53 protein-coding genes (1 of these 53 only partly in view) are annotated in these 57,073 nt (G+C 67.2%); 25 read left to right on the top strand and 28 right to left on the bottom strand.

Features of this window, described 5'->3' with window-relative positions; genetic code table 11:
- Positions 1-403, top strand: partial view of a hypothetical protein gene (locus tag ACFQ9R_RS03710; protein ID WP_378988721.1) — the end only. Its footprint begins 1,628 nt before the window's first position; 403 of the gene's 2,031 nt are visible here — the last part of the coding sequence; its start codon lies off the left edge, out of view; its stop codon occupies positions 401-403.
- Positions 404-565: 162 nt separating this feature from the next.
- Here the strand turns inward: ACFQ9R_RS03710 and ACFQ9R_RS03705 are convergent, their stop codons facing one another.
- Both ACFQ9R_RS03705 and ACFQ9R_RS03700 read right to left on the bottom strand, forming a co-directional pair.
- Entirely contained in the window at positions 566-1,510 is a 945-nt protein-coding gene (locus tag ACFQ9R_RS03705) for a LysR family transcriptional regulator (RefSeq protein WP_378988719.1), read from the bottom strand.
- A gap of 63 nt (positions 1,511-1,573) precedes the next feature.
- Positions 1,574-3,082 (bottom strand): flavin-containing monooxygenase, encoded by a 1,509-nt coding sequence (locus tag ACFQ9R_RS03700; protein WP_378988717.1) that lies wholly within the window; start codon positions 3,080-3,082, stop codon positions 1,574-1,576.
- Positions 3,083-3,234: 152 nt separating this feature from the next.
- Here ACFQ9R_RS03700 and ACFQ9R_RS03695 point away from each other — a divergent pair, with 152 nt between their 5' ends.
- Positions 3,235-3,774 carry a GNAT family N-acetyltransferase gene (locus ACFQ9R_RS03695; protein WP_378988715.1) on the top strand — a complete coding sequence of 180 codons (540 nt, stop codon included), beginning with the start codon at positions 3,235-3,237 and terminating at the stop codon, positions 3,772-3,774.
- Positions 3,775-3,786: 12 nt separating this feature from the next.
- Here the strand turns inward: ACFQ9R_RS03695 and zapE are convergent, their stop codons facing one another.
- Positions 3,787-4,806, bottom strand: coding sequence for a cell division protein ZapE (zapE, locus tag ACFQ9R_RS03690; protein ID WP_378988713.1), 1,020 nt, complete (start codon positions 4,804-4,806; stop codon positions 3,787-3,789).
- Between the two features lie 35 nt (positions 4,807-4,841).
- Here zapE and ACFQ9R_RS03685 point away from each other — a divergent pair, with 35 nt between their 5' ends.
- The 4 genes from ACFQ9R_RS03685 (at position 4,842) to msrB (ending at position 9,094) form a co-directional block, all read left to right on the top strand.
- The gene (locus tag ACFQ9R_RS03685; RefSeq protein ID WP_378988710.1) at positions 4,842-5,603 is read left to right on the top strand and encodes a pyrimidine reductase family protein; all 762 of its coding nucleotides are present in this window, start codon (positions 4,842-4,844) and stop codon (positions 5,601-5,603) included.
- A 32-nt stretch (positions 5,604-5,635) separates the two neighbouring features.
- Positions 5,636-7,189, top strand: a complete 1,554-nt coding sequence (locus ACFQ9R_RS03680) for an alpha/beta hydrolase (protein WP_378988708.1) — start codon at positions 5,636-5,638, stop codon at positions 7,187-7,189.
- An 84-nt stretch (positions 7,190-7,273) separates the two neighbouring features.
- Positions 7,274-8,605, top strand: coding sequence for a glycosyltransferase family 87 protein (locus tag ACFQ9R_RS03675; protein WP_378988706.1), 1,332 nt, complete (start codon positions 7,274-7,276; stop codon positions 8,603-8,605).
- A gap of 60 nt (positions 8,606-8,665) precedes the next feature.
- Positions 8,666-9,094, top strand: a complete 429-nt coding sequence (msrB, locus tag ACFQ9R_RS03670) for a peptide-methionine (R)-S-oxide reductase MsrB (protein WP_378626732.1) — start codon at positions 8,666-8,668, stop codon at positions 9,092-9,094.
- A 3-nt stretch (positions 9,095-9,097) separates the two neighbouring features.
- Here msrB and ACFQ9R_RS03665 read toward each other — a convergent pair whose 3' ends face one another.
- From ACFQ9R_RS03665 to ACFQ9R_RS03650, 4 genes are all read right to left on the bottom strand, one after another.
- On the bottom strand, positions 9,098-10,915 hold the full coding sequence (locus ACFQ9R_RS03665; protein WP_378988703.1) for a glycosyl transferase: 1,818 nt from the start codon (positions 10,913-10,915) through the stop codon (positions 9,098-9,100).
- Positions 10,916-11,096: 181 nt separating this feature from the next.
- Entirely contained in the window at positions 11,097-11,792 is a 696-nt protein-coding gene (hemQ, locus tag ACFQ9R_RS03660) for a hydrogen peroxide-dependent heme synthase (RefSeq protein ID WP_378988701.1), read from the bottom strand.
- Positions 11,793-11,835: 43 nt separating this feature from the next.
- Complete coding sequence (locus tag ACFQ9R_RS03655; RefSeq protein WP_378626730.1) at positions 11,836-11,994, bottom strand: hypothetical protein; 159 nt, start codon at positions 11,992-11,994, stop codon at positions 11,836-11,838.
- 53 nt (positions 11,995-12,047) lie between these two features.
- Positions 12,048-13,010 carry an oxidoreductase gene (locus tag ACFQ9R_RS03650; RefSeq protein ID WP_378988699.1) on the bottom strand — a complete coding sequence of 321 codons (963 nt, stop codon included), beginning with the start codon at positions 13,008-13,010 and terminating at the stop codon, positions 12,048-12,050.
- Positions 13,011-13,065: 55 nt separating this feature from the next.
- On the opposite strand from ACFQ9R_RS03650, the gene ACFQ9R_RS03645 reads away from it, so the two are divergent.
- Positions 13,066-13,473: a MerR family transcriptional regulator gene (locus tag ACFQ9R_RS03645; RefSeq protein WP_378988697.1), complete on the top strand. Its 408-nt coding sequence runs from the start codon at positions 13,066-13,068 to the stop codon at positions 13,471-13,473.
- A 45-nt stretch (positions 13,474-13,518) separates the two neighbouring features.
- Here ACFQ9R_RS03645 and ACFQ9R_RS03640 read toward each other — a convergent pair whose 3' ends face one another.
- From ACFQ9R_RS03640 to hemE, 3 genes are all read right to left on the bottom strand, one after another.
- Complete coding sequence (locus tag ACFQ9R_RS03640) at positions 13,519-14,109, bottom strand: HAD family hydrolase (RefSeq protein WP_378988695.1); 591 nt, start codon at positions 14,107-14,109, stop codon at positions 13,519-13,521.
- A gap of 149 nt (positions 14,110-14,258) precedes the next feature.
- Positions 14,259-15,620 (bottom strand): protoporphyrinogen oxidase, encoded by a 1,362-nt coding sequence (locus ACFQ9R_RS03635; protein ID WP_378988693.1) that lies wholly within the window; start codon positions 15,618-15,620, stop codon positions 14,259-14,261.
- A gap of 93 nt (positions 15,621-15,713) precedes the next feature.
- Positions 15,714-16,769, bottom strand: a complete 1,056-nt coding sequence (gene hemE / locus ACFQ9R_RS03630) for a uroporphyrinogen decarboxylase (RefSeq protein WP_378988691.1) — start codon at positions 16,767-16,769, stop codon at positions 15,714-15,716.
- A gap of 317 nt (positions 16,770-17,086) precedes the next feature.
- Here hemE and ACFQ9R_RS03625 point away from each other — a divergent pair, with 317 nt between their 5' ends.
- Positions 17,087-17,638 (top strand): DUF3000 domain-containing protein, encoded by a 552-nt coding sequence (locus tag ACFQ9R_RS03625; RefSeq protein WP_378989124.1) that lies wholly within the window; start codon positions 17,087-17,089, stop codon positions 17,636-17,638.
- A 22-nt stretch (positions 17,639-17,660) separates the two neighbouring features.
- Positions 17,661-18,911: an HRDC domain-containing protein gene (locus ACFQ9R_RS03620; RefSeq protein WP_378988689.1), complete on the top strand. Its 1,251-nt coding sequence runs from the start codon at positions 17,661-17,663 to the stop codon at positions 18,909-18,911.
- Between the two features lie 443 nt (positions 18,912-19,354).
- Here ACFQ9R_RS03620 and ACFQ9R_RS03615 read toward each other — a convergent pair whose 3' ends face one another.
- The 3 genes from ACFQ9R_RS03615 to ACFQ9R_RS03605 form a co-directional block, all read right to left on the bottom strand.
- A complete protein-coding gene (locus tag ACFQ9R_RS03615) occupies positions 19,355-19,864 on the bottom strand; it encodes a hypothetical protein (RefSeq protein WP_378988687.1) in 510 nt (169 codons plus the stop codon).
- Positions 19,865-20,412: 548 nt separating this feature from the next.
- Positions 20,413-24,942: a DUF6531 domain-containing protein gene (locus ACFQ9R_RS03610; protein WP_378988685.1), complete on the bottom strand. Its 4,530-nt coding sequence runs from the start codon at positions 24,940-24,942 to the stop codon at positions 20,413-20,415.
- Positions 24,942-25,268: a type VII secretion target gene (locus ACFQ9R_RS03605; RefSeq protein WP_378988683.1), complete on the bottom strand. Its 327-nt coding sequence runs from the start codon at positions 25,266-25,268 to the stop codon at positions 24,942-24,944. Before ACFQ9R_RS03605 ends, ACFQ9R_RS03610 begins: the two co-directional genes overlap by 1 nt.
- Positions 25,269-25,828: 560 nt before the next feature.
- Here ACFQ9R_RS03605 and ACFQ9R_RS03600 point away from each other — a divergent pair.
- From ACFQ9R_RS03600 to ACFQ9R_RS03585, 4 genes are all read left to right on the top strand, one after another.
- Positions 25,829-26,359 carry a DUF3558 domain-containing protein gene (locus tag ACFQ9R_RS03600; RefSeq protein ID WP_378988681.1) on the top strand — a complete coding sequence of 177 codons (531 nt, stop codon included), beginning with the start codon at positions 25,829-25,831 and terminating at the stop codon, positions 26,357-26,359.
- A gap of 33 nt (positions 26,360-26,392) precedes the next feature.
- The gene (locus ACFQ9R_RS03595) at positions 26,393-26,779 is read left to right on the top strand and encodes a hypothetical protein (RefSeq protein WP_378988679.1); all 387 of its coding nucleotides are present in this window, start codon (positions 26,393-26,395) and stop codon (positions 26,777-26,779) included.
- 152 nt (positions 26,780-26,931) lie between these two features.
- Positions 26,932-28,077, top strand: a complete 1,146-nt coding sequence (locus ACFQ9R_RS03590; RefSeq protein ID WP_378988677.1) for a hypothetical protein — start codon at positions 26,932-26,934, stop codon at positions 28,075-28,077.
- Positions 28,074-28,838: an ESX secretion-associated protein EspG gene (locus ACFQ9R_RS03585; RefSeq protein ID WP_378988675.1), complete on the top strand. Its 765-nt coding sequence runs from the start codon at positions 28,074-28,076 to the stop codon at positions 28,836-28,838. The genes ACFQ9R_RS03590 and ACFQ9R_RS03585 overlap by 4 nt, the downstream gene beginning before the upstream one ends.
- Before the next feature lie 45 nt (positions 28,839-28,883).
- Here ACFQ9R_RS03585 and ACFQ9R_RS03580 read toward each other — a convergent pair whose 3' ends face one another.
- Genes ACFQ9R_RS03580 through ACFQ9R_RS03570 form a run of 3 tightly spaced genes read right to left on the bottom strand, consistent with a single transcriptional unit; the run spans position 28,884 to position 31,623 of the window.
- Positions 28,884-29,936: an ABC transporter substrate-binding protein gene (locus ACFQ9R_RS03580; protein ID WP_378988673.1), complete on the bottom strand. Its 1,053-nt coding sequence runs from the start codon at positions 29,934-29,936 to the stop codon at positions 28,884-28,886.
- 3 nt (positions 29,937-29,939) lie between these two features.
- Entirely contained in the window at positions 29,940-30,827 is an 888-nt protein-coding gene (locus tag ACFQ9R_RS03575) for an ABC transporter permease (RefSeq protein WP_378988671.1), read from the bottom strand.
- Entirely contained in the window at positions 30,817-31,623 is an 807-nt protein-coding gene (locus ACFQ9R_RS03570; protein WP_378988669.1) for an ABC transporter ATP-binding protein, read from the bottom strand. The genes ACFQ9R_RS03575 and ACFQ9R_RS03570 overlap by 11 nt, the downstream gene beginning before the upstream one ends.
- 166 nt (positions 31,624-31,789) lie before the next feature.
- Between ACFQ9R_RS03570 and ACFQ9R_RS03565 the strand changes: the two genes are divergently transcribed.
- The 3 genes from ACFQ9R_RS03565 (at position 31,790) to ACFQ9R_RS03555 (ending at position 35,173) form a co-directional block, all read left to right on the top strand.
- Complete coding sequence (locus ACFQ9R_RS03565) at positions 31,790-33,532, top strand: ATP-binding protein (protein ID WP_378988667.1); 1,743 nt, start codon at positions 31,790-31,792, stop codon at positions 33,530-33,532.
- On the top strand, positions 33,529-34,206 hold the full coding sequence (locus tag ACFQ9R_RS03560) for a response regulator (protein WP_378988665.1): 678 nt from the start codon (positions 33,529-33,531) through the stop codon (positions 34,204-34,206). The genes ACFQ9R_RS03565 and ACFQ9R_RS03560 overlap by 4 nt, the downstream gene beginning before the upstream one ends.
- A 127-nt stretch (positions 34,207-34,333) precedes the next feature.
- Positions 34,334-35,173, top strand: coding sequence for a class I SAM-dependent methyltransferase (locus ACFQ9R_RS03555; RefSeq protein ID WP_378988663.1), 840 nt, complete (start codon positions 34,334-34,336; stop codon positions 35,171-35,173).
- Positions 35,174-35,194: 21 nt separating this feature from the next.
- Here ACFQ9R_RS03555 and ACFQ9R_RS03550 read toward each other — a convergent pair whose 3' ends face one another.
- Together ACFQ9R_RS03550 and dxs are read right to left on the bottom strand one after the other, a co-directional pair.
- Positions 35,195-36,058, bottom strand: a complete 864-nt coding sequence (locus tag ACFQ9R_RS03550; RefSeq protein WP_378988661.1) for a 3-hydroxyacyl-CoA dehydrogenase NAD-binding domain-containing protein — start codon at positions 36,056-36,058, stop codon at positions 35,195-35,197.
- A 106-nt stretch (positions 36,059-36,164) separates the two neighbouring features.
- Complete coding sequence (gene dxs / locus ACFQ9R_RS03545) at positions 36,165-38,063, bottom strand: 1-deoxy-D-xylulose-5-phosphate synthase (protein ID WP_378988659.1); 1,899 nt, start codon at positions 38,061-38,063, stop codon at positions 36,165-36,167.
- Between the two features lie 317 nt (positions 38,064-38,380).
- Between dxs and glsA the strand changes: the two genes are divergently transcribed.
- Together glsA and ACFQ9R_RS03535 are read left to right on the top strand one after the other, a co-directional pair.
- On the top strand, positions 38,381-40,189 hold the full coding sequence (gene glsA, locus ACFQ9R_RS03540; protein ID WP_378989123.1) for a glutaminase A: 1,809 nt from the start codon (positions 38,381-38,383) through the stop codon (positions 40,187-40,189).
- A 73-nt stretch (positions 40,190-40,262) separates the two neighbouring features.
- On the top strand, positions 40,263-40,934 hold the full coding sequence (locus tag ACFQ9R_RS03535) for an SIMPL domain-containing protein (RefSeq protein WP_378988656.1): 672 nt from the start codon (positions 40,263-40,265) through the stop codon (positions 40,932-40,934).
- Here ACFQ9R_RS03535 and hpnE read toward each other — a convergent pair.
- The 3 genes from hpnE to ACFQ9R_RS03520 form a co-directional block, all read right to left on the bottom strand.
- The gene (gene hpnE / locus ACFQ9R_RS03530; protein ID WP_378988654.1) at positions 40,915-42,309 is read right to left on the bottom strand and encodes a hydroxysqualene dehydroxylase HpnE; all 1,395 of its coding nucleotides are present in this window, start codon (positions 42,307-42,309) and stop codon (positions 40,915-40,917) included. The genes ACFQ9R_RS03535 and hpnE overlap by 20 nt on opposite strands.
- Positions 42,310-42,371: 62 nt before the next feature.
- Positions 42,372-43,730, bottom strand: a complete 1,359-nt coding sequence (locus ACFQ9R_RS03525) for a class I SAM-dependent RNA methyltransferase (RefSeq protein ID WP_378988652.1) — start codon at positions 43,728-43,730, stop codon at positions 42,372-42,374.
- Positions 43,731-43,766: 36 nt separating this feature from the next.
- The gene (locus tag ACFQ9R_RS03520; RefSeq protein ID WP_378988650.1) at positions 43,767-45,764 is read right to left on the bottom strand and encodes an APC family permease; all 1,998 of its coding nucleotides are present in this window, start codon (positions 45,762-45,764) and stop codon (positions 43,767-43,769) included.
- A gap of 171 nt (positions 45,765-45,935) precedes the next feature.
- Between ACFQ9R_RS03520 and ACFQ9R_RS03515 the strand changes: the two genes are divergently transcribed.
- The gene (locus ACFQ9R_RS03515) at positions 45,936-46,601 is read left to right on the top strand and encodes a TrkA family potassium uptake protein (RefSeq protein ID WP_056811222.1); all 666 of its coding nucleotides are present in this window, start codon (positions 45,936-45,938) and stop codon (positions 46,599-46,601) included.
- 4 nt (positions 46,602-46,605) lie between these two features.
- A complete protein-coding gene (locus ACFQ9R_RS03510; protein WP_067458738.1) occupies positions 46,606-47,277 on the top strand; it encodes a TrkA family potassium uptake protein in 672 nt (223 codons plus the stop codon).
- 4 nt (positions 47,278-47,281) lie between these two features.
- Here ACFQ9R_RS03510 and ACFQ9R_RS03505 read toward each other — a convergent pair whose 3' ends face one another.
- The 3 genes from ACFQ9R_RS03505 to ACFQ9R_RS03495 all read right to left on the bottom strand — a co-directional run bounded on the left by ACFQ9R_RS03505 (position 47,282) and on the right by ACFQ9R_RS03495 (position 49,210).
- A complete protein-coding gene (locus tag ACFQ9R_RS03505; RefSeq protein WP_378988648.1) occupies positions 47,282-47,953 on the bottom strand; it encodes a sigma-70 family RNA polymerase sigma factor in 672 nt (223 codons plus the stop codon).
- A 99-nt stretch (positions 47,954-48,052) separates the two neighbouring features.
- The gene (locus ACFQ9R_RS03500) at positions 48,053-48,799 is read right to left on the bottom strand and encodes a DUF3159 domain-containing protein (RefSeq protein ID WP_378988646.1); all 747 of its coding nucleotides are present in this window, start codon (positions 48,797-48,799) and stop codon (positions 48,053-48,055) included.
- 3 nt (positions 48,800-48,802) lie between these two features.
- The gene (locus ACFQ9R_RS03495) at positions 48,803-49,210 is read right to left on the bottom strand and encodes an OB-fold nucleic acid binding domain-containing protein (protein WP_067458744.1); all 408 of its coding nucleotides are present in this window, start codon (positions 49,208-49,210) and stop codon (positions 48,803-48,805) included.
- A gap of 74 nt (positions 49,211-49,284) precedes the next feature.
- Between ACFQ9R_RS03495 and ACFQ9R_RS03490 the strand changes: the two genes are divergently transcribed.
- A complete protein-coding gene (locus tag ACFQ9R_RS03490) occupies positions 49,285-50,028 on the top strand; it encodes an alpha/beta fold hydrolase (protein ID WP_378988644.1) in 744 nt (247 codons plus the stop codon).
- A 131-nt stretch (positions 50,029-50,159) separates the two neighbouring features.
- On the opposite strand, the gene ACFQ9R_RS03485 is transcribed toward ACFQ9R_RS03490, so the two are convergent.
- Positions 50,160-51,068, bottom strand: a complete 909-nt coding sequence (locus ACFQ9R_RS03485) for a DUF3710 domain-containing protein (protein ID WP_378988642.1) — start codon at positions 51,066-51,068, stop codon at positions 50,160-50,162.
- Entirely contained in the window at positions 51,068-51,538 is a 471-nt protein-coding gene (gene dut, locus ACFQ9R_RS03480) for a dUTP diphosphatase (RefSeq protein WP_358063315.1), read from the bottom strand. Before dut ends, ACFQ9R_RS03485 begins: the two co-directional genes overlap by 1 nt.
- Before the next feature lie 72 nt (positions 51,539-51,610).
- On the opposite strand from dut, the gene ACFQ9R_RS03475 reads away from it, so the two are divergent.
- The gene (locus tag ACFQ9R_RS03475) at positions 51,611-52,147 is read left to right on the top strand and encodes a DUF3093 domain-containing protein (RefSeq protein ID WP_378988640.1); all 537 of its coding nucleotides are present in this window, start codon (positions 51,611-51,613) and stop codon (positions 52,145-52,147) included.
- An 83-nt stretch (positions 52,148-52,230) separates the two neighbouring features.
- Here the strand turns inward: ACFQ9R_RS03475 and ACFQ9R_RS03470 are convergent, their stop codons facing one another.
- On the bottom strand, positions 52,231-52,533 hold the full coding sequence (locus tag ACFQ9R_RS03470) for a DUF4193 domain-containing protein (protein WP_056811237.1): 303 nt from the start codon (positions 52,531-52,533) through the stop codon (positions 52,231-52,233).
- A gap of 375 nt (positions 52,534-52,908) precedes the next feature.
- Here ACFQ9R_RS03470 and cei point away from each other — a divergent pair, with 375 nt between their 5' ends.
- A complete protein-coding gene (cei, locus tag ACFQ9R_RS03465; RefSeq protein WP_378626688.1) occupies positions 52,909-53,592 on the top strand; it encodes an envelope integrity protein Cei in 684 nt (227 codons plus the stop codon).
- A gap of 5 nt (positions 53,593-53,597) precedes the next feature.
- On the opposite strand, the gene ACFQ9R_RS03460 is transcribed toward cei, so the two are convergent.
- Complete coding sequence (locus ACFQ9R_RS03460) at positions 53,598-54,497, bottom strand: inositol monophosphatase family protein (RefSeq protein WP_378988638.1); 900 nt, start codon at positions 54,495-54,497, stop codon at positions 53,598-53,600.
- Between the two features lie 108 nt (positions 54,498-54,605).
- On the opposite strand from ACFQ9R_RS03460, the gene ppgK reads away from it, so the two are divergent.
- Together ppgK and ACFQ9R_RS03450 are read left to right on the top strand one after the other, a co-directional pair.
- Positions 54,606-55,364 carry a polyphosphate--glucose phosphotransferase gene (gene ppgK, locus ACFQ9R_RS03455; RefSeq protein ID WP_378988636.1) on the top strand — a complete coding sequence of 253 codons (759 nt, stop codon included), beginning with the start codon at positions 54,606-54,608 and terminating at the stop codon, positions 55,362-55,364.
- A gap of 245 nt (positions 55,365-55,609) precedes the next feature.
- On the top strand, positions 55,610-56,983 hold the full coding sequence (locus ACFQ9R_RS03450) for an RNA polymerase sigma factor (protein WP_378626684.1): 1,374 nt from the start codon (positions 55,610-55,612) through the stop codon (positions 56,981-56,983).
- Positions 56,984-57,073 lie beyond the last annotated feature (90 nt).

Here is a 57,073-nt window from a genome sequence, read left to right as displayed (position 1 = left end):
GTCTCACGTCAACGGCGTCGGCCACAGCACCGCGTTCCCGAACGCCGATCGACCGGCGAACACCGCCGCCCTACCCGACCAGGAGCCGCGCAACAACCACGCGACGCTCACCGACCACGATCGTCCGTCCGCGGACTTCGATCCACCGACTCTCGGCCTGCCGACCGGACGCGACGGGTCGGCGAGCAGCCCCGATCCCCTCGAACGCCCGGCCGCCGACCCGGTTCCGCCCACCGCCACCGACTCGGCCGGTATCACCGTCACCGGCACCTACCGCGCCTTCGACATCGAACGCGCCCACGTCGACAAGCTGCAGGCGATGCTGGACGAGCTGAAACGCTCGGCAGGTCTCCCACCGGGCCGCCGCGACGTGTTCGGCCCGCCGACACCGGACGTGGGCTAGACGCACCTTCGTCTCCGCTCGGGACGTGAGCAGCTGAGAAACGAGCTCCCAGGCGAATCGCCTCCTCCGATCCGACTGCGCACCACTGCAACCCATCAGGCGCGCGCGTCCATCTCGCACCGGTCACGTGCGAGCGGCGGACGAATGTTCCGGGGATGTCTGTCAGGCAGGTGTCGCCAGCGGAACCAGACCTGGACCGACCTCCGGCTTCGGAGGTTCGTGCAGGACGGTGCCGATGAGGTCGCGCAGGGCGCGATGACCGGCGTCGGCGGTGTTGCGTGGATGCCACGCCATGGCGACGACGGGGGCCGGTAGCGGCAGCGGGATCTCGAACATCGCCAAGCCGAGCGCGGCGCGTGCGGCGCGGGAAACCAGTTCCGGTGCGGGGCAGATCAATTCGGTCGACGCGAGGGTGAGCAGCGCGGTGGGCAGGTCGGCGACGGTGGCGACCACGCGGCGGGTGCGGCCGTGCAGGGCGAGGCGGTCGTCGATCGGGCCGTGCGTGCGACCGGTGGGTGACACTTCCAGATGGCGTGCCGAGGCGTAGGCGGCGACGGTGGGGCGATCGACGGCGAACGGGTGGTCGGGCGCGGCGACGCCGATCCAGCGGTCGGTGAACAGGCGCTTGACCACCGTTTCCGGGTCGGTCTGCCCGATCATGCCGACCTCGACGTCGACTCGGCCGTCGCGCAGCGCCACCGCACCGTCGGCGGCATCGGCCGCGAGCAGCCGCACGGTTACCCCGGGCAGCTCTGCGTGGACCGCCGCCAGTAGCGGACCGGACAGGCTCGCGCCGACCGAATCACCCACGCGGACAACGAAATCACGATGCCTGCCCGGCCCGTTCCCATCGCGGGCGGTGAGCAACGACCGGCCCTGATCGACCAGGCTCGCCACATCGTGGCGCAATTCGAGGGCCCGCGGCGTTGGCACCATCTGTCTGCCCGAGCGAACGAGCAGCGGATCGCCGAGCACCTCGCGCAGCCGGGTGAGAGTGCGACTCATCGCCGAGGTCGAGGTGTGCAGCCGCCTGGCCGCCTCGGTCACGCTGTTGGTGTCGAGCAGCGCGTCGAGAGCGAGCAGCAGGTTCAGGTCCAGCGCGTCCACGGGAGGATTATCACCAACGCACCGATCGCCGTCGGCGTTGCCGACGGCGATCCGGCGTGTCGGCTACCGCTCCGCTACGGGCGCCGGTGCGGGCGCCACCGGGGCGGCCACCGCGCGATTGCGCAGCACCCCGCGATAGGACGGCGGCCGCACGGGTCGCACCCACTGCGCCAGCCGCGACATCAACGGCAGCGGCGTGCCGAGATCGTCGAGCATCTCGTCGATATTGGCCAGCGAGAACGGGACCACCGAGGCACCGTGCGCGTGGTTGCCCTCACTGCGTTCACGCGACCACTCCAGGCGCGCATCGATCTCGTTGTTCATCAGCTCGGCCATCGGCGGCACGAACCGGCCCGTGAGCAGCCCGGCGATCCAGTGCGCGCCCACCTCGGCGCTGAGGGCGCTCACATTCGAGCTGTTGTAACCGGCGAAGCTCAGATTGGGGATCTCTACCGGCAGGATGTGGCGGTAGAGCCGGAAATCGCTCACGTCGTCGGTGAGGGCGCGCCGCACGAACGGGGTGAGGAACGGCACCTCCTGCCGGTATCCGGTGGCGCAGAGGACGATCTCGGCCAGTTTCAGGCTGCCGTCGGCCAGACGCACCGCGGGTCCGTGCGGTCCACCGATCAGTTCGGTGATCTCGGTGTCGCGGTGCACGCTGATCCTGCCCGCCTCGACCTGCTCGGCGAAGCCCTCGGTGGCCAGGCTCGCGCTGCTGGTGCCGATCTCGGAGATCGGGCTCGTCGGTACCAGATCGAGCTCACGCAGCCGCAGCTTGCGCGTCACCCGCTCCTGCAGCAGGTCCATGTTCGACTGGCGCAGCGAGAGACGGTCGAGCAACCGTTCGACGCGGTGCGGGAAGCGGGACGGGAAGTGTGCCTCCCCCGCGCGGGTCAGCAGCAGACGTTCGTAGTCGGCGCCGAAACCGAGCTTGCGCGGCATCTTCCAGGTGAGTCTGCGCGCCACCACGGTGGTCTCGTCGGCGATGTGGCTGACGGCCTCGGCCACATCGCACGCGGACTTGCCGTAGCCGAGCACGACCACCGAACGATCACGCGCCTGTTCGACATCGTGGAATTCCGAGACATGGCACAGTCGCCCACCCGCGGCACGGAACGCCGCGGTGCCGGCCAGGTCGGGCATCACCGGGTCGCTGTAGACGCCGTTGGCGACGATCAGGTGATCGCAGGTGGTGCGGTGCACCCCCCTGTGGTCGCGGATCTCGAGCAGCCAGCCGCTGTCGACCGGGTCGGCCGCCACCACCTCGGTGCCCAGGCGCAGGTGCGGGCCGAGGCCGAACTCGTGCACGTATCCGGCCAGGTAGGCCTGCATCTGCTGGCCGTCGGGCCAGCGGGGGAAATCCTCGGGCATCGGGTGATCGCTGAACGCGTACGTGGATTTGCTGTTCTGCGCGCGAAGTCCCGGATACCGGCGGGTGGCACTCCACACACCGCCGACGTCGGGGGCCCGGTCGAAGACTTCGACCGGGAACCCCGCCTGACTCAATACCTTCGCGCAGGCCAAACCCGCCACTCCCGCACCGACGATCCCGATGCGGCTACCGCTCGTCATGCGCAGGAGACTACTCGGACCAGTAGGTGAGGTGCCACCGCGCTGGACAGCCCACAGTCGGTGGGACAGTGCCCGACCCAGCCGTGGTGCCGCCGCGCTGTCGCGATCCACAGTCGCGCCGCGGCCGGGGTGACCCGTGCTGTACTGGAAGGATGACCAACAGTTCCGTCGTCGTCGACCGAGCCGGACTCTGGGACGCCGAGGCGCTCAGCGATGTGGCCGCCGCGACATTTCCGCTCGCCTGCCCGCCCGAGGCCACCGTGGGCGATATCGAGATCTTCCTCGAGCAGATGCTGTCGGGCGAGCGCTTCGGCGAATACTTGTCCGACCCGACCAGGACCGTGCTCAAGGCCGTCGAGGGCGACGAGATCGTCGGCTACGCCATGCTCATCGCGGGCAGGCCGAGCGACCCCGACGTCGCCGCGCAGGTGAGCGCGGGCGAGGTGGTCGAGCTGAGCAAGATGTATGTCCTGCCCGGGCACCACGGCAGCGGCGTCGCCGCGGCATTGATGGACGCCGTGGTCGACACCGCGCGCGACTCGGGCGCCGAGACGGTGTGGCTGGGGGTCAACCAGGCCAACGAGCGCGCGCAGAAGTTCTACGCCAAGCACGGCTTTCGGCAGGTGGGCACCAAGACGTTCGTGGTCGGCAACCAGCTGCACTCCGATTTCGTCTTCGAACGCGCGCTCTGACCGGCTGTGGGGTCAGGCGGCCGCGGCCTCGAAGCGCGAGAGCGCGAGCAGACGTGAGATCGCGCGCAGGTACTTCTTGCGGTAGCCGCCGTCGAGCATCTCCTTCGAGAAGATCTCGTCGAGCTTGACGCCCGAAACCGTCACCGGGATGCTCGCGTCGTAGAGGCGGTCGGCCAGTACGACCACGCGCAGCGCGACGGCCTGATCGGTCACGGTGTGCACGTCGGAGATGAACACCGAGGCCACGCCCTGGATCAGCGCGCCGAACTTGGACGGGTGCAGCGTACTCAGATGCTTCAGCAGCACGTCGAATTCGTCGAGCGTGGAACCCGGGGTGGTCGCGGCACGCTCGACGAGCACGTCGTTCGAGGTGGGTTCCGGCGCGGGCGGCAGGTCGCGGTGCCGGTAGTCGGGCCCGTCGACGCGCACCGGATCGAAGATCGAACCGAGCTTCTTGATCTCACGCAGGAAGTCCGATGCCGCGAAACGCCCCTCGCCCAGCTGGCCGGGCAGCGTGTTCGACGTCGCCACGATGGAGACGCCACGGGCCGACAGCTCGGTGAGCAGTCGCGAAACCAGCATCGTGTCGCCCGGATCGTCGAGTTCGAACTCGTCGATGCACAGCACGCTGTTGGCCGAGAGCCGCTCGACGGCGTTGTTGAAGCCCAGTGCGCCGACCAGGTTGGTGACCTCGCCGAAGGTGCCGAACGACTTGGGCGCCGGGGAGCTGTGGAAGATCGAGGCGAGCAGGTGGGTCTTGCCGACGCCGAAGCCGCCGTCGAGATACAGGCCGGCGCCCGAGACGGCCTTCTTCTTGCCGAAGAGGCTCTTCTTCGAGGCGGCCTTGTGGATTTTCGCCACCTGACCTGCGAATTCCTCCGCCTTGGCTACCGCGGCCGCTTGGCTCGGTTCCTTGGGGTCGGGGATGTAGGAGGCGAAGCTGACCTCGTCGAACATGGGCGGGGGCACCATCTGCGCGACGAGTTGGTCGGCCGGGACCTCCGGATGGCGATCGACAAGGCGTTCTTGCATGGACAAATCGTACGGACGTGGTTGCATCGATCCCTATGCAGCGTATCCACAATGTGACCCAGCTCGCAGACCTCGACGCCGACGCACTGGCCAGGTGCTATGCCTACCCACGGCATCTGGACGGTCCGTGGGTACGGGCGAACTTCGTCAGCAGCATCGATGGCGCGTTCACCGTCGACGGTGTTTCGGCAGGCTTGGGCACCGAGGCGGACAAGACAGTGTTCACGGTCCTGCGTGAACTGGCCGACGTGATCGTGATCGGCGCGGGCACCCTGCGCGCGGAGAACTACGGCGGCGCGCACCCCGACCCGCAACGGCGCATCGCGCACCATCGGCACGGGATCGGTGGTCACCCCGACGGCACCCCGCCACCGATCGCGGTGGTCACCGCGACCGCCAAGCTCGATCCGGGGTCGAAGTTCTTCACCGACGCCGAGGTGCCGCCGCTGATCGTCACCACCAGCCACGCGGACCCGAAGCAGGTCAGTGCGCTCGAGGACGCGGGCGCGCAGATAGTGGTCGCCGGTGAGGCCGCGATCATGCCCGCCGCGCTGATCCGGGTGTTCGCCGAGCGCGGTCTGCACCGGGTGCTGTGTGAAGGCGGACCGCATCTTTTCGGGCAGCTGGCCGAGGCCGGCCTGGTCGACGAGCTCTGCCTGACCACCGCCCCGATGCTGGTCGGGGGCGCGGGCGGGCGAATCTCGCTGTCGGCGAGCACTTTCGACCTGCCGATGGCACGCAAGCAGCTGGTGCTCGCCGAGGACGGCACCGTCGCGGCCCGTTGGGCCCGTCGATGAAACCTGGCGCCGAACCTGGCAGTGTGTAGCGCATGCGTTGGACTCGGGCCGCGGCAACGGCCGCGACACTGTCGATCATGCTCGCGGGCTGTGGGGCCGGGCCGTCGGATCGGCCTGTCGTCGCCGTCGAGCGTCCCGGGGCAGGCGGCGCGCAGACCGAAGCGCCCGCGCCGCAGGACCTGGCCAAGGCCGAGGTGCCCAAAACCGATCTGGCCTGGCGTGATTGCACCGCGGCCACGTTGAGTTCGCTCGACTTCGGCGCCGCTCCGGCGGGTCTGGTCCTCGAGTGCGCCGAGTTCTCGACCCCGATCGATACCGCGGGCACCGTGCTCGGCACGTTCCGGGCCGGCGCCCTGCGCGCTCGCCTGCCGCAGACGCCCACCGATGCGGCCCCGTTGGTGCTCACCTCCGGTTCGGACCGTTCGTCGGCCTCGACGCTGGCCGGTCTGGCGATCGGGCCCAACAGCGCGTTGCTGGCCGCGCAGCCGATCGTCGCGGTGGATCGACGCGGCATCGGCGCCTCCCAGCCCATCGACTGCATTCCGGCGCAGCTGCGCGCGGTGATGACCGACCTCGGACAGACCGGGGTGGGCAGCGCCGATCAGGTCGGCGCCGTCGCGGGCTTCAGCCAGGACGCCACCATCGCCTGCCGCGATTTCCTGCAGCCCTACGAGGGCACGTTCGACGCGCCGCACGCCGCCGACGACATCGAGCAGCTGCGCAAGCAATGGCAGGTCGAGAAGATCAACGTGCTCGGCGCGGGCAACGGCGCCAAGGTGGCCCTGAGCTATGCCCGCCGCTACGGCGACCACCTGGCCCGACTCGTGCTCGACGCCCCCGAACCCGTCGGCGCGGACGCCACCACCATGGCCGAGGCGCGGGTCACCGGCGCCGAAGCGGCCCTCACCGCGTTCGCGCAGCGCTGCAAGGCCGCCAACTGCGCACTCGGCGCCGATCCGCGGGCGGCGATCGTGGCGCTGATGAACAAGGCGAACAGCGGCGGGCTCGGCGAGATCTCGGCCGCTGACCTGTCGACCGCGCTCACCGGTTTCCTGTCCAGTCCCCGCGGCGACCAGGCGAATCGGGTCACCGCCATGGCCGACATCCTCGCCGCCGCCGACCGTGGCGATCGCGGACCGCTGTCGGCGATGGTCGTGCGCGAAGCCGCCGCGATCACCTCCGACGGCGAGTTCGTGAACCGGTGCACCGACAGCCAGCAGCCCCCGACCGCGGACAAGGCCCGTGAACTCAGCGAGACGTGGGCGAGCAAATATCCGGTATTCGGGCGGAATGCCGCCATCGGGCTGATGGTCTGCTCGGCCTGGCCGGTCTCCACCGCGGCGCCGCTGCCGACGAAACTCGACTTGCCGGTGCTGGTGTTCGCCGGTGCCGCCGATCCGATCGTCGGCGGGGCGGCCGCCTCGGTGACCGGTGCGCTCGGCTCGGCGGGCGCTCGGCATGCCACGATGACCTGGCAGGGCTGGGGCCATCCGGTCGTCACCCACTCCGGGTGCGCGCAGAAGGCCGTCAACGACTACCTCGCCGAGGGGAAACTGCCCGCCGACGGCGGTGCCTGCCCGGCCTGATCGGGCCGGGGCAACCATCCGGTTCCGGCGCGTCATACGGGTCCGGCGACACCATCGCAACCCGATTCGGTGTACCGTGCCCCAGTGTTGTTCCGACAGCTCGAGCCCCGTACCGCTCGCACCTCCGCCGAGGTGATCAAGTTCGCGCTCTGGCCCTTCGCGGTCATGATGGTGCTGAACCGCGTCTTCATCAAGGCGATCAACGGTTTCGTCACCGACGACTACCGGCCTGTGTACAACGCCTCGTTCGAGTTCCTGAACGGCAGGCCGCTGTACACCGCCGACTTCTCGTCGGTCGACCCGCACTATCTCTACTATCCGAGTGGAACGCTGCTGATCGCGCCGGTCGCGATCATCGACTACGAGCTGTCACGCTGGCTGTTCATCGGGCTCAACGCTGTGGCGATTCTGCTCGCCTGGTATCTGCTGCTGCGCCTGTTCAAGTTCGGTCTGGGCTCCATCGCCGCGCCCGCGCTGCTGCTGGCGATGTTCGCTTCCGAGACGGTGACCAATACGTTGGTCTTCACCAACGTCAACGGCTGCCTGCTGCTGGCCGAGTTGGCGTTCATCACGCTGCTGCTGGCGCGCCGGGACCTCTGGGCAGGCGTGGCGCTGGGATTGAGCATCGCGGTGAAACCGACGCTGGCGCCGTTACTGCTGGTCGCAGCCGTTCGCGGCCAGTGGAAGGTGTTCATCACCGCGCTCGGTGTGCCGCTGGTGCTCACCGCGATCGCCTGGCCGCTGTCGGCGGACCCCGAGAAGTTCTTCACGCACGTGATGCCCTATCTGGCGGAGACCCGCGACTACTTCAACAGTTCGGTGGGTGGCAACGGGCTCTACTACGGATTGCCCGAATGGTTGATCCTGCTGGTCAAGGTCCTGATGGCCGGTGTGGTCGCGGTATCGCTGTGGCTGCTGTGGCGCTACTACCGCCACGACGAACTGTTCTTCGTCACCACGTTCTCCGGGGTGTTGCTCACCGCGTGGTTCCTGCTGCCGTCGCTGGGCCAGATGTACTACTCCATGATGGTCTTCCCGTTCCTGATGACCGTGGTACTGCGCAATTCCGTCCTGCGTAACTGGCCCGCGTGGCTGGCGATCTTCGGGTTCATGACCTACGACAAGTGGCTCTCCGATCGCTGGCAGGGCGTCGGCCGCAATCTCGAATACCTGCGGGTGACCTTCGGGTGGGGCCTGCTGCTCATCGTCGTGTTCTGCGTGCTCGGCGACCGGTATCTGGCGGCGCGTCGCGAGGGCAGGCTGCAGTTCGGAATCGACCCGACGTGGATCGAGAGTGCGCCCGATTCGCGGGACGGCACCGATGAGCCCGCGCCCGTCGCACCGGTCGAGGACACTGCGCCGCCCCGCGAGGATCCGGTGGCGCCGGTCGAGGATCGCGAGCCCGCGCTCAAGTAGTTACCGGCCGGTGACGCACCGCTCACGGCGCGCACCGGCCGAAACCATTAGCGTGGAGCCATGAGTTCCGATACTTCGTTGCCCACGCCGCGCATCCAGCTGACGCCGCAGCAATGGCGGGCGAAACTGGATCCCGAGGAATACGCGGTCCTGCGCGAGGCCGCCACCGAGCGTCCGTTCATCGGCGAATACACCGACACCAAGACCGAGGGCGTCTACACCTGTCGTGCCTGCGACGCCGAATTGTTCCGCAGCACAGAGAAATTCGACTCGCACTGCGGGTGGCCGTCGTTCTTCGATCCCGCCGATTCCGACGCGGTGATCCTCAAGCCCGACGACACCCTGGGGATGCGCCGGGTCGAGGTGGTCTGCGCGAACTGCCACAGCCACCTCGGGCATGTCTTCGAAGGCGAGGGCTACCCGACGCCCACCGACCAGCGCTACTGCATCAACTCGATCTCGTTGCGCCTGAAGCCCGCCGCCGAATAGCGGTCACACGAGACCGCGCACGTCCCACACCCACACACCGCCCACCTGCTCGGCCGGTACGCCGAGCAGGTCGTCCACGGTGCGACGCAGGGCATCATCGCTCTGTGACGGCGGCAGCACCAGCACATCGGCGCCCCAGTAGCGCAGGTCCGCGACGGCCTGCTCGCGCCGAGCTCGGTCGATGACCGGAACCGTACCGGTCTTGCGGACCAGCATGAGCAGAACGGCGGTGGATCGGGGGTCGGCGCCATAACCGGCCCCACGGTCCGCGCCGACCGGGCCGACGAAGTAGCCGCCGACGAGCGGGAAGGCGAAGTCGGCGTCGATCTGCCATCGCAGCGCGATCGAATCTCCCGAGGTGGGCGGCGGTACGATCACCACCGAGCCGTCCGAGACGTACTGCCGCACAGTGCCGTCGGCGAAGAACGCGGGCGTCCGGGGGCGTTCGGTGACGGGCAGCACGGTCGGCGCGATGGGTAGCAGCGCGAAGGCCAGGGCGCAGAACCAGGCAACGGGTCGCCGCCGCGTGGCAGCGGTGCGCAGCGATTCGATCGCCCGCTGAGTGCCGAGGACCAGGACTATCGCGATGGCCGGAATGGCTATCATGGCCAACCGCGATTCGATCATCCCGTTCAGCGGCGAGATCCATCCGAAGGCCAGCCACGGCATCGGAATCATCGAATACTCACCCTCGCCGAAGCGCACGACGCCGTCGAAGGACAGCACAATGCCCATCGACAGCGTCGTGAACACCACCCCGACGATCACGGCGGCCCGCACGATGCGCTCACGCCGCAGGTAGCACACGGCCGCGGCGACGAGCAGCAGTAGCGGCCAACCGAAGTAGGTGTTGTCCTCGGTCGGATTGATGCTCACATCGGGGCCGAACGAGAACATGCTGCCCGCCGATTCCGGCGAGAACTGCACCAGCGACAGAATGTCGTTGCCGACCCGGCCGATCCCTACGAATCGATACGACTGCGGTCCGGCGAACTGCCACCACAGCCCGAAACCGGTGAGCGTCAGCGTGATCAGCGCCGCGAGCAGTATCGACGGGGCCGCCGCGCGCGCTGTGCGCGCGATGGCACGCGGGGTGCGCAAGTAGGCCAGGGCGAAGGCCGCGAAGCCGAGCGCGAAGATCAGCAGCGGCTCCTCACCCAGCGTGAGCTGCAGCGCGACCAGCAGTCCGAGCGCGACGGCGGCGCGTGGCTGCCAGACCGGTCGCGACCCGACGGTGTTCTCCGCGTGCCTTGCCATCCTGATGACCCGCACAGCGATGAGCGGGAGCAACGCCAGAAAGACGAAATTCGCGTGCCCGTTGGTGTGCGCGATCATCGCGGGTGCGAAGCCGCAGAACAATCCGCCGATGGCCGCGGCGAATTTCGAGCTCACCAGCTCGCGCGAGAATGCCCAGTACCAGGCGAACGCTGTGCTGAACAGGCCGAATGTCAGCGCCGACACGAAGGTGACGGTGGGCCCGAACAGCAGCGTGATCGGGGTGAACGGCACCCCCCAGCCGTACATGAGGGTATTGGCCATCATGTTGATGCCGTCGGGATAGTTCTGCAGCTCGGTGCTGAACGGACTGTCGAGGTGGGTGAGGTTTCGCGCGGTGATGGCGTAGAACCACTCGTACAGCGTCTGGTCCTGATCACTCTTGCTCAGGTAACCACTGCTCGGGTTCCACCACAGCCCGGCGAGGACGAAGACCGCGAGCGACAGGTAGCAACCGGCGACGATCAGGTCGGTGCGCGCCGAGCGCAGCCACTGCGCCGGAGTTCGCCGCGACTCGACCGTTTCCGGTGCGGTTCGATCGGTCACTGCTGTGTCGGATCGACCCTCTTCGGTTCGATCCGTTCCCCACCCTGATACCACGCGCGAATCTCTCTCACCCTCAACGCCACAATCGGCCCGCTCACGATACTCGAGTGGGAGACCGCGGCGATACCAGGCCGAGGAGAAAGACCCTCTCCACGGAGAGGGCCTTCGGTGTCTGAGCCGCTTACGGCAGTGCGGTGAGCAACTGTTCGACCTCGACGCGCGGGCCGGTGAAGAACGGCACTTCTTCGCGCACGTGCAACCGCGCCTCGGTGGCCCGCAGGTCACGCATCAGGTCCACGATCCGGTGCAGTTCGGGGGCCTCGAAGGCGAGGATCCACTCGTAGTCGCCCAGCGCCATCGAGCTCACGGTGTTGGCCCGCACGTCCGGATATCCGCGCGCTTCCTTGCCGTGATCGGCGAGCATCTTGCGCCGCTCCTCGTCGGGGAGCAGGTACCACTCGTAGGACCGCACGAACGGGTAGACGCAGATGTAGTTCCCCGCGTCCTCGCCTGCCAGGAACGCGGGAATGTGGCTCTTGTTGAACTCCGCGGGCCGGTGCACCGCCACATTGCTCCAGACCGGCGCACTCGCCCTGCCCAGCTCGGTGGTCCGCCGGAAATCGGAGTACGCGGCCTGCAGGTCCTCGACCCGCTCGGCATGTGTCCACAGCATGAAATCGGCGTCGGCCCGCAGCCCCGCCACGTCGTAGATCCCGCGCAGCACCACGCCCTTGTCGGCGAGTCCGTCGAAGAACTCCTGTGCCTCCTTGATCGCCCCGGCCCGGTCCTCACCGAGCACGCCCGGCTGAACCTGGAACACCGAGAACATCAGGTAGCGAATGGTGGAGTTGAGAGCCTGGTAGTCGAGTCGCGCCATGGATCTATGGTGCCACTGCGGCGTTTTCGCCCGCGGTCGGGGCTCAGTCCCCTACCGGTCTGCTCGCCCGCCACGGCGACGACTCGTCACTGCCGAACACCGAGGTCACCGTCGTCGCCTCACCGTCGTGAAGTTCGACCGGACCGAGATCGGGATCGAGAATCAGGCTTCGCTCGTTGCGCTGCTCACCGGCAATGGTCACAGCGGGCGATCATGCAGTATCGCTATCGCCGATGCCCGCTGACACGCCGCTGGTCAGCCGGAGAAGCTGTCGAGTCCAGTGAGCTCACTGGACAGAGTCCAGAGACGGGCGGCGGCAGCGGGGTCGACGGCCCACGGCTTCACGCCGCCGACGAGCATATCGTCGTCGGTGGCGACTTCGGCGATATCGCAGTCCTGGCAATAGGCACCGCCGTGCCCCGCGAGCGGTGCGGCAGTCGCCGCCCAGACTGCTGTCGCCGCCCCCTGCGCCGGGGTTTTGAAGCCCTCGGCCCGACTACCGTCACTGCCGATCCAGCCCTGCGCGATCTGTTCCGCACGGGGGATGCGGCGTTGCAGTGGCGTGAGGATGCTGCCCGGGTGCACCGAGTACGCGTTGATTCCCGTCGCCGCGCCGATCGCGTCGAGGTGGGTGGCGAACAGTGCGTTGGCGGTTTTGGACTGACCGTAGGCTCTCCAGGTGTCGTAGTCGCGGCTGAAATGTAGGTCGTTCCAGCGGATACCGGACAGGAAGTGGCCCGACGATGCCACCGCCACCACACGAGCCCCGCTCCGGGCCAGCGCCGGACGCAAACGGTTGACCAGTGCGAAGTGCCCGAGATGATTGATCGCGAAGTGCGCTTCCCAGCCCGGCCCGACATCCCGGCATGGGTAGGCCATCACCCCGGCGTTCGCGATGATGACGTCGATGCTCCGGCCGGTATCGAGAAAGCGTTCACTGAACACCCGCACACTGTCGAGATCGGCCAAGTCGAGTTCATCGACCTCCGCGTTATCGACGTCGCACAACGCTTTTCGCGCCGCTTCGACCCGGCGGGCCGGCACGACCACCTGCGCCCCGGCACGCGCCAACGCCGCGGTGGCCTCCTTGCCGAGACCTGAATAACCACCGGTGACCAGGACCGTCTTTCCCGTGAGGTCGACGCCGTCGACGACTTCGCCGACCGTGCTGCGCGGTCCGAACCCGCTACCGATTCTGTGCTGCTCTGTGATCGCCATGCGCTGACGGTAAAATCTAGAGTGCGATCTAGGTCAAGCTGTGAGGACGCACGGGATGAACGAGCTGTCTATCGGTGACGTCGGGCGGGCCACCGGCCTCGGGGTGCACGCCTTGCGATACTTCGAACGGGAAGAACTTCTGTTGCGCCCGATCCCTCGGTCTCCCGGTGGACAGCGCGTCTACGCACCGGCCGACGTCGAATGGCTCCTGCTCTGCAACCGCCTCCGCGAGTCCGGCATGCCGATCGCGACCTTGCGAGTCTTCGCCGGGCTCGTTCGCTCGGGACCGGGAAACGAGCAGGAGCGACTGGCGTTGCTCGAGGCTCACGAACAGTCCGTCCGTGACAGGCTGGCCGAGCTGGCGGCCGACCTCGAGGTGATCCACAACAAGGTCGTCACCTATCGCAAGCATGTCGACGAGGGCACCGCGGTCGGAGTCTGGTCCCCCGAGCCACCGAGCTGACAGACGGCGATGTTTGTTCCGTGGCAGCTGCGCGGCCGGCCACGACTAGCTTCCGCCGTTCACACTGAGTACCGCCAGATCTTCGATCCCTCGGTAGTGAATGCCGGTCATGCCGAGAGACCGTGCGGCGGAGACGTTTTCCGGCCGGTCGTCGATGAACACACAGCGGTTCGGTGCGACACCGGCCGCTTCAGCAGCGATCTCGTAGATGCGCAAGTCCGGTTTCGCGATGCCGACGGCCGCACTGCTGATCACGGTGTCGGCGAAATCGGTGAGACGCATCCGGGCCAGATGGATGTCGAGGTTGTCCATCGCGTTGGTGACCAGGACCAGCGGGACGCGGGCGCGGACCTCTGTCAGCAGATCCCTGACCTGCTCATCGACCCAGAAGTCGACGGCGGCGAAGGCGTCGACCGCCCGGACCGCATCGGGATGACCGCCGAGCGCGGCGGTGATCGAAGCCAGCCACTGCTCGGCGGTGATCTGTCCGAGTATGGCCGGGCGGATCTGTTCCGGGGCGAAGGCGGTGGCCAGCACGGGCAGCCCGTAGTGCTCCTCGATGTCGCGCTGACGGTCGTGGTCGAATTGACGGAGCACGCCATCCAGATCACACAGCACCGCTTCGAATCTCCGCATCGTCCCAGTCTGCCTGTGCCACGGGGTGACTCACAGCGATCACGCGGCGCCGGTATCGCCTGCCGCCGAGGACACGCCACGAAGCCGGGCCGGAGCGAGGTACCGGAATGGATCGGCCCACACATATCCGGTCGCCGCCGGCATCGGGATCAGCGCTGCGTGCTCGCGATGTACGCGGTAGCCACGCGTTCTGCGGCTGCGGTTCCCGACGCGACGCAGGCGGGAACACCGACGCCGTGTAGGTAGGCGCCCGCTACCGCGATGCTGTCGAGGGGGGCGATAGCCGACTCGAGAGCCGCGATCCGCTCGGTATGGCCGGGGGCGTACTGCGGAAGGCCACCGGGCCACCGTTGGACGACCGCTTCGATCGGGGTGATCGGGATGCCGGTGACGGTGGACAGGTCGGCGACAGCCGCCGCGATGAGGTCGTCGTCGGTCCAGGAGAGCGGCTTGTCGTCGCCGAGCCGGCCGAAGGAGGCGCGGACCAGCGCGACGTCACGCTCGGCCAGATGCGGCCATTTACGACTGGACAGGGTGAACGCCTTGGCGCGCAAGGGTTCTCCGGTGGCGACGAGGATGCCGGAGTTGTCCGGTAGCGCGGTGTCGCGTGGCAGGGCCATCGCGACCAGCGCCGACGAGGACAGTTCGATGCCTGCGGCGGCTCGGGCGGCCTCGGGCGCCACGTAGTGCAGCAGGCGGGCGGTCACCGGGGCAGGCGTAGCGATGACGACACCTTCGACGGCGCCGATCGGGTCGACCACCCAGCCATGGGGTCCGCGGGCGATTCTGGTTGCGGCGGTGGTCGCGACAAAACGCGCGTCCGAAGCCTCGGTCAGTGCGGCCAGCAGGGCTCCGTAGCCGTCGCGCAGCCCACCGAATACCGGGTCCGAGCTGGGCGCGGGCATCGCCGCACCGACAGCCTCCGTAAGACTCGACGCGCCGTCGTCGAGCGCTGCGGCAAGAGTGGGTAACGCGGCGCGGACACCGATCGAAGCACTGATTCCCGCATAAACCCCGCCTAGCAACGGATCGACGCTCCGCTCGACCACCTGCCTGCCGAACCGGTCACCCACCAGAGTCTGCACGTCGATGTCGCAGCCTCGATCCCAGCGCAGCGGCCGCTCCGGCTCCGTGGCGACCCGGGCGAGCGTCGCATCGTCGACCAGCCCGCGCAGCGACTCGGCATCAGACGGAATCCCCATCAGGGTTCGCCCCGGCAACGGATGCGCCGACCCCTGCGCCCAGACCAGCGGCCGTTTCCCCGCGGGCCGCACCAACTGGTCGGCCAGGCCGAGTTCGCTCATCAACTCGATCACCTCGGGCCTGCGCCCCACGAAGGCCTCGGCGCCGAGATCTACTGGCCCCCCGGACAATTCACGAGTGTGCAGCACGCCGCCGACCCGTCCGCTCTGCTCGAGCACGACGATGTCGGCGTCCTCCCCCAACCGCTGCCGCAACCGATAAGCCGCGACGAGCCCGCTGATTCCGCCCCCGATAACCGCGATCCGCATGTACCGACCGTAGCCGTGCGACACGTCGCCCGGTGCGACGCACCGGCTCCGATGTCGGCTGGGTCACCAGCGCGTCTGGTTCGTGAGCCGAAGCTACAGGGAGTGCACCAACTCGACCAGGGCGGTCAGCACACCAGGATCGGTGTCGGGCAGCACGCCGTGGCCCAGGTTGAAGATGTGCCCGGTCGCACCGAGCGTGATCGCCTCGTCGGCTTCGCGCACGATCCGCCGCGTCTCGGCCTCGACAGCGTCGAACCCGGCGAACAGGATCGCGGGATCCAGATTGCCCTGCAAGCCTTTTCCGGCACCGACCCGGCGCACCGCATCGGTGAGCGGCACCCGCCAGTCGACACCGACCACATCGGCACCGGCCTCACCCATGGCACCCAGCAGTTCGCCCGTGCCGACGCCGAAGTGAATGCGCGGCACCCCGGCCGAGGCCACCTCGGCGAACACCCGCTCCGAATGCGGCAGCACGTACTCGCGATAGTCGGCCAGCGAGAGCGCGCCCGCCCAGGAATCGAACAGCTGCACCGCGTCGACCCCGGCCGACAACTGGGCCTGCAGGAACGCGATGGTGATGTCGGTCAGGGCGCCGAGCAGGGCGTGCCAAGTCTTCGGGTCGGCGTGCATCATCGCCTTGGTGCGCTCGTGCTGCTTGCTCGGCCCACCTTCCACCAGGTAGGAGGCGAGGGTGAACGGGGCGCCCGCGAAACCGATGAGCGGGGTGTCGCCGAGCGCGCCGGTGAGCAGTCGCACACCTTCGGTGACCGCGCCGACCTCTTCGGGGCGCAGCCGCGGCAGCGCGCGCACGTCGGCTTCGGTGCGCACCGGGGAGGCGATGACCGGGCCGACACCGGGCACGATGTCGAGGTCGATCCCCGCGGCCTTGAGCGGAACGACGATGTCGGAGAACAGGATTGCCGCGTCGACGCCGTGGCGGCGGATCGGCTGCATGGTGATCTCACACACCAGCTCCGGGTCGAAACACGACTCGAGCATGCCGATGCCCTTGCGCAGTTCCCGGTACTCCGGCAGCGACCGGCCGGCCTGACGCATGAACCACACCGGGCGCCTGCTGGGCGTCGCGCCGGTGGCGGCGGCCAGGAAAGGGGCATCGGTCAACCGGCGGCGGGTGTAAGTGCTCATCGCCGTTCATCCTAAGCGCCGAGCCCGCGGGAACCTCACGCCCCGGCGGGTGTGGGACCGACCACACGTTCCACCGATCAAGTCGTCGATACCCGCCGACCCCGCTCACGTCGCACATCGTGCATCGCGCCGACGCCGAGAATGCACCCTACGCAACGCGACCCGCACGCAACGCGCACGGCGGCGCGCCTCCGACGGCGCCGGGCACCCACGGTCTACCGTTCCTCCTCGTGACACCGCTCGACATCCGCGACGGCGCCGCACCGACCGGGGGAACGCCCCGCGAGCCTGCTTCTTTTCGGGCGGCGGTCGATGCGATGGGCACCGCAACAGTGCACCCCCGAATCGAGCTGGCGCCGATCCGTCCCCCGCAACGGTTGGCGCCGTTCTCCTATGCGCTCGGGGCGGAGGTCATCCACCCCGACAGTCCGGTGGTGCCCACCGACTCCGAGGGCGACGCGTTCGGCAGGCTGATCCTGCTTCACGACCCCGACGGCGACGAGGCCTGGAACGGTGTGTTCCGGCTCGTCGCCTACATCCAGGCCGACATCGACGCCGCATTGGCCGCCGACCCCCTCTTACCCGAGGTGGCGTGGAGCTGGCTGGTCGACTCCCTCGAATCGCGCGGCGAAGCGTTCACCGCCCTCGGCGGCACGGTCACCGCGACCAGTTCGGTCCGCTATGGCGATATCGCGGGCCCACCCCGCGCGCACCAGCTCGAACTGCGCGCGTCGTGGACGGCCACGACCACCGAGATGCGCCGACACGTCGAGGCATTCTGCGAAGTGCTGGCCTTCGCCGCCGGGTTACCCCCCGCCGGGGTCACTCATTTACGACCGGAGTCCTATACCCGCACCGATCGCCCTTGATCGCCACGTAGAGTTCACGTTTATGTCGGTCGCCGAGGAACCCACCGCAGCAGAGCCCCTGCTCGCCCCTGCCGAGGGGGTTCCACCTGTGCTGGCGACCGCCGACGAGGTCGCCGCGGCCGCCAAAACCCTCGCCGCGGGCACCGGTCCCCTGGCTGTCGACGCCGAACGCGCGTCCGGTTTCCGCTATTCGGCCCGGGCGTACCTGATCCAGCTCCGCCGTGAGGGTGCGGGCTCGTTCCTCATCGACCCGATTCCCGTCACCGACGCACTGACCCCGCTGGCCGAGGCGATCAACGACCTCGAATGGGTCCTGCACTCCGCCGACCAGGACCTGCCCGGCCTCGCCGAACTGGGTTTGCGCCCCGCCCGCCTGTTCGACACCGAACTCGGCGGCCGCATCGCCGGCTACGAACGCGTCGGCCTGGCCGCGATGGTCGAAAACCTCCTCGGCCGCTCCCTGCGCAAGGGCCACGGCGCCGCCGACTGGTCGAGCCGCCCGCTGCCCGACGAATGGCTCAACTACGCCGCCCTCGACGTCGAACTACTCCTCGAACTCCGCGACACCGTCGCCGCCGACCTCGACGCCCAGGGCAAACTCGACTGGGCCGCAGAGGAATTCGAGCACGTCCGCACCATGGACCCGCCCGCTCCGAAAGCCGACCGCTGGCGCCGCACCTCCGGCATCCACACCCTGCGCCGCACCCGTCAACTGGCGATCGTGCGCGAACTGTGGACCACCCGCGACGAACTCGCCCGCGCCCGCGACGTCGCCCCCGCCCGCATCCTGCCCGACTCGGCCATCGTCACCGCCGCCACCAGCGAACCCCGCTCGATCGCCCAACTGCGCACCCTCCCCGTCTTCGGCGGCCCCCGCCAGCGCCGCTACTCGCGCGACTGGCTGGCCGCCGTCGAACGAGGCCGCACCCTCCCCGACAAGCAACTCCCCCCACTCACCCTCCCCTTCGACGGCCCGCCCCCGGTCAACCGCTGGGAACGCCGCGACCCCATCGCCGCCGCCCGCCTCACCACCGCCCGCGGCGCCATGGGCGAACTCTCCACCGAACACTCCATCCCGGTAGAGAACCTGCTGTCCCCCGAACTGGTTCGTCGTCTCTGCTGGGACGGACTCCCCGACTACAAGAACGTCGGCACTCCCGAAGAGTTGTCCGCGAAGATCGAGGCCTTCCTCCTCGCCGGCGGTGCGCGCCCATGGCAACGCACCCTTGCGGTTCCAGCCTTGACAAGCGCACTGACTCCGGCATCCGACTAATCCGGCACCGGCCGAGGTTGGTCGGCAAGCGGACATCACCGCCGCGCACTTGCTTATCGCGATTGGCTTCCCTCAGCGCAAGGTGCAAGCCGACACGGTCTGCGAACTGCTTCACGATCGGTGCCGTCTGCCAGGATTCCGTCGGCTGCTGTCGACGGCGTCGCAACCGGATTCGCCTCAGCGAGAGCTGCGGCAATAGGTTTCGGCCCGTACGCATACGATCAACCTCACATATTCACGTTCGTGGGTCGCAAGATTGATCTCCCAAGCGTAGTCCGGCGAGAATTCCCTACCCTCCTCATTCGCCGCGGCCACAACATCAGTACCAGCGTGCGTCATGTGTGGATTTCATCACGAAAGTTCAGATCCTTCCGCCCGACCAGTCCACCGCGAGCTTCGGTCGCGGTGAGGAAGACATCGAAATAGATCTTCTCGTCGCTCTTCTATTTCGAAACAAATCTTTCCCCGCCGCTTCCCCCGGTTGGAATGCGGGCAATTCGCAGGTGCCCCGCGAATGAATTCTCTACCAGGACCGATTTACTTGCAGAATATATCCAGAACTCCGGATCTCGATCGAATATCTCATCAAAATGACTCAATATAAAGTCGGTCCCAATCTCAACCGTCGGCAATGTGAGACTACTCCAGAATATTAGCACTCGGCCGTCCCCGGGCAGGAATCTACGCAAGGCACTGGCCGATTCTTCAATATTAAATTCGATATCTGCAAGAAGATCGATTCCTGCTTCGAACCCATTTGACCGTACCATCGGAATTCCACGGAAACCGACCAAGGCCCGCTCGCTCGCACGCAACATGCTCATGGACATCGAGCAGCCGTACTCCGGTCCTGCCAATCCACGAACGATGGCGACCACCTTCATGTCGAGCGAGTCTAACCAGCGTTTCGGCAACAGATCGGGCCGCGATCCGTACAGATCTTCGATTGTCACACGTTGCCTCCCATTAGTCGCGGAAGTAGAAATGTTGGAATTCCATATTCAGCTAGGACATTAGTAGTGCACCATAGGGAGCCATATATTTGATGCCAGGTCCACTAAATCCAAAAGGCCACGGTTTGGTATTCCATTTCGTAGACGCGTAGGCAATTCACGAGATCGTTCGATACGATTGCAACGTCGTTCTCCCTCACATCGAATAGCTCGTCTATCCATTCGCTAGACGAAGCCAAGCACTCCGCCCACGGAAAGTGTTCCATTCCCGTGCGGAACAGGAATTCTTGCCCAATACCCGATAATTCCAAAATCTGCCTACGCCACTCGGACACCTCTGTCGTATCTAGCGTGTGGTCGGCCAGCGATTGCGGAACAGCGTCCATGCTTGTACACGAAATGAAGTACTCCCTCATGCGAATTGGAATATCGCCGTTGGTACGGTACCGAACTATTTCGATGTTCCGGAATCGAACCAATAGTCGATCTGCCAATTTTCGCTCACGAAGCAACGCCAGCTTGCTGCGAAGTTCCTCACTCGCCATCTACTACTCTCCCGTATAGTACAAGTGGTGGTCACCACCGACCGACTTGTAAATCTTACCCCGCATGTCTTGGCTATTCGGGCCGATTACGTTTACGTCTTCCTGCGGTTGACCGGCATGGAAGTGCGGGTGAGGAGCTTGTGGGTCATTGGTGTGCTCTACGATTACTCGACTTCCTTCAGGCGTTTCATACTGATAGTAACGCCCGTGAGCACCTGGATTTTCCGAGTAGTGATAATTGCTGTGATTTTGCCTATTGTAGTCGTCACCGACCTCCCATTGATGAGTTGGCTGCTGAGAACGAGGAACGCCGGCGCGATCCAGTGCTGCGTTAAATGCCTCTCGCCGGGAATCAAAATATTGGTTGTCCTTACACGCGAGCCCTAGAGGATCGAGCCACGTAAGCGGATTATGAGGATAGATATTGGGATTGGGAGACGGCGAGAGCCCCAACGGATCCTGTGTAAGGTACCTAGCCGACTCCGGATCGTAATACCGATGGTAGTTATAGTGAAGACCTGTTTCGGTGTCGTATTGTTGCCCCTGGAACCGATGGGGCATTTCAGGGCCAGTCCACACGGTTCTACCCCAGAGAGTGCTGGTGGCCGTTGAGGCGATTTCGCCGCTGACGGGGTCGGCGAGATGAGTGGGGCTGCCTTGCAGGTTGGTGACTATTGCCCAGAATTGGCCGTCGACCGATTGGGTGAGAGGGATGTGGGACGTGGGATGGTTGGTCCAGGTGTGGATTCGGACGTATGAAGGGGTAGTGGTGGATTGTTCGGTGAGGTGGACTCCGTCCCAGGCGAATTCGGTGCGGGTTTCGCTGCCGTGATGTTGTTTGGTCGTACGTCGGCCGAAGGGGTCGTAGGTGTAGGTCCAGGTGGCGTTGTCGGGGGTACTGACTTCAATGAGTTGGTCAAAAGCGTTATAGCGATAGTGCCAGATGGCGGGTTTGCGGGAGATCCGGGTTTTCTCTTTGCGGATGAGGCGGCCGGCGGTGTCGTAGTGGAAGCGCGTGCGGCCGGCGCGTACGAGGAGATTCTCGCGGTACTCGAACCGCGAATCACTCGCAGGTTCGGCGGGGTTATATTCGGGGACAACGGGATCAGATGGTGCCGGTAACGTGTAAATGTCGGCGGTGACGAGGTTCGACAGAGCGTCGTAGCTGTATTGCTCGGAGGCACCGCCGCCTGGAACATCGATGTGAGTTATGCGCCCGATCGCATCGAGGGTGTAGTCGCGCCGACGTCTGTTGGAGGGTGTCGTGATGGTGTGGCTGGTAATGTATCCGTCTGGGCGCCAGGCATATTCGTCGCGTTCGAGTAGCCGGATCGGGTCAGCGGTGCGGGGGTCGAGTTGGATGAGTTCGCGGCTGAGGGTGTGACCGGCGGGGCTATAGGTGTTGTGTTGGCCTATTCCGACGGTGTGCCAACTGTTTTGGCGGCCGTTCGAATCATGGGTGAAGTCGAATCGGTGGCCGTTGGTGGTCAGGGCGGCGATCCGACCGGTCGGGGTGTGTTCGTAGTCGGTCGCTGCGCCGCTCGGGGTTGTATACCGAACGCGGCGGCCGTGCTCGTCGTAATCGTAAGTGAGGGGGCGTCCGTCGACGTGTTGGGTCAAGACTCGTCCAGCCGGCGAGTAGGCGAAGGTGACCGCGTGAATAGTGTCGTCGTACACACCATTTCGGGCTGTGGTGAGTTGTCCGGTCTGGGTATATGCGTTGGTGATCCATTCGCCGGTATCGGTGCTGACGCCGGCGAACCTGCCGAGGATGTCATAAGTGTGGCGGCGTTGGACCCCGGTGGGTGTGGTGATGATGGCGGGCCGATTGAGGAGGTCGTGTTCGGTCTGGGTAACTGAGCCGTTGTAGTCGGTTTCGGTGCAGACGTTGCCGGACGGGTCGTATTCGTAGGTCCAGGTGTCGCCGAGGGGGTTGGTGACCGAGGTGAGTCGACGTTCGGTGTCGTGGGTGTAGGAAGTAACTGCACCATCAGCGGTTTCGCGGGTGGCGACCAGATCGAAAGTGCCGTAGGTGTAGCGGGTGATGGCGCCGATCTGGTTGGTGTGGGTGAGCAGGTTCGCTTCGCTGTCATAGGCCCACGACTGTGCGGTGCCGTCAGCATCGTTGCGCGACACCAGCTTTCCCTCGACCGAGTACTCCTTGGTGCTGATGTTGCCGAGGGGATCGGTGATTGTGACCGGTCGGCCGAACATGTCGCGCTCGACGGTGGTGACAGCGTTCCCAGGTTCGGTGATTCGGATCGGTAGCCCGGCCGCATCGACATCAATACTGGCGGCGGCACCGGTCGAGAGCGTGATCGACGCCGGAGCACCGCACGGGTGGTGGGTGTAAGCGGTCGAGACGCTGTCGGCGTCGGTGGTGGTGGTGAGATTGCCGGTCTCATCATAAGTGCGGGTGATGGTGGTGCCGTCGACATCGGTGATCGTGGCAGGACGTCGCGGTGCGGCGTAGCTGACTGTGATGGAAGCATTGTCGGGGCGTCGAACCAGGACCAGGTCACCGTCGGGGTTGTAGAGGTAGATGGTGGTGTTGGCGTAGGCATCGACGTAGCGGACCGGTTGGCGGTACTCGTTGTAGTCGGTGATCGATGTCGCGCCGCGTGGGTCGATCAGGTTGCGCAGGCAGAGGTCTTCGTCGAATTCGAAGGTGGTGGTGGCGCCGAGGGAGTTCGTATGGTGGGTGCGCGAGCGCCCGAATTCGGGAAGCGGTTCATACGCGAAAGTCGCTGACAGGATGCCGTCGGTGCCGACCTGCTTGATGACCCGTCCGGATCGGTCGTAGCTGTTGTGCATTTCTGTGCCGCGGGAGTCGCGCCATGACAGCATGCGGTGTTGTTCGTCGTAGCTGAAGGTCGTAGTCGCGGCGACACCGTTGGTCACGGCGACGAGATCACCTGCCGTGTAGCCGAATTCGCGGACAATGGTTTCGAGCGCTTCACCGGTCGGGGTCGTACCGAGCACTGTCAGGGCGGTAACACGGTCGTCGGTGGTGTCGATCCGGACGCGGTACCCGCCGGAGTGGGTGACTTCGGTGGGGTGGCCGGTGTCGCTGTAATGGAAGGTGATTCGGTTGTGGTGGCGATCGGTGATCTCGGTGATCGGATAGGTGCCGAGAGGGGTTTCCGAACCGGCCGACGCTGCGGTGGGCCGAAAGCTCCAGGTGAGCTCGCGGTCTGGGTCGTGAACTGAGTATCCGCCTGTTTCGGTGCGGGTCATGGTTGCGCGAATGCCCTTGTGTACCGGATGAACTGGGAGGTCCGGGGCGGTGTGGGGGAACTGCCACAGCTCACCGTCGGGTCCGACGAAGCGGACTCCGACCTGGTCGACTTCGACCCGCATATCCAGTGTCGCGGCCCAGGAAGGCCCGAACCATCGGCCGAAGCGATACGAAGAACGATGGCGGCGGGTCAACACCAACGCCAACACCCCAGGCAGCTCGATATCGGTTGCGGGGAGCAGGAACTCGCCGGTCGCGACGTCGACCGGGTCACCACAGTCGGTGGTTTGCTTCGCGGTCTTGTTCAGGTCCGGCTTATCGGAGCCGGACTGGTCGGGAAGCTTGCTCGTCTCCGGCGTGCTCGCCGGTTTCGTGGTCCCTGGGGTGTCCGGGTTATCAGTTGTCTTCGACGGTGTATCAGGTGTGCTGGCCGGATTCGTGGGCGTGTCAGGCTGTTTGGTAGTCGACGGTGTTGTCGAGGTGTCGGTGTTCTTCGTCGCCGCAGGACTCGTGGTGGTGTCAGCGTTCTTCGAGGTCTTGGACGGGGTCTTCTTGAATGCCTTCGCGATATCACCGAACGCCGACTTCAGCTGCTTGAGCAACGGCTTCAGCTTCGACATCGTCTTAGCCAACTTCGAGAACAACTTCGAAATCGTCGCCACAGTCTTCGCGATATACGCAGTCGCCTGGACCGCGACCAACGGAGTCGCCAAACCGACCGAGAACACCAACTCCGCCGCCCACACCGCGAGACGACCGACAGTCTGTGCGACCAGGTCACGCACAGTTTCGCGGACCGCGGCCACGATCCCACCCGCCATCCGGATCGCCGAGGCTGCTGCGGTCGCGGCGGTGTTGGCCGCGGTGAGCAGGTTCGTGGTGTTGGACGCTGCGGATTGGTAGGCGGTGGCGGTTTGGCCAGTCCAGTCCGCGACATCGGCTGTGACCGCGGCGTTTTGAGCGGTCGCTACCTCGCTGATCCGGGCGGCAACGTTGTCCCAGGTCTTGGCATAAGCCTCGATCTGCGCGGGGTCACCCGCGATCCAATCCAGGGCATCCTGCAATGGCTGGCAGTGCTCGATCAGCCAACCCACGCCGTAACCAGCCAGCGTCCCGAGCGGGTCGACGACCAACGAGACCGCTTCGGCACCGAGACCGACGACACCGAGGCCGACCTCGATCCAGGAACCACCCGAGATCGCGTCGGACAAGTCGGTGACCGAGCTGACCAAGCTAATGCCGGTGGACCAGTCGGTGGTGTCTTCCTTCGCCGCGATCAACGGGTTCGCGGCCATTACAGACCGGACTCTTGGGTCTTGAGCGCAGTGGCGTTGGTGGTGTCACGGCTTGTGAACGCATCAGCAACAGCAGTCAGGTTCGAACTGGTGTCACCGAAGGCATCAATGGCGGCCTGGATCGCGTCGATGCCATCGGTCTCGACCGAATCGACGAACAACGGACCGAGGAAGGCACACAGTTTCCCGAACGCATCCGAGGGGGCCGAGACGGCTTGGGCTGCTTCGAGGGCTTCGGTCAACCCTGAACCGGCCGAGGTGACGTTGGTGGCATGGGTTTTGATCTTGTCCGGGGAGATACTGAGTTCCCCGCCTGCGCCTGTCATGGTGCTGCCCCGCCCCTCGTGTGATGCCACCCCAGGACGGCGGGCACACCCAGCCCGCGACCTGCGATGTCGAACCTGATCGAACAGGTCCTATGCACCGGAAATACCGGTACGTCAGACCTGCGGCACGCAGTGCCAATCGCCGAGCGTAGCGGATACGACAGGGTTGGTCCGTGCGGTGAAATCGATGGAACCAGAAGGGGCTTCGGTGCGTCTAAGGGTGTGAAGGAGTGCCATCGCAGTGGCCGATTGAGCGTGATGCTGTGGATGGGGTGGATCGATGTTGGAGCGCATGACTCGCCACCGTCGGCGTCGCCGTGGGTTGTTGTCGAAGGTTGTCTGCACTCTCGCACCGCGGAACTCGCTGGAGTCGAGGAGGTTTCATGGGGCGGGGCAGTGAGGTGAATTGGGTGCAGTGGTGTCGTAGGCTGTGCGCAACGACGGGGTGGCCGAGTGCGGGGAGCATGCGGGCGGCCGTGGGTTGGTGCGGGCTCGGCCGGACGGTGTGGCTCGGTGATCGGGGAAGACGGAGGATGCTCGTGCTGCGACGGTCTGTGTTGGTGAGCGCGGTGTTGTGTGGGGTGCTTGCGGTGGCGGGGTGTTCCACTACCGAGAGCGGGAAGGCGCAGCCAAGTGCGACCACCGATCAGGCGGCGGCTACTGCGGCCTTGTGGGACCCGTGCAGCCAGATCCCGGATTCCACTTTGACCAGCATGGGGCTGGATGTGGCGTCGAAGCGGTCGGGCATACTCGGTGCCGAGGAGCCCGGTTGGAAAATCTGCGCATGGAGCGCTTCGGCCTACCCACCTGGCTATGGCCTCACTGTTTATACGACGATTCACACAGTCGATGAAGTGCGCCAGAAGTCGACGAACATCGAGTTCAAGGATGTAGCGGTCGCCGGACGTCAGGGCATTCAATTCCGGCAAAGTCATCACGATGCCGATGAGGATTGCTCGCTGGTGTTCCAGACAACTAGTGGGTTTGCTCAGCTAGACATGCTCAACACCGGCGTCAAAGAGCGGAAAACTCCACCGTGCGAACGGCTGCAGCCGATGGCCGCGGCGATTGTTCCGCTTTTCCCGAAGTAGATAGCAAAATACATGTACAGAAGGGTGGGGTGAATGGCAGACGAGAAGTCTCGTTGGGAGACTCTGAAATCCAACGCAGAGTCCGGGAATCTCTACTTGGATCCGTCTGTATCGACGAGCTGTCGTGACGCGTGCAACAGGCAGATAACACTGTTCAGTGAGCTGAAACAGAGCCTGAGCTCTCTCTCGTCGGTGTCCGGCTTGGGTCGCTTCAACGCAGCGGACGAGCTGTCCAAGATGCTCGGAATGAAAGCCATTGGCGGGGAGCGCGATTTCAATACAGCTTTTGAAGAACACATACAGGTTCTCACGCTGATCCGCGACACCATCGAGATCTCGGTGAAGAAGTACGAAGACCAGCAAATAGCCCAAGCGCAAGCGCTGACTTCACAGGGCGCCAACCTTCCCAGTGGTGGTTAAGAATGTCATTCTTGGACAATGTCGTCGGTAGGGCAGTCGTCAACTCCATTCCGGGAGGTAGCACATACCTCTCGTTGAAGGATTACGCCGACGGTAGCAAGCCGACCCGCTCGACGGACGAGAGCCCGGACGCGCATATCGCACGGAATCGGTTGGCGGAGTTGAAAAACGAATTCGACGGCGCCTATCAGAAGCCGCAGGTCGTCTCGTACGACGAACCGAGTCAGATGTCGGACCTGTACGAGCGGGTCTCCGCGATGTCGATGACCGATGTCAACACGCTGCACACCCGCTGGGAGACCCTGCGCAACAAGCTAGAACAGGGTTTCAAGACCTACGACGCCGAAATCGGGAAAGCGATCGGGGAGAAGTGGACCGGTAACGCGGGAGCCAGCGCCGGTGCGGGCATCAAGGACTATGTCGAGAAGTCGGGAAACCTGCTGTCGTCGGCGCAGATGATGGCCGAGAAGGTGAAGGTGGTCGAGTCGGCCATGCAGATCGCCAAGGATCGGGTCCAGCCGCACGAAGGCTCCACGCTCAGCGGGATCGCGAGCTACATCCCCGGACCCACCTGGAAGATGGACAGCCACAACGCCGATACCGCGAAATCGGAAGGGGCGGAGGTGGTCAAGGGCATCTATTACGAGGCGATCAAGATCGCGGACACCGACGTCCCGCTCGTCCCCCAGCCGTACAACCCCTTGGACACCGGCTCGAAGCCGGGCGATGACAACGGCAGCAAGGACGACACCACCGACAAGAAGTCGACCACGCAACAGCCCACCACCGAACAGCCCACGACCGAACAACCGACCACCGAGACGCCGACTACGGAGGACCCCTCCGACGACGACACCGGCGACGACACGACACCGTCGAGCACGGAGCCTGCGGCGACGACACCGCAGTCCACCGTGCCGACCACGCCGACTTCACCGACCGGCACCACCCCCGCGTCGACGACACCGATGGGGACCGGCGGTTCTCCGGGTGGCGGTTCGCCCGGTGCGGGGACACCGGGTTCCGGTGTGCCAGGAGCGGCCGTTCCGGGCACACCGGGTGGCGCGGCCGCGGGGAAGGGCGGTGCCGGTACAGGAGGCGCGGGTTCCGCCGGTTCGGGCCGCGGGATGTCGGGCATGGGCGGTATGGGTGCCGGTGGCGGGAAGGGCGGGAAGGGCGATGACGAGAAGGAATCCGGGACGAAGGACTATCTGATCAATCAGGAGAACGGTGAAGAACTCACGGGGCTCAGCGAGGATCAGCGGGCCAAGACGGTGCCGCCGGTGATCGGCGCATGAGCCAGGGACAGTGGCACTTCAGTGCGCTCGGGTTCACGGTGCTGTGGCGCGCGGCGGATCGCGATGTGCTCCCCTATCCGTTGCAGACGCAGGCGGACGCGGTGACCGTGGACGACTACGACCGGCTGTGGCAGGACGAGGCCCAGCGGATTCTGCCGATATTCGACCACTCGCTGGACGCGGCGCTGCAAATTCTGCTCGAGCCGGAAGCGCGATTCGAGCTCGCCGGGTACGGCGACGGGGAGAAGTTGCGGTCGTTCGCGGCGGTGCGGGGGCAGCAGGCGGTGCTGGTGGAACAGCAGCGGGTGCCGCTCGACCACGAGGGCGGTGACATCCGGATGAGCATGCTCGAGATCGAACAGCTGCCCGACAAGCTCCTTGCCCGGCTGCCGAAGACGGGGGCGGCGGGCGGGGACGTGTTCTCGATGAACAGCAACGACTTCGACGAGGAAGCACCCTACGATCCGTGGGCGGCCGACCGGCGCACGCCGCAGCAGAAGGCGGATGATTTCTTCGGGCGGCCCCGGTCGACGCTGGTATACGTGGCGGGCTATCCGGGCGCCGCGACGGACAACCGGCCACAACCCGGACAGGGCTTCCACGTGATGGATTTCCCGGATGGGCGCTACCTGGTCACCGAACGAGGCTCTGTGATCGAGGCGCGACCGGGTGATACCGGCGATGCTCGAGGGTCGTTGGTGCGGTTGATGAAATCGGCCATCGCGATCTATCGCGAAGACAACGAACCCGCCTACCGATAGACACGCATCGACCCCTGCCATGAGCCACGGCAGGGGTCGATGGTGTTACTGGGCCGGGGTTCGGTGCGCTTGTTCGACGAATTGGTTGGTGTAGGTGGGTTCGAGGTCGATGCGGTCCCGGACGGGGGCCACATTGCGGGAGTATCGGCCCAGGATGCGGAGGACGTTCTGGGCGCCTTCGGGTTTCATCAGGCCGTCGCCGTTGAACATGCCGATCGAGTCGCGGATGGATTTCGCGTAGAGGGCGGGGTCGCTGCCGGCGTATTGGGACGGCATCTTCGCGGCGATCTCGTCGGGGTTGTGGGTGTCGATCCAGCGCAGCGTCTGCACGAAGGCGTTGGCCAGTTTCTGGACGATTTCCGGGTGCGCGGAAACGGTGTCGCACTTCATGTACAGCGATGAGGCGGGGTACAGGCCGCCGAGTGCGGCGCGGGTGCCTTCCTCGTTGCGCATGTCGGTGAGGATCTTCGCGTCACCGGACTGGACCATTTTCGCCACGGTGGGGTCGGTGGTCATGCCCGCGTCGATGCCGTCGTGGTTCATGCCCGCGATGAAGGTTTGTCCCGCACCGACTTTCACCCTGGTGTAGTCGGAGGTGCTCAGACCCTCCTGACCGGCCAGCGCCTGGGTGAGGAAGTCGGTCGACGAGCCGAGCGAGGTGACGCCGAGGTTGCGGCCGCGGAAGTCGGCGGGCGAGCGGATGGTGTCGGCGTCGGCGGTGGAGACCAGTTCCACTTCGCCTGGCACGTCAGCGAATTGGACCACGGTCTGCAGGCACTGGTCTTTGGCCTGGAGGTCGATGGTGTGGTCGTAGAAGCCGACCACGGCCTGGACGTCACCGGTGAGCAGGGCGGTTTCGGCGCTGGCGCCGGACTGTTCACCGAGCAGCTTCACGTCGATGTCGTTGGCCTCGAACGCACCGAGCTGCTGGGCGAGCATCGCGGGCAGGTAGATCACCTTCTCTAGACCGCCGACCATGATGGTGATCTGGGGCCTGCCGTCGGCCATCGGGATGGACCGCGAATCGCGGCATCCGGTGGCCAGCAGCAGCGAACTGATCGCGAGCAGCGCCAGTGCGAAGGGCTTGCGGTATCTCATCGTCTACACCCCGTGACCCGACTGTGCCTGCGAGGGACGCCATTTCAGCAGGCGCCCTTCCGCGAAGCCGATGAGCGATTCCGCGATCAGGGCGACCACGGTGATGATGATCATGCCCGCGTAGATGCCTGCCGCGTCGAAGGTGCCCTGGGCGTTGGAGATCAGCAGGCCCAAACCTTTACTGGCACCGGCGTATTCACCGACGACCGCGCCGATCAGCGCGAACCCGAAGGCGGTGTGCAGGCTGGACAGGATCCAGGTCGTGGCACTGGGCAGCACGATGGAGCCGAGGATCTGACGTTTACTCGCACCCAGGATGCGGGCGTTGTTGATGACATTGCCGTCGACTTCCCTGGCGCCGGTGAAGGCGTTGAAGAACACGGCGAAGAACACCAGCACCACCACGGTCGCGACCTTGGAACTCAGACCCAAGCCGAACCAGATGATGAACAGCGAGGCCAGCACGATGCGGGGCACGGCGTTGAGCGCCTTGATGAACGGGGCGAGCACGTCGGCCCAGTAGCGGCTGCGGCCGAGCAAGGTGCCCAGCACGACACCGGCGACGGTGCCGATCACGAAGCCGAGCACGGCTTCCTGCACGGTGGTGAAGATCTGCAGCCAGATCGACCCGAACTGCGTTCCCTCGGTGAACCATTCGACCAGCCGATCCCAGATCAGGGAGGGCTTGGAGTAGAAGAACGGGTCGATCCAGACGCTGGCGACCAGCTCCCACGATCCCAGCCACAGCACGATCAGCGCGGCCCGTAGACCCCACACCCGCAGCTTGGACTTGCGGTTCTTGGCCTTCACCCGGGCCAGGATCTGCTCCTCGGATTCCGCCTCGACCTCCGGCGCCGTCGCGGCGATCGCGGTCATCGTCTCAAGCGACACGGGTCGCTCCCTTCGTGCGAGCCGCCTCGACCTGATCGCGCAGCGTTTCCCAGATTTCCCGGTAGAGGTCGCGGAATTCCTCGGTGAGGCGCACCTCTTCGACATTGCGCGGACGTTCGAGGGTGACGCGGAAGTCACCGCAGACGGTCGCGGGGCTCGCGGTCATCACCACGACCCGGTCGGCCAGGGCGATGGCCTCCTCGAGGTCGTGGGTCACGAAGATCACCGCGGCGTCGGTGCCTGCCCACACGCGCAGCAGTTCGTCCTGCATGAGCTGGCGGGTCTGCACGTCGAGCGCGCTGAACGGCTCGTCCATGAGCATGATCTCGGGTTCGTTCACCAGGGTCTGGGCCAGTGCGACGCGCTTGCGCATGCCGCCGGAGAGCTGGTGCGGATAATAGTCCTCGAATCCGGCAAGTCCCACGATGCGCACCCATTCGGCGGCCTTCGCCTTCGCCTCGGCTTTCGACACGCCACGAAAGCGCGGGCCGAGCGCGACATTGTCGAGCACGCTGCGCCACGGCAGCACGGCATCCTGCTGGAACATGTAGCCGATGCCGTCGGGGATGCCGTCGACATCCTTGCCGCGCACCAGCGTGCGCCCCGCCGAGGTGGGCTCGAGGCCCGAGACCAGGGAGAGGGTGGTGGACTTGCCACAGCCGGTCGGGCCGACCACCGCGACGAATTCGCCTGGCGCGACGGTGAAGTCGATGTTCTTCACCGCGGTGTGGATGCCACCGTCGGTTCCGGGAAAGCGCTTCGTCGCGCCCCGGAGTTCGATGAGTGGATTGCTCATTGCTGCTCCTGTGTCCAGCGCCGCCTTGGTGTGATGCGCGGCCGCTATCGAAAGGTAAGTGTTGTGGGTCACAGAGCGCGCGCTTGTGCGCACAACCGGCGCAAGCAGCGATACGGACGTTGTGCGCATTGTGCTCATGGCCACCGGGGGTGCCTACACTGAGCCGGTGAGGCTGTTCCCCCGTGGTGTCCGGCTGCGGACGCAGATCGTGTTGCTGCAGGTCGCGCTGGTGGCGTTGATCCTGGGGCTGGCGTTCGGGGTGTTCGCCTACCTGAGCGATCAGCGGTTGTCGGCCGAGTACGGGCAGCGGGCTCTGGCCATCGCGCGCACCGTCGCCAGTGATCCGGTGGTGCGCGAGGAGGTCGCCCGGTACGCGGCGCTGGAGCCGGGGCCATTGCTCCGCGCGGAGCTCGCGAGCGGGGAACTGGAGCAGACGGCCGAGGCGGCGCGCCTGCGGACGGGGGCACTGTTCGTGGTGATCACCGATGACGCGGGGTTGCGGTTGGCGCATCCAGACCCGGCGCGGCTGGGTCAGAAGGTGAGCACGGATCCCTCGGAGGCGTTGGCAGGGCGCGAGGTGGTGATTCGCGAGCACGGCACACTCGGCGACTCGGTGCGGGCGAAAGTGCCGGTGCGCGAGCCCGGTTCGGATCGGGTGGTGGGCGAGGTGAGTGTCGGCATCTCCACCGAGGCGGTGAGCGATCAGCTGGTGAGCGACCTGCGCCGGGCCGCCGTCCTGGTGATGGGCGCGCTGTTCGCGGGGATCGCGGGGTCGGTGTTGCTGGCACGGCGGTGGCACGGGTTGACCCTGGGCTTGCAGCCCGCCGAGCTGGCCGAACTGGTGCGCGAACAGGATGTGGTGCTGCACGGGATCGGCGTGGGGGTGGTCGCGGTCGATGCCAGGTGGCGCACGACGGTGATCAACGACGAGGCGCGCGCCCTGCTCGGAATCGCCGGGGACAGTGGACGTTCGGTGGATTCGATCGGGCTCACACCGCGCGTGCTCGAGGCGTTTCGCGCCGCCGACGGGCAGCCGGTGCAGGCGGCGGTCGGCGATCGGATCGTCGTGGTCACCGCCAGGACGGTGACCCGCGAGGGGCGCGCGCTGGGGGCGGTGCTCGATGTGCGCGATCGGACCGATGTGGAGTCACTGACCCGGCAGCTGGACGCGGTGCGGTCGATGAGCACGGTGTTGCGGGCGCAGCGGCACGAGTTCGCCAACCGATTGCACCTGCTCAGTGGGTTGCTGCACGGCGATCGGCCCAGCGAGGCCGCGAAATACATCGACGAGCTGCTCGGGTCGGGGCCGCTCGGTGCCGCGATGCCGGGGATCGATGCGGTGCGCGATCCGTATCTGCAAGCGTTTCTCGCCGCCAAGGCCGCTCATGCCAGGGAGAACGCGGTGTCGTTGCGGCTGGGGCCGAGCACCTGGGTGGACGCGAATCTCGGTGCGCCGGTGGATGTGACGACAGTGCTGGGCAATCTGCTCGACAATGCCATCGATGCCGTGCGCGTCGTCGAAGCCGCCACGGGGCCGGACATGCCCGCCGAGTTCGACGCACACATCCGCGATGATTCCGTGGCGGACGAGTCCGGCGCGCAAGCCCGCGCGCTCGTCGAGGTCGAGTTGGTGCAGGAGGGATCCACGCTGCACATCACCGTCGCCGACAGCGGCCCGGGAATCGGACCGGAATTGGTGGATTCGCTGTTCGCCGACGGGGTTTCGACGAAACACGGTGGCGGGGTGCCAGGAGGTCGCGGGGTGGGGCTGGCGTTGTCGCGGCAGGTCGCTCGGGCGCTCGGTGGCGATGTGTGGTTGGCCTCGGCCGCCGGCGCCGGTAAACAACTGAGCGGGGCGGAGTTCATCGCGCGCCTACCCGGCGTGCTCAGCGAGGGAGAAGTGTCGTGAACCGGCCCGACTACACCGTGCTCGTGGTCGATGACGACTTCCGGGTGGCGAACATGCATGCCGGAATCGTCGGCGCGCTACCCGGATTCGTCGTCGGCGCGGTCGTCAACACCGTTGCCGCCGCCCGGCAGGCACTCGCCACGACCGCCATCGATCTCGCCTTGGTCGACGTCTATCTGCCGGATGGTTCGGGCATCGACCTGGTACGCGAATTGCACTGCGACGCCATGATGCTCACCGCTGCCACCGAATCGGCCACGGTCCGCGCCGCCTCGGCGGCGGGAGCGCTGGCGTATCTGGTGAAACCGTTCGATCACACCGTCCTCGCCGCCCGCCTGGCCGGCTATGCCCGTTACCGCAGAATCCTCGCCGTCCCCGAGGTGAGCGCACGCGAGGTCGACGCGGCACTCGACGCGCTGCGGCCCACCCCGGCCACCCCGGACCGGGGCTCCGCCGCCGCCTCCCCCACCAGGGAACTCGTACTCCGAGCGGTGCACGGGGCAACCGCCCCGATGTCGGCGGGCGAGGTCGCCACCGCCATCGGAATCTCGCGGGCCACCGCCCAGCGCTACCTGGCTGCCCTCGTCACCACCGCCGATCTGCGCATGCAACTTCGCTACGGCACCACCGGCCGCCCCGAACAGGAATACTCCCCGATCCGCCGCGCGCCCTGAGCGACGCGACCAGTCTCGGCAACCCGATGCGTGCCGAGAGACCCGGCGGCACAAAATCAGTCGACCCACGGTGGCCCGACAACTAGCGTTGATCCTCGCCGTCACACCGCCGTCGAAAGGTCATGCCGTGCTCGAAGCCGAAGCGATCGCCGCCAACCGCGCGAATTGGGACGACCGGGCCGACGTGCACGCGCGTTCGCGGATGTACGACGTCGACGCCTTTCTGGCCGATCCGGACGACATTTCCTCGGTGGTGCGCAACGATCTCGCGGTACTGGCCCCGCACCTACCGGAATCCGGGATCCGGGGGCGATCCCTGCTGCATCTGCAGTGTCACATCGGGACGGACACCGTGTCCTGGGCGCGGTTGGGCGCGATCGAGGTGCACGGACTGGATCTGTCGCCGAACTCGCTGCGGCACGCCGCGCGGATCGCCGTGGCCGACGGTCGCGACATCACCTGGGTCGAAGGTGACGCGCGGTTCGCCTCTTCCCTGCTCGATCGGCGCTTCGACACCATCGTGACCAGTGCGGGAACCATCGTCTGGCTGCCGGAGCTCACCGCGTGGGCGCGGTCGATCCATGACCTGCTCGAACCGGGCGGGGTGTTCGTGATCCGCGACGACCATCCGATTCTGGGTGCGATGCAGTTCGAACCGTGGGAGATCGACGACGATTATCTCGGCGGTGGCGGCGCTCGCAGCTACTCGGACTCGGGGACCTACACCGAGGAATCCGAAGGGCAGATCGCGCACACCACCAATCACGAGTGGCGCCACGACCTGGGCGAGATCGTCGGCGCGCTGCTCGGAGCCGGGCTCGTCATCGAGGCGCTGACAGAGCTGCCCACTATGGACTGGCCCGCGTTCGCCGATCTCGTGCCCTGCGAGCAGGGGTGGACATTGCCCGACGGCGCACCGCGCATCCCGCTGAATTTCGCCGTCGTCGCCCGGCGGCCCGGCCACTAGGCACCGTCGAGCCGCGCAGTCTCAGGCACCCTCGCCGAGGGCGCGCAGGATCGCGCGGGTCTTCTCGTCGCGGGCCGTCACGCCCTGCTCGTACTGCTGCTCGCCGTTGCCGTACGCGGCGTCGACTTGCTGGACCACCATGCCCATGGCCGACTTGTCCGGTGAGCCGATGTCGAAGGTCATCTGGGAGCCGACGTTGTCCATCAGGTGGCGGATGCCCGCGGGGCCGCCGCCGAGGTTCATGCCCTCGAACGGGCCGACGGTGGCCCAGCGCAGTCCGAGCGAAGCTTTGACCAGGTCGTCGAGGTCTTCCGCGGCGATGACGCCCTGTTGCACCAGGTAGATCGCCTGGTCGTTGAAGACCTTCTGCAGGCGGTTGCCGACGAAACCAGGGATCTCGCGCTGCAACCGGATCGGTGTCTTGCCCAGCTCGCGATAGACCGTCATCGCCCGGTCCACCGCCGCATCGGCGGTCTTCGCGCCGGGAACCACCTCGACGAGGGGCATCAGGTCCGCCGGGTTGAAGGGGTGGCCGATCAGGATGCGGCCGGCCGCGGAGCTGCCCTGGGCGATGTCGGTGGGCAGCAGCGAGGACGAGGAGGAGGCGAGCACCACGTCGTCGGCGGTGGCGGCGGCCAGCTCGGCGAAGACCTCGTGCTTGAACTCGAGCCGTTCCGGGCCCGCCTCCTGCACATAGTCGACGCCCTCGGCGGCCGATCCGGCCTCGGCGTGGGCGGTGACCGGCAGACCCGACAGATCGTCGGCCACGATCTGTTCGAGGTCGGGTCGCGGATCGGCCAGTGCGACGTCCCAGCCGCCCCGGGCGAAGAGCCTCGCCCAGCCGATACCGATCACGCCCGCCCCGACGATCGCCACCTTCGCCATGAGCTCTCCCGCCGATCGGAATCCCGAGTGGACCGTTCGGCAGCGAGGGTACGCAACGCCCGAGGCGGACAACGCCCGACACGCGGCGGGCGTTATCCGGCTCTGATCAGCGTGATTGCAGCCAGCCGCCGATTCGCTGGGCGATGGCGTCGGGGGTGAGGCCGAGTTCTTCGAGGATCTCGTTGCGGGAGGCGTGGTCCAGGAACTGCTGGGGCACACCGAGATCGCGGGTGGGGACGTCCAGGCCCGCGTCGCGCAGGCGAGCGGAGACGGTGGAGCCGATGCCGCCGTGCAGGCCGCCGTCTTCGACGGTGACCACGAGGCGGTAGTTCTCCGCGAGCTTGACCAAGGTGTCCGACACCGGGATGACCCAGCGCGGATCGACGACGGTGACCGAAATGCCTTGGGGTTCGAGGAGTTCGGCGACCTTCATCGCGGTGTCGGCGAAGGGGCCGACGGCGACGATCAGGACGTCACCGTGCTGGGACTGGGCGGAGCCCGCACCGGGCACGGCCAGTCGCAGCACATCCAGCCCGTCGAGACGTTCCACGGCCGTGATGTCCTCGGCGACACTGCCTTTCGGGAACCGCAGCACGGTCGGGCCGTCGGAGACGGCGAGCGCTTCGGCCAGCTCCTCCCGCAACGTGGCACCGTCGCGCGGGGCCGCGACCCGAATGCCGGGGATGATGCCCAGCAGCGAGAAGTCCCACATGCCGTTGTGGCTGGCGCCGTCGGGGCCGGTGATACCCGCGCGATCCAGCACGACCGTGACAGGCTGCTTCAGCAGTGCCACGTCCATCAGGAGCTGGTCGAACGCGCGGTTGAGGAAGGTGGCGTAGATGGCGACCACCGGGTGCATACCACCCAGCGCCAGACCGGCGGCCGAAGCCATGCCGTGCTGCTCGGCGATGCCGACGTCGAACATGCGCTCGGGGAAGCGTTCGCCGAACGCGGCCAGGCCGGTAGGGCCCGGCATGGCGGCGGTGATGGCGACGATGTCGTCGCGGCGCGCACCGTGTTCGATGAGCTCCTCGGAGAACACCGCGGTCCAGCCCTTGGCCTTCTTGCCCGCCAGCGGGCGGCCGGTGAGCGGGTCGATCGGGTCGCAGGCGTGCATCTGGTCGGCGACGTGGTTCTCGGCGTGCTCGTAGCCGTTGCCCTTGCGGGTGACCACGTGCACGACGACCGGACCGCCGAAGTCCTTGGCGCGCCGCATCGCCGCCTCGAGCGCGACGAGATCGTGGCCGTCGACCGGGCCGACGTACTTCATGCCCAGATCGGAGAACAGTTCCTGCGGGCTCACCGCGTCTTTGATCCCGGCCTTGAGCGCGTGAACCATCGAGTACGCCGAATCACCCACGGCGGGAATGCTTTTCAGGATGCGTTTCCCGGCGTCGAGCGCGTGCTCGTAGGCAGGCTGGGTACGCAGGGCGGTCAGGCGGTCGGCGAGCCCACCGATCGTGGGGGCATAGGAACGGCCGTTGTCGTTGACCACCACCACCACCGGGCGATCGGGCGCACCCGCGATGTTGTTGAGCGCCTCCCAGCACATACCGCCGGTGAGCGCGCCGTCCCCGACGATCGCGACCGGGGTGCGGTCCTGATCGGTGAGCGCGAACGCCTTCGCGAGGCCGTCGACGTAGGACAGCGCGGCCGACGCGTGTGAGGACTCGACCCAGTCGTGTTCGCTCTCGGCGCGGCTCGGGTAGCCCGACAGACCGTCACGGCTGCGCAGCGAGTCGAAGCGATCCTTGCGACCGGTGAGGATCTTGTGCACATACGCCTGGTGGCCGGTGTCGAAGATCAACGGATCGGCGGGCGAATCGAAAATCCGGTGTAAGGCGATGGTCAGCTCGACCACCCCGAGATTGGGGCCGAGATGGCCTCCGGTGGCGGCGACCTTCTGCACCAGGAACTCGCGGATCTCGTCCGCCAGTTCCCGCAGCTGCGGCACGCTCAGCCGGCGCAGATCTTCGGGTGAATCCACCCGCGACAGCACTCCCACCTGAACTCGCTCCCTCCGGACTACATTGTGATCAGCCCAGTGTATTTGCCCGCGGGACGGGCACAGGCTCGCGGGCCCTTCCCAGCACGGGCACGGCGAGCGCTACGGTCGCGACGACGATACCGCCGCAGGCCCGGTGAACAGGACGCGCGGGCGGAAATCGTCTTCGACCAAGGCTTACCTCACCGAGTTCTGGGCTGTGAGGACAATCTCCCCCGCGCGTCCAGGACCGGGCCACCAGCGCTGCGACCTACAGTGACGCTGTGACTCGACCGCACGGCGCGACGCGCACGATCGACCCGGGTGTGGTGGCGGGCATGCTCGACGAGGTGTACGCGGTCTGTCGCGACGACACCTCCGGCGCACCCGCCGACTACATCCCCGAGCTCGCCGCCGTCGCACCGGATTCGTTCGGACTGTGCCTGGCGACCGCCGACGGGCTCGTCTACCAGGTCGGCGACACCGGCATCGGGTTCACCATCCAGTCCATCTCCAAGCCGTTCACCTACGCGCTGGCGCTGGCCGATCGCGGACTCGACGGGGTGGCCGAGCACATCGACGTGGAGCCGTCGGGTGAACCGTTCAACGAGATCAGCCTCGAACCCGACACTCAGCGCCCGAGCAACCCGATGATCAACTCCGGGGCCATCACCGCGGCCTCGCTGATCGACGGCCGCGACGCCGCCGACAAGTTCGAGCGGGTCCGTCGCTGCTACTCCCGCTTCGCCGGACGCGAGTTGACGATGAACGAGGCGGTCTACGAATCCGAAGCCCGCACGGGGTACCGCAATCGGGCGATCGGGTACATGTTGCGCTCGGTCGGCATCATCGACGTCGATCCGGACGACGTGGTCGACCGGTACTTCCGGCAGTGCTCGATCGAGATCACCTGCACCGATCTGGCCGTGATGGCGGCGACCCTGGCCGACAACGGAGTCAATCCGAAGACTCGTGAACGGGCGCTGTCGACCTCGCTCACCGAACGGGTGCTCAGTGTGATGACCACCTGCGGCATGTACAACGCCGCCGGTGACTGGGTGACCACGGTCGGGCTGCCCGCCAAGAGCGGGGTCGGCGGCGGGATCATCGCGGTGCTGCCCGGTCAGCTCGGGATCTCGGTGTATTCACCGAGGCTGGACGGGCAGGGCAACAGTGTGCGCGGGGTGGCGGCGTGCCGGGAGCTGTCGCGGCGGCTCGAACTGCACTTCTGTCACGTGACCCGATCGGCGCGCACCGCGATCCGCGCCGACTACTCGGTCGCGCAGCTGCCGTCGCGACTGCGCCGCACCCCCGAGGACGCCGAGGTGCTGGCCGCCCATGGTGACCGTGCGCGGGTCTACGAGCTGCACGGCGATCTGTTGTTCGCCGGTGCCGAACGGGCGGTGCGGGCGATCGAAGGCAACGCCGACGAGCTCGACGCGCTGGTGATCGACCTGCGCCGGGTCGGTGAGGTGAGTCAGGTGGCTCGCGGGATGGTCGAGCAGTTGCAGGCCGAGCTGGTGCGCCGGGGCAGCCGGGTGGCGCTGGTCGATCCCGATGCCAAGCTCGGTCACGAGGTGTCGAGTCTGGATCCGGACGATCCGCGCGGGCGGGTGTTCGTCGATCGCGACACCGCGACCGAATGGTGTGAGGACATCGTGCTCGACCGGCATCGGCCGCCGGGAACGCGGGCCGCCGCGTCGATCGACCTCGACGAGCATCCGCTGCTGGTGGGACTCGCCCCCGCCGACCGGGACCGGCTGTGCGCGGATTTCGTCGCCCGCACCTTCGCCCGCGGCGAGGTGATCGCCGAGCGCGGCGAGCCACGGTCCGGGCTGTATCTGATTCTCGCCGGGCGGGTGCGGGCCACCTTCGCCGGTACCGACGGGCGGGTGCACCGGTTGGTGACGTTGTCGTCGGGGATGTCGTTCGGCGAGATCCCGATGTTGACCGGCGAGAATTTCGTCAACGACATCGTCGCCGAGACCGGGCTGCGGGTGGCGGTGATGAGCGCGGCCGTGTTCGACGAGCTCGCCGAGCAGCACCCGCAACTGAAACTCGCCCTGCTGCAACGGCTCGCGGCCGGGGCGTACGCACAGATGGAAGCCACTGTCCGAACCATCTCGGGCAACGCCGAGAATTACTGACCGCCCGGCGGAACTCGGTCCTCACGCGAGACGTTGAGCAGCACAGCAGCCTTCGACCGACAGGAGTACCGCGGTGAGCAAGAAGTCCTGGCAGGCGAGCACGACCACCTTCGGGCGCGGCGTGGTGCGCGCGGTCCCCGATCTGATCCGGTTGACGTTGTCGGTGGAATCGCGCGCCGACACCGTCGCCGGGGCCTACGGGCGTGCCGGTGACCGGGTGAGCGCGGTCGTCGCGGCACTGCGAACCGCCGGGGTGAGTGACGCGGACATGGCCACCAGCGGCCTGAGCGTGCGCACCGAAACCGCCTACACCGACAACGGGCGCAACGAGATCGCCGGATACCTGGCCTCCACCGGCCTCAGTGTGTCGCTGCGCGAAGGCACCGGCATCGACCCCGCCGAAACGGTCGCCGCCGCGGTGAACGCGGGCGGCGACGACGTCCGCCTCGGCGGCCTCACCCGGGGCGTCGCCGACCCGGCCCCCCTGCTCGAGCAAGCCCGCGACGCGGCCTACGACGACGCGAAGGCGAAAGCCGAGCAGTACGCGACCCGCGCCGGGGTGAGCCTGGGCGCCGTCCTCCAGATCACCGAGGACACCTCGCCGCCGACGTCCCGGGCCTACGACATCAGCGCGGAAATGGACTCCTCCCCCATGCTGATGGCCCGGGCCGGCTCCCCGGTTCCCGTGGTCCCCGGCGAAACCGAAGTCGGCGCAAGCGTCCGCGTCACCTGGGCCCTCGACTAGCGCGGCCGGTCCACTCCGGCTGCGCGAGCAGCGCTTCGACGGCGCGTTCGGCACTCTGGACGGCGCTTTCCATCGTGGCGCACCAGTCCGTGCGGGTCCAATCGCCGGCCAGCATCAGGTTCGGGACCGAGGTGCGCTGGTCGGGGCGCAGGTTGTCGGTGCCGAGAACCTGGGAGAAGGTCGCCTTCGGCATCTTCACCACATGACCGGTGACGACCTGAGCGTCGGCGGCTTCCGGGTAATAGCGGCGGATGAGATCCATTTGCTCGGCGACGATCTCGCTGTTGCTCTTGTGGATCTGCTCGTAGGCGCCGCTGGTCGTCAGGCAGTACAGCCAGGTGCCATCAGGCGCGCGCTGATGCATGCGCTGCCGGTCGAAGACCTGATCGATCACTCCGGTGCCGCCGATCAGCGCCTCCATGGCCGACTTGGTTTTCAGCGGCCGGTCCAGATACAGGTTCGTGCTCACGATCGGGGTGAACCCCAGTTTGTCTGCGGCAGCGTAGATTTCGGCGTGTTCGGGCAGGTCGTCGAGGAGCCCGCCGATATTGGTGTTCGGAACCGCGCAGATCACCGCGTCGGCGTCGACGACCGAGCCGTCCGCCAGCTGCACCCCGGTCGCCTTGCCGTCGACGATGACGACCTTGCGGGCCACCGCCCGGTAGCGCACGTCGACCCCGTGGCGTTCGAAAACCTTCTCGGCACCGGCGATGTAGAGGGTGTCCAGATCCACGGTGGGGTAGCCGATCGTCACGCCTGTGCGCGTCCGCATCCCGATCCGGACCCCGGTGGCCAGCACATCGGCGAACACCTTCGCCGACTCCCTGTCCACCGGTTCCGCGGCGATGCCGAGCGCGAGCCAATCCCACAGGGCCTCGCGCGCTTTCGGCGGCATCGCCAGCCGCCGGAACCACTCGTCGGTGGTGATGTCGGCGAGGTAGGCAGGCTGCCACAGCGCTTGGCGCACCAAGGTGAGCGCGGAACGCAGCGCACGCAGCCGCTCCAGCGGTCCCGCGTCGGGATGCGCACCCATCAGTGTGCGCACGGCCGCGAAACCCTTGGTGTGCAACATGACTGCGCGACCACCCGGCCAGCGCAGGCTCCCCGCGCCGGGGAATTCCACGTGGTGCCGCGTGCCCACGCTCTCCAGATACCGCCACAGGCTCCGGTATCCGCTGGCCACCACGTGCTGGCCGTTGTCGGCGAGGTCGTCCACCTCGGCGACCCGCATCGCCTGCGTGCGGCCGCCGAGCCGACCTCGCCGCTCCAGCAGGGTCACCTGTTCACCGGCTTCCGCCAGCCATACGGCGGCGGCCAGCCCGGCCAGCCCACCCCCGATGACAACGAACCGGCGTGCGTCGTTCACGTCCACCATTGAGACAATGTAGCGCGAACTCTCTCTTTCTATCGGCGGAATCGTCCGGGATCACCGAACACTCAGCGGTCGAGCAGCGCGACACATTCGACATGGTGCGTCGCCGGGAAGGCGTCGAAGGCCCGCAGCTCCGCCAGGTGATAGCCGGCATCCAGGTACAACCCCAGATCACGAGCGAAAGCCGCCGGGTCGCAACCGATATGAACGATCCGGCGCGGATCGGCATCGGCGACAGCGGCGACGACATCCTTGCCCGCCCCCGCCCGCGGCGGATCGAGCACCACGACATCGGGCCTACCGGAAGCACTTCGAGCCCACGGCTCGACCCGCTCACTACGCAATTCCAGCCAGGGCAGATCCCCCAGCGCCGCCACTCCGTCGACAACCGCCGAACGAGCGGATTCGACACCGGTCACCGCCCCGGTCTGCCCCACCTGCTCGGCCAAGCGGGCAGCGAACACGCCCACACCGGCGTAGAGATCCCACCCCGAACCGCCGGGAGCGAGCCCCGACCACTCGGCGATCAGGTCCGAATAACATTGCGCCGCACCGCGATGCGCCTGCCAGAACCCGGTCGCCGACAACTCCCAGCGACGCCCCGCCACATACTCGACGACGCGACCCGAACCCTCGACCACACACTCCTCACGAGGCGCGTTCATCGCCGACTTCCGCGAAGCCGCCCGGTCCCGGATCGCCCCACGCTCGTCACCCGTCGGCGGCGCCGACTCACGACGACGCCCCGGCCGCTGGCCACGACCGCGGCTCGCGCCACGCGGTGTCTCCGGGCGACCGGCGGGACCGGAAGCAGGAGTCTCGGCCAGTTCCACGATATGACGAACACCGTCACCGTCGAGCGCGACGACCAGATCCGCCCCCGGCGTCCACAACCGGTCCGCGACGCCGTCGAGCGCACCGGCGACAGGCTGCGGGCAGCGCAGATCCGCGATCACCTCGGTGCTGCGGTGACGGTGCACACCGGCGTGCCCCGCGCCGTCCACGACCAACCGCACCCGCGTGCGCCAACCACCGGTGACCTCACCCGAATCACCGGCGATCGGCTCGACCGTCACCTCACGCTCGATCTTGGCCAACCGGCGCAACTGCTCTTCCACCACCGTGGCCTTGAGCGCGCGCTGCGCCGCGGGCGTCGCGAAGGAGAAGTCACAGCACCCCGCACCGCCCGGCCCGGACACCGGACAGGTCGCGGGCACCCGGTCCGGGGACGCCTCGATGATCTCGACCGCGTCGGCCCGGCAGAACGAACCGCCGCGATCCTCGGTCACCCGCGCCCGCACCAGCTCACCGGGCAGCCCGTGTCGCACGAACACGACCCGGCCCTCGTGGCGTCCGACGATGAACCCACCGTGCCCGGGCGCACCGAGGCGCACCTCGAATTCTTGTCCGCTCCAATCACTCACGGCCACACCCACTCTCACCCTCGACCGGCGCGCCGCTCATTCGCGACGTCCTGGTCGTTCGAAACCTCGGCGCACCGAACCCGGTGCGTTCACATCGGCTGCCTGCTTGGCCCTGGTGGAGGAACTGAGCTGCCACGGCACGCTCGTCACCATCACACCGGGCTCGAACAGCAACCTGCCCTTCAACCGCAGCGCGGACTGGTTGTGCAGCACTTGCTCCCACCAGTGGCCGACCACGTATTCGGGAATGAAGACGGTGACCACGTCGCGCGGGGCGTCCTTGCGCACCCGCTTGACGTACTCGAGCACCGGCTTGGTGATCTCGCGATAGGGCGATTCGATCACCTTCAACGGCACGTTGATCTCGCTGTTCTCCCATTCGCGCACCAGCTTGCGGGTGTCGGCGTCGTCGACGTTGACCGTCACCGCTTCCAGCGTGTCCGGGCGGGTGGCGCGCGCGAAGGCCAGCGCGCGGCGCGTGGGCAGATGCAGCTTGGAGACCAGGACCAGCGAGTGGGTGCGGCTGGGCAGCACACCGTCCCAGTCGGATTCGTCGAGTTCGCGCGAGACCGAGTCGTAGTGCTTGTGGATGAGCTTCATCACGACGAAGATCGCCACCATCGTCAGGATCGCGATCCAGGCGCCGGCGAAGAACTTGGTGACCAGCACGATCATCAGCACGGCGCCCGTCGCGGTCAGACCGATCGCGTTGATCACCCGGGAACGCATCATCTGCCTGCGCTGCGCCGGGTCGGTCTCGGTACGCAGCAGGCGCGTCCAGTGCCGCAGCATGCCGGTCTGGCTCAGCACGAACGAGACGAACACACCCACGATGTAGAGCTGGATCAGCTTGGTCACCTCGGCGCCGAAGAACACCACGAACGCGATCGCGGCACCCGAGAGGAACAGGATGCCGTTGGAGAACGCGAGCCGGTCGCCGCGGGTGTGCAGCTGACGGGGCAGGTAGCGGTCCTGGGCCAGGATCGAACCGAGCACGGGGAAACCGTTGAACGCGGTGTTGGCGGCCAGCACCAGGATCAGGGCGGTGACGATGGTGATGAAGAAGAACCCGATCGGGAAGCCGTGGAACACCGCTTCGGCGATCTGCGCGATCAGGGTCTTCTGGTGATAATCGGCGGGCGCGCCGACCAGGTGCGCGGGGTCGTGCGCGTACACGACGCGGATCTTCTGGGCCAGGATGATGATACCCATCAGCAGCACGATCGCGATGGAACCCAGCAGCAGCAAGGTGGTCGCGGCATTGCGCGACTTGGGTTTACGGAACGCGGGCACACCGTTGCTGATGGCCTCGACACCGGTCAGCGCCGCACAACCGGAGGAGAAGGCGCGCGCGATCAGGAACGCGAAGGCCAAGCCGTAGAGGTGCTCGTCTTCGGCGTTGAGTCCGAAACCGGCGGACTCGGCCTGGATGTCGTCGCCGAGCACGTAGGTACGGAACAGGCCCCAGGCCAGCATCGCGAACATGCCGAAGATGAACGCGTAGGTGGGAATCGCGAAGGCGGTCCCCGATTCGCGGATGCCACGCAGGTTGATCGCGGTGAGGATCGCGATCGCCACGACCGCGAACAACACCTTGTGCGTGGCGACGAACGGGATCGCCGACCCGATATTGGACGCGGCCGACGAAATCGACACCGCCACGGTGAGCACATAATCGACCAGTAGCGCGCTGCCGACCGTCAAACCGGCATTGGGCCCGATGTTCTTCGTCGCGACCTCGTAGTCGCCGCCACCGGAAGGGTAGGCGTGCACGTTCTGCCGGTAGCTGGCAACGACCACCGCCATCACCAGGGCTACGGCAAGACCGACCCACGGCGCGTACACGTAGGCCGAGATGCCCGCCGCCGACAGCACCAGGAAGATTTCCTCCGGGGCATAGGCGACCGACGACATCGCGTCGGAGGCGAAGACCGGAAGAGCGATACGCTTGGGCAACAACGTGTGGCCGAGCGAATCGCTACGGAACGGCCTGCCCAGCAGCACACGCTTGGCTGCCGTCGTCAACTTGGACACCGGGCTGAGCATAGAGGAGTTCACCAGCACCTTCGCGCGCACGTTCACCGGCGTCACGGCGATGTCCGGATTGTTTGCCCCGCGTCGGCGCGGGGAAAATGGGCGATGGGAGCATCCGGCGGGTACGGTCCTTGCCGGACGCCACGGGTAGGCAAGGAACGAGGGTGCACGGTGTACGTAGTGATCATGGGGTGCGGGCGTGTCGGCTCGTCACTGGCGCGTGCGCTGACCCGGGTGGGTCACGAGGTCACGGTCATCGACCGGGATCCCACCGCCTTCCGCCGCCTCGGTGAGGGCTTCACCGGGCAGGAGGTGATCGGCGTCGGCTTCGACCGTGAGGTGCTGACCCGCGCGGGGATCGAGCGCGCCGACGCCTTCGCCGCGGTGAGCTCCGGTGACAACTCCAACATCATCTCGGCGCGAGTGGCCAGAGAGATGTTCGGCGTCGAACGTGTCGTCGCTCGCATCTACGACGCCAAGCGCGCCGAGGTGTACGAACGACTCGGCATCCCGACCATCGCCACCGTGCCGTGGACCACCGACCGGTTCCTGCGCACCCTCATCGGTGACAACTCGACCACCACCTGGCGCGATCCCACCGGCGCGGTCGCGGTGACCCAGCTGACCCTGCACGAGGACTGGTCCGGTCGCACGGTGCGCGATCTGGAACGCGACCTGCAGGTGCGGGTGGCGTTCATCCTGCGCTTCGGCCAGGGCCTGCTGCCCGAATCCAAGACGATCGTCCAGGCCGACGACGTCGTCTATGTCGCGGCCACGTCCGGCACAGTCGGCGAGGCGATCGCCCTGGCCGCCAAGGCCCCCCTGAGCGAGGACTGAACACATGAAGGTCGCCATCGCCGGAGCGGGCGCGGTCGGGCGCTCGATCGCCAGGGAACTCCTACGCGGCGGACACCGCGTGATGCTGCTCGAACGCCAGCTCGACCACATCGATCCCGCCGCCATTCCCGACGCCGTCTGGGTGCACGCCGACGCCTGCGAGCTGTCGCTGCTGGAGAACGCCGATCTCGAGACCTACGAGGTGGTGATCGCGGCCACCGGCGACGACAAGGCGAATCTGGTGCACGCCCTGCTCGCCAAGACCGAGTTCGGGGTGCGCCGGGTGGTGGCGCGAGTCAACGATCCGCGCAACGAATGGCTGTTCAACGAGTCGTGGGGCGTCGACGTGGCGGTGTCGACGCCGCGGCTGCTCGCCTCGCTGGTCGAGGAGGCCGTATCGGTGGGTGATCTGGTGCGGCTGATGACGCTGCGGCAAGGGCAGGCCAACCTGGTCGAGATCACCCTGCCCGCCGACACCCAGCTGGCAGGCAAGCCGGTGCGGACCTTGAAGATGCCGCGCGATACCGCGCTGGTGACGATCCTGCGCGGTGGCCGGGTCATCGTGCCGCAACCCGACGATCCGTTCGAGGGTGACGACGAACTGTTGTTCGTCACCTCGGTGGAGGCCGAAGAGGATCTGCGACTCACACTGGCGACGCACGGCGTGCGGCCGTAAGCCCCTACGCCACTTTCAGTTCCGCGCGCAGCTTGTTGAGCGCGCGGTGCTGCATCACCCGGACCACGCCCGGGCTGGTGCCGATGGCCTCGGCGGTCTGGGCCGCGCTCCAGCCGAGCACGATGCGCATGTGCAGCACCTCTCGGTGATTCGGCGCGAGCACCTTCATCAGTTCGAGGGTGGCGGCGCGGCGCTCGTAGGCCAGCACCCACTCCTCCGGACCCGCCGAAGTACTGGCGCTGTCGGGCAGCTCGGCCGTGGGGTAGGCAGTGTGCTTGCCGCGACGGAACGCGTCGGAGACCTTGTTGGCGGCGATGCCGTAGACGAAGGCCAGGAACGACTTGCCTTGATCGCGGTAGCGCGGGATGGCGGTGACAGTGGCGATCAGGACTTCCTGGGTGACATCGTCGGCGGTGACGGTGAGATGCCCGGTGGTGCCCATCCGGGCCGAGCAGTACCGGCGGACCACCGGGTGCACCAGGCTCAGGATCTCGGCGACGGCGTCGCGATCACCGGCGGCGGCCGGGCCGATCAGCGCGTCGAGTTCGGCGCCGAGGCGCTTGCTCTCCGACAGCACGGGCGCCGGGGTCTTGGCGGCGTCGCGGCGTGCTGCGGTGGCCGGTCGCTCATTTCGGTGCTCGGTTGCCATCATGGTCGCCGGTCCTCTCACGATCATCGCGTTTTTCCTACGCATTGATCGTGCGACGAACAGCCGGTCGCGACCAGATACCCCAGGGTGGGTACTTCCCCACCTCCGGCGGCGCGCTGACCACCCTTACGCGGGCACGGATTCCGTTCCGGCGCCGGGCTTGTCGGCTTTCTCGGCGGGCAGGTGCCCGGCGCGGCGCACCGCCCACACGGTGACCACCAGGGCGACCGCGGTGAGCGGCCAGCCCATGCCGATCCGCGCCACGGCCAGCCAGGTGGTGTGGTCGGTGTCGTAGAGCTGCGACTGCACCAGGTAGCGGGCGCCGAACACGACCACCCAGACCGCGGTGGCCAGGTCGTAGAGCTTGCGGATGCGCTTGTCGGTCCGCCAGCGGTGACCGTGCCCGTTGAGCGCGCCCCAGATCACCCCGACCAGCGGCCTGCGCAGCAGGATCGACACCGCGAACACGCCCGCGTACACCAGGCTGGTGTAGATGCCGAACAGGAAGAAGCCCTTGGCCTCCCCCACTCGCTGGGCGATGAGCGCGCACAGGCCGACGCCGAGGAAGCCGGAGACGGCAGGCTGGATGGGGCTGCGCTGCACCAGTCGCCAGATCAGGATGGCGGCGGCGACGCCGAGAGCGGCCCAGATGGCCACGGTGAGGCCCGCGAAGGTGTTCACCGGGACGAAAACCAGAACGGGGAGGGTGGAATAGATCAGGCCGCTGAAACCGCCGAGCTGCTCGAGCAAGGTTTGTTCGGCCTTGTCGACCTCGGTGTCGATCTCCGGGTCCACCTGTTCATCGGTGACCACGGGCAACGCCACGGTGGCTTCGGGGTCCGCGGCAGTGCGGTACTCGTCGCTGGAGGGCATACGTCAGCTGTTCCCGCGCAATTCGTAGTAGGGGTTGAAGATCACTTTGCGGCCGTCGCGGTCGCCGACGCGACCACGGACCAGAATGCGCCTGCCCGGTTCGATACCGGGAATGCGCCTGCGCCCGATCCACACCAGGGTGATGGCGTCGGTGCCGTCGAAGAACTCGGCCTGCACGGTGGCACCGGCCGCCTTGGGACACGCCTCGACACTGCGGAGTCTGCCCAGAATCGTCGCCTCTTCGCCACGACAGCAATCCTTGGCCCGCCGGGCACCGGACGCATCGGCCGTCTCAGCCAATTCCTCGGCGTCGAGCTGGTCGATATCGGCGGTGAGACGACGACCGAGTCGGCGAAAATATCCCGAGTCCGGACCCGATCCCGACTTGTGTCCGCCCGTGGATGACGACATGTCACGCTTCTCCCGCTAGTTGGCCGTACACCGCCACTGTAGATGGGCAAACGCCCGGCCGCTACGCTCGGTCGGTGTTGCGCACCCCACCCCAGGTCACCGTGGTCGCCCTGCCGGGGACCGGCTCCGACGCCGATTTCGCGGCCCGCGCGTTCGGGCCTGCCGCCCTCGCGTACGGACTCGCCTTCCACGCCGTCGAACCGGACCCGCAGGCCGTGATCGGGAGCTGTACCGCGGCTTTGGACGCTGCCGCGGCGCGCGGTCCGGTCCTGGCCGCGGGCATCTCCCTCGGCGCCGCGATCGCACTCGACTGGGCAGCCGAGCACCGTACCGCGGTAGTCGGTGTCATCACAGCATTACCCGCCTGGACGGGTGCCGAAACCGCCGCGTGCCCAGCCGCATTGAGCGCCGCGGTTACCGCCGAGCAACTGCGAGCCGACGGCCTGGAGGCGGTGCTGGAGCGGATGCGCGCCTCGAGTCCAGCCTGGCTGGCCGACGCACTGACCCAGTCCTGGCGCGGGCAGTGGCCGCATCTGCCCGCCGCGCTGGACGAGGCCGCCGCGTACGCGTGGCCGTCGCTGGACGACTTGGCGGGCAACGACGTGCCGGTCGCCGTCGTCGGCGCCGGCGACGACCCGGTCCACCCGATCGCCGTCGCTGAGGAATGGGCGGCAACATTGCCGTCAGCCCGACTGCACCGGGTGACACTCGCCGAGCTGGGCGCCGACCCGGCGATCCTCGGGCACACCGGGTTCGCAGAGTTGAGCGCGCTGCTACCAGCGACACTCACGCAACGAACAGCCTTGCAGGACAACTGATTTCGCGAATACACGGGTAACTCGTTCGGATACCCCCGACACCACACCCGCCCCGAACCGCAGGCTCGGGTCACCCGCCGAACCGCCTCCCCACGACCGGCGAAAGTCGCGGAGAGGCGGCGGAGCCACGCCTAGTTCAGGCCGAGTTGCTGCATGGCCGAACCGTCCGCGCCTCGACGCGGCTCGTCCGGCAGTTTCGGCGGGAGGGCCGAGGGCGGCGGAGCGGCCGCGGCGGCCGCCTGGGCCTCGAGCGCGTCCTGCTGGGCCTGGACCTGCTGCTGATGGGCGGCGGCCAGCTGTTCGGCCAGTTCCTGAGGCAGGACCACCGGGAGCGGGTCGCGCACGGGCAGGGGGTCGGTGCCGCGGCGGACCACGGCGTCGGCCAGGACCGCGCGGGCAGCGGTGATCAGCGGGCTGCGGTCGTCGACGGCGCCCTTGGGGCCGGCGGCGACCAGCCGGATCATCCAGCGAGGACCGTCGACACCGATGAAACGCAGATCGGCGCCCTCGGTGATCGCCTTGACCTCGCGGCCCCACGGGCCCTTCTCGACAGCCACGCTCGCGCCGTCACCGCGCAGCGACTCCGCCAGATCCGCGGCGACCGTGCGCCACTGACCCGCCGACTTGGGCGCGGCGTAGGCGGCGACCGTGAGCCTGCCGTGCTCGGTGGCCAGGTGCACCGCCTGCGGGGTGCCGTCGGGACTCATCTCCACCTGCAACTGCCCGCCCTGGGGCACCGGGATGAGCACCGAGCCGAGATCGAGGCGACGCGAGATGGCCTCGTCGGAGACCTCGCTGATGTCGTAGGGGCCCGCGGCGGCATCGGGGGCATGGTCGAAATTGCCGTAGATGCGCTCATCGGTCGGAGCGTCGTCGAAGTCCAGGCGCGCGAAGTCGGGGCGCTGGAACTCGTCGGTGTCGTACTCGTCGGAGTCCGCGTCCAAGTCGTAGTCCGCCTCGTCGTACTCGACGTCGTCGTAGTCGACATAGTCGTCGGCGGCGTCGTCACGCGCGCGCTTCTTCTTTCCGAACAGACCCATCACGCCTCCTTGTCGGCCAGGCTGGCATGCCCGCCGCTCGACCCGTACCCGCCGGTGCCACGGGCGGTGTCGTCGAGATCGTCGACCTCGGCGAAGTCGACCAACTCGACCCGCTGCACCAGCAACTGCGCGATGCGGTCGCCGCGACGCAGCTCGATGGCGGTGCGTGGGTCGTGGTTGATCAGGCACACCTTGATCTCACCGCGGTAACCCGCGTCGACCGTGCCGGGCGTGTTGACCACCGACAGACCGGCCTTCGCCGCCAAGCCGGACCGGGGGTGGATCAAGCCGACCGTGCCCATCGGCAACGCGATCGCGATCCCGGTACCGACCAGCACCCGCTCGCCCGGTTCGATGATCACATCCTCGGTGGTACAGAGGTCGACGCCCGCGTCACCCGGATGGGCACGCGTCGGCACAGGGATGCCGGGATCGAGCCGCCGCAGCGGAATCGGTGCAAGTGCGTTCACATCGGTCGAGACTACGCGGTCGAGGCCGGACCTTCTCGTCGCAGCCCTGGTGCGGTGACCTAGTGTTGAGGGGTGCCCGACCAGCCCCATTCCCCGACGACCGCGACCACAGACACCGACCACGGCGCGCCGAGCGCGCAGGGTCCGTCGCCCTACTCCGAGCGCCTGTGGGTGCCGCTGTGGTGGTGGCCGGTCGGCTTCGCGATCGCGGGCCTGCTCGCGGCCGAGATCCATATGGGCGCGCCGGGTCTGCGGGCCTGGCTGCCGTACGTGTTGCTGGCGCCGGTCCCGGTCTGGATTCTGTTGTGGATGAGCAGGCATCGCCTGGATGTCACCGTGGCCGACGATGGTACGGCGGAACTGCGCGTCGACCGCGCCCACCTACCGGTGAGCTTCGTCGCGCGCGCCGCGGCCGTCGCGCCGACGGCCAAGAGTGCGGCGCTGGGCCGACAACTCGACCCCGCCGCCTATGTGCAGCACCGGGCCTGGATCGGCCCGATGGCATTGCTGGTGCTGGACGACCCGGACGACCCCACGCCGTACTGGTTGGTCAGTACGCGTAGGCCGGACCGGGTCTTGGCCGCGCTCGGACTCCCGAGCGCGGGCTGACCCTTCCTCGCTGATCCCTACGGATCAGTCTGCGTCGCCCATGCCGGTCGATCGACCGCACGGTGCCACGCACTCGCCTGCCGCTAGAGCGCGCAATCCATGCAGATGAGCTGTCCACCCTTCTCGGTGGCCAGTCGGCTGCGGTGATGCACGAGGAAACAGCTCGAGCAGGTGAACTCGTCCGCCTGCTTCGGGACCACCCGAACGCTGAGTACCTCGTCGGACAAGTCCGCGCCGGGAAGCTCGAACGATTCCGCTGTATCGGATTCGTCGATGTCCACGACGGCGGACTGCGCCTCGTTGCGGCGGGCCTTCAGCTCCTCGAGCGAATCCTCCGACACCTCGTCGGATTCGGTGCGCCGCGGTGCGTCATAGTCGGTTGCCATGTCGTCTTCCCCTCAGTCCTTACTCCGTATATCCCGGATCAGTCGATTGCCGTAACCCCGCAGGGTTCCGGCGTTCGTACCGCCCCGCCGGTGGTGCACCTCACACGTGCACCGGTCGTCTATCAGGTTCGATCGACCAGCGATCTACTCCGACAGCGTTCGGTAAACGCAGGACATGCCCTTGTTGTTCCCGCGACCGACCACCGTTTCACCGGTAAATATTCGATCTGGGCGGCCAGACAATAGCGGACCGATGGACGAAAGTCGCAATCAAACCCGCGCCGAGCCGAAACCGACGACGAATCGTCACCTGCCGGGAAACTCGCCGAGACCTCCCCGACTCGCGCACCGCCGCGGGACTCGTAGAGTGAGCGCGTGGTTTCACTGATCACCGAAGGCAGCGCGACAGATCGCGACGGCAAACCCTTTCCGCGGCGGCGGCCCGAGCTCTGGCTCGCGCTCGTCCTCGTGCTGGCTCTGGTGAGCCTGTTCGTCTGGATCACGGCGTTCCGAACCCGTGACGACAGCAACGAACCGATGGCGTGCAACGCGCCGAGCACGCCGACGGCCACCAACGCGCCGCAGCCCGCGGCACTGGGTACCCGGGTGGGTCCGACGCGACTCGCCGAGGTCGACCCGGCGGCCCTGTCGGAGTCGCGGGTGCGGGTGTTCAACGCCAACGGCAAGAGCGGCCAGGCGGGCAACATCGGCGCGGCACTGGCCGACCTCGGCTTCGCCGGCGCGCCGGGGACACAGGTCGGTAACGATCCGGTCTATGTCAGCGGCGACCTCACCTGCACCGGTCAGATCCGGTTCGGTGTGAACGGTCGGCCCGCGGCCGCGTCGGTGCAGTTGATCGCGCCCTGCGCCGAGCTGATCGAGGATCCGCGCACCGACGACACCGTCGATCTGGTCCTCGGGCAGGCGTTCGGTGAATCATTGCGACCCGGCGCCGACGCCGAGGCAGTGCTCCGGTCGCTCAAGAACCTGGCCCCCGGCGCGAGCTCGTCCTCGATCGACCCGGACCTCCTCGACGCCGCACGCGAAGTCAAGTGCTGAGCGCTCTAGTCCGGTAGCGCCGTCGGCGCGCCGACCCGGTCGAGCAGGTCGGTGAGGTCCCCGGCGATGCCGGGGGCCGCGACGACGGTCAGTTCGCCCGCGGCCCCGCCGACGGTGACCGGGGGGACGTGCACGACCGCACCCGCTTCGGCGGCGATGAGGGCACCCGCCGCCCAGTCCCAGGCGTTGAGGCCGTGCTCGTAGTACGCCTCGAGCCTGCCCGAGGCGACATGGCACAGGTCCATGGCGGCGGCGCCGAGGCGGCGGATGTCGCGGATCCGCGGCAGGATCTCGGTGAGCAGCTGCGCCTGGCGGGCCCGGCGCGCGCTGCCATAGGCGAAGCCGGTGGCTACCAGGGCCACCGAGAGCGAATCCTCGCTACTGCAGCGCAGTGTCACCCGGGTGCCGTCCGGTCGCACAGCGTGCGATCCAGCGCCCAGTGCGGCGCTGTAGGTGGTGGCGGCGGCGACGTCCACCACGGCGCCCGCCACGGGCTTGCCGTCGACCACCGCGCCCACCGAGACGGCGTAGCCGGGGAGTCCGTAGAGGAAGTTCACGGTGCCGTCGATCGGGTCGACGACCCAGGTGACAGCACCCGCCGCGGTCGCGCCGACATCTCCGCCGCCTTCCTCCCCCAGAATCGCGTCGCCGGGCCTGCGCTCGGCGAGCAGCTTGCGGATCAGCTGTTCGGATTCGGTGTCGACGATGGTGACCGGATCGGTGACGTGCCCCTTGGTGGCCACGGCGCCTGCCACGGGTCCGTCGTCGGCGAATACCTCGGGCCTGCGGGCACGCACGTGCGCGGCGGCCGTCTCGGCGAGCTCGACGGCCAGGCGCCGCAACTGCTCGTAATCGGCGGATGTGGTGGGGGCGGTTACGGTCTCGGGCTCGGTGTATTCGGGCACCCACCCATCGCATCACATGTCGTGGCTCGTCGCGCGAGGGGTGACTACCGCTACTCTTCTCCCTGGTGTCTGCCAGGCACCTCGACCACGTCAGCAAGGGGTTGAACCATGTCCACTCGGGGGCACGCATTCGGTATCGATATCGGCGGCAGCGGGGTGAAGGGCGCCGAGGTCGATCTGGCCACCGGCCTGCTCACCCATGAGCGCATCAAGATCCCGACACCGCGGCCGTCGACGCCCGACGCCGTCGCAGGGGCGGTCGCCGAACTCGTCGCGCAGGCGGGGTGGGAGGGACCGGTGGGCATCACCATGCCGTGCGTGGTGCTCGACGGCCACGCCAGAACCGCGGCCAACATCGACCAGGCCTGGATCGGCACCGACGCCCGCGCGTTGTTCGCGAAGGCGCTGGGCGGGCGCGAGGTCACCGTGCTCAACGACGCCGACGCGGCGGGACTGGCCGAGGACCGCTACGGCACCGCGCGCGACCTCCACGGGCTGACGCTGCTGCTCACCTTCGGCACCGGCATCGGCTCCGCACTGCTCTACGACGGCGTGCTGGTGCCCAACTCCGAGCTCGGCCATCTCAAGATCGAGGGCGTCGACGCCGAGGATCTGGCCGCGGCCTCGGTCAAGGACAACGAGGACCTGACCTACCCGGAGTGGGCGCAGCGGGTGAGTCGCGTGTTGGGTCACATCGAGGATCTGTTCTGGCCGAAGGTGATCGTGGCGGGCGGCGGCATCAGCCGTGATCACGAACAGTGGATTCCGTTGCTCACCAACCGAACTCCCGTGATTCCGGCCGTATTGAAGAACACCGCGGGTATCGTCGGCGCGGCGATGGCCATCGATGCGGGCCTCGCGCCGTAGCCCGGCGCGGCCTGCGACGCAACGCCTGGGTGGCATCGTGCCATGAGTACCCTGGTTGGATCGTTACAATGGAACACGTCCGGCGGTGAGCCGGTGAAACCTTCCGGCCGCGGCCGGTCGCGAGAAGGTCGGTGAACGAGCGCCGACTTCCCCGGCCGACGCATCGCCGGTGCAACCCGACCGACCGCTCCGCCGGAAAACCACTCTGGCGTGACGCCGCACGAGACCGTCACGAAAGGGCGTACGTGGTAGCCACGAATACCCGTCAGACCGCCGACTCGGCCTCCGACGCCGATGCCGACGACGCCGTAACCCCGGCCAAGAAGGCGCCGGCCAAAAAGGCCGCTGCCAAAAAGGCGCCGGCGAAGAAGGCCGTAGCCAAGAAGGCGCCGGCGAAGAAGGCTGCCGCCAAGAAGGCTCCGGCCAAGAAAACCGCCGCGAAGAAGGCGACCTCGGGCGAGGGCGGTGAGGAGCAGCTCGACGACGAGTCGGTCGAGGTCGACGATCTCGGTGATCTCGAAGTCGCCGAAGACGAACTCGTCGGCGAGGAAGTCGTCGTCGAAGACGTCACCGAGGAAGCCGCCGAGGTCGCCGATACCGCGGAGCCGTCCGAGAAGGACAAGGCTTCCGGCGATTTCGTCTGGGACGAGGAGGAGTCCGAAGCGCTGCGTCAAGCACGCAAGGACGCCGAACTCACCGCCTCCGCCGACTCGGTGCGCGCCTACCTCAAGCAGATCGGCAAGGTCGCGCTGCTCAACGCGGAGGAGGAGGTCGAACTCGCCAAGCGAATCGAGGCCGGCCTGTTCGCCGCGGAGAAGATGCGCGAGTTCGCCGAGGCGGGCGAGAAGCTCTCGGTCACCACGCGCCGCGATTTCAACTGGATCGTGCGCGACGGCAACCGGGCCAAGAACCACCTGCTCGAGGCCAACCTGCGACTGGTCGTCTCGCTGGCCAAGCGCTACACCGGCCGCGGCATGGCGTTCCTCGATCTCATCCAGGAAGGCAACCTGGGTCTGATCCGCGCGGTCGAGAAGTTCGACTACACCAAGGGTTACAAGTTCTCGACGTACGCGACGTGGTGGATCCGCCAGGCCATCACCCGCGCCATGGCCGACCAGGCCCGCACCATCCGTATCCCGGTGCACATGGTCGAGGTCATCAACAAGCTCGGCCGCATCCAGCGCGAGCTGCTCCAGGACCTGGGCCGTGAGCCCACGCCGGAGGAGCTCGCCAAGGAAATGGACATCACGCCGGAGAAGGTCCTCGAGATCCAGCAGTACGCGCGTGAGCCGATCTCGCTCGACCAGACCATCGGCGACGAGGGCGACAGCCAGCTCGGTGACTTCATCGAGGACTCCGAGGCGGTCGTCGCGGTCGACGCGGTGAGCTTCACCCTGCTGCAGGATCAGCTGCAGTCGGTGCTGGAGACGTTGTCCGAGCGCGAGGCGGGCGTGGTGCGGTTGCGCTTCGGCCTCACCGACGGTCAGCCGCGCACCCTCGACGAGATCGGTCAGGTCTACGGCGTCACGCGTGAGCGCATCCGTCAGATCGAATCGAAGACGATGAGCAAGCTGCGCCACCCGAGCCGTTCGCAGGTTCTGCGCGACTACCTCGACTAGGTTCCACACAAGAGGCCCGCACCACCGAATCGGTGGCGCGGGCCTCTTTTTTGTTTCCTCCGCTACATTCCTAGCGGTCTGTTTTATCCA

The sequence above is a fragment of the Nocardia sp. NPDC056541 genome, from assembly GCF_042794235.1.
Lineage (GTDB): Bacteria > Actinomycetota > Actinomycetes > Mycobacteriales > Mycobacteriaceae > Nocardia.
The sequence above is the reverse complement of the archived record's forward strand: the minus strand, read 5'-3'. Positions and strand labels throughout refer to the sequence as shown.

Bases quoted from the DNA above. Each gene is read 5' to 3' on its own strand.
- ACFQ9R_RS03700 (WP_378988717.1), bottom strand. From the start codon at position 3,082: ATGACGAGCGGTAGCCGCATCGGGATCGTCGGTGCGGGAGTGGCGGGT.
- ACFQ9R_RS03695 (WP_378988715.1), top strand. From the start codon at position 3,235: ATGACCAACAGTTCCGTCGTCGTCGACCGAGCCGGACTCTGGGACGCC.
- zapE (WP_378988713.1), bottom strand. From the start codon at position 4,806: ATGCAAGAACGCCTTGTCGATCGCCATCCGGAGGTCCCGGCCGACCAA.
- ACFQ9R_RS03685 (WP_378988710.1), top strand. From the start codon at position 4,842: ATGCAGCGTATCCACAATGTGACCCAGCTCGCAGACCTCGACGCCGAC.
- ACFQ9R_RS03680 (WP_378988708.1), top strand. From the start codon at position 5,636: ATGCGTTGGACTCGGGCCGCGGCAACGGCCGCGACACTGTCGATCATG.
- msrB (WP_378626732.1), top strand. From the start codon at position 8,666: ATGAGTTCCGATACTTCGTTGCCCACGCCGCGCATCCAGCTGACGCCG.
- hemQ (WP_378988701.1), bottom strand. From the start codon at position 11,792: ATGGCGCGACTCGACTACCAGGCTCTCAACTCCACCATTCGCTACCTG.
- ACFQ9R_RS03650 (WP_378988699.1), bottom strand. From the start codon at position 13,010: ATGGCGATCACAGAGCAGCACAGAATCGGTAGCGGGTTCGGACCGCGC.
- ACFQ9R_RS03645 (WP_378988697.1), top strand. From the start codon at position 13,066: ATGAACGAGCTGTCTATCGGTGACGTCGGGCGGGCCACCGGCCTCGGG.
- ACFQ9R_RS03640 (WP_378988695.1), bottom strand. From the start codon at position 14,109: ATGCGGAGATTCGAAGCGGTGCTGTGTGATCTGGATGGCGTGCTCCGT.
- ACFQ9R_RS03635 (WP_378988693.1), bottom strand. From the start codon at position 15,620: ATGCGGATCGCGGTTATCGGGGGCGGAATCAGCGGGCTCGTCGCGGCT.
- hemE (WP_378988691.1), bottom strand. From the start codon at position 16,769: ATGAGCACTTACACCCGCCGCCGGTTGACCGATGCCCCTTTCCTGGCC.
- ACFQ9R_RS03625 (WP_378989124.1), top strand. From the start codon at position 17,087: ATGGGCACCGCAACAGTGCACCCCCGAATCGAGCTGGCGCCGATCCGT.
- ACFQ9R_RS03620 (WP_378988689.1), top strand. From the start codon at position 17,661: ATGTCGGTCGCCGAGGAACCCACCGCAGCAGAGCCCCTGCTCGCCCCT.
- ACFQ9R_RS03610 (WP_378988685.1), bottom strand. From the start codon at position 24,942: ATGGCCGCGAACCCGTTGATCGCGGCGAAGGAAGACACCACCGACTGG.
- ACFQ9R_RS03605 (WP_378988683.1), bottom strand. From the start codon at position 25,268: ATGACAGGCGCAGGCGGGGAACTCAGTATCTCCCCGGACAAGATCAAA.
- ACFQ9R_RS03595 (WP_378988679.1), top strand. From the start codon at position 26,393: ATGGCAGACGAGAAGTCTCGTTGGGAGACTCTGAAATCCAACGCAGAG.
- ACFQ9R_RS03585 (WP_378988675.1), top strand. From the start codon at position 28,074: ATGAGCCAGGGACAGTGGCACTTCAGTGCGCTCGGGTTCACGGTGCTG.
- ACFQ9R_RS03580 (WP_378988673.1), bottom strand. From the start codon at position 29,936: ATGAGATACCGCAAGCCCTTCGCACTGGCGCTGCTCGCGATCAGTTCG.
- ACFQ9R_RS03570 (WP_378988669.1), bottom strand. From the start codon at position 31,623: ATGAGCAATCCACTCATCGAACTCCGGGGCGCGACGAAGCGCTTTCCC.
- ACFQ9R_RS03550 (WP_378988661.1), bottom strand. From the start codon at position 36,058: ATGGCGAAGGTGGCGATCGTCGGGGCGGGCGTGATCGGTATCGGCTGG.
- glsA (WP_378989123.1), top strand. From the start codon at position 38,381: ATGCTCGACGAGGTGTACGCGGTCTGTCGCGACGACACCTCCGGCGCA.
- hpnE (WP_378988654.1), bottom strand. From the start codon at position 42,309: ATGGTGGACGTGAACGACGCACGCCGGTTCGTTGTCATCGGGGGTGGG.
- ACFQ9R_RS03510 (WP_067458738.1), top strand. From the start codon at position 46,606: ATGAAGGTCGCCATCGCCGGAGCGGGCGCGGTCGGGCGCTCGATCGCC.
- ACFQ9R_RS03505 (WP_378988648.1), bottom strand. From the start codon at position 47,953: ATGATCGTGAGAGGACCGGCGACCATGATGGCAACCGAGCACCGAAAT.
- ACFQ9R_RS03500 (WP_378988646.1), bottom strand. From the start codon at position 48,799: ATGCCCTCCAGCGACGAGTACCGCACTGCCGCGGACCCCGAAGCCACC.
- ACFQ9R_RS03495 (WP_067458744.1), bottom strand. From the start codon at position 49,210: ATGTCGTCATCCACGGGCGGACACAAGTCGGGATCGGGTCCGGACTCG.
- ACFQ9R_RS03485 (WP_378988642.1), bottom strand. From the start codon at position 51,068: ATGGGTCTGTTCGGAAAGAAGAAGCGCGCGCGTGACGACGCCGCCGAC.
- ACFQ9R_RS03470 (WP_056811237.1), bottom strand. From the start codon at position 52,533: ATGGCAACCGACTATGACGCACCGCGGCGCACCGAATCCGACGAGGTG.
- ppgK (WP_378988636.1), top strand. From the start codon at position 54,606: ATGTCCACTCGGGGGCACGCATTCGGTATCGATATCGGCGGCAGCGGG.